This window comes from Actinacidiphila acididurans (assembly GCF_016918855.1).
Lineage (GTDB): Bacteria > Actinomycetota > Actinomycetes > Streptomycetales > Streptomycetaceae > Actinacidiphila > Actinacidiphila acididurans.
This window is the reverse complement of the sequence record NZ_JADKYB010000015.1, coordinates 169,183-225,313: the sequence shown is the minus strand read 5'-3', so window position 1 is coordinate 225,313 and position 56,131 is coordinate 169,183. Positions and strand designations below refer to the sequence as shown.

At 71.3% G+C, this 56,131-nt stretch carries 53 protein-coding genes, 1 other RNA gene, 1 CRISPR repeat array and 1 riboswitch; of the genes, 30 read left to right on the top strand and 24 right to left on the bottom strand.

What is annotated here, in order from left to right:
- The first annotated feature begins 142 nt into the window (after positions 1 to 142).
- Positions 143 to 1,894, top strand: coding sequence for an ABC transporter ATP-binding protein (locus ITX44_RS26755; protein ID WP_205359942.1), 1,752 nt, complete (start codon positions 143 to 145; stop codon positions 1,892 to 1,894).
- Complete coding sequence (locus ITX44_RS26750) at positions 1,891 to 3,615, top strand: ABC transporter ATP-binding protein (protein WP_372440996.1); 1,725 nt, start codon at positions 1,891 to 1,893, stop codon at positions 3,613 to 3,615. The genes ITX44_RS26755 and ITX44_RS26750 overlap by 4 nt, the downstream gene beginning before the upstream one ends.
- A 557-nt stretch (positions 3,616 to 4,172) precedes the next feature.
- Here ITX44_RS26750 and ITX44_RS26745 read toward each other — a convergent pair.
- The gene (locus ITX44_RS26745) at positions 4,173 to 4,862 is read right to left on the bottom strand and encodes a response regulator transcription factor (RefSeq protein ID WP_307795500.1); all 690 of its coding nucleotides are present in this window, start codon (positions 4,860 to 4,862) and stop codon (positions 4,173 to 4,175) included.
- Positions 4,863 to 5,077: 215 nt separating this feature from the next.
- Positions 5,078 to 5,704, bottom strand: a complete 627-nt coding sequence (locus ITX44_RS26740; protein WP_205359940.1) for a TetR family transcriptional regulator — start codon at positions 5,702 to 5,704, stop codon at positions 5,078 to 5,080.
- A 261-nt stretch (positions 5,705 to 5,965) separates the two neighbouring features.
- On the opposite strand from ITX44_RS26740, the gene ITX44_RS26735 reads away from it, so the two are divergent.
- Genes ITX44_RS26735 through ITX44_RS26725 form a run of 3 tightly spaced genes read left to right on the top strand, consistent with a single transcriptional unit; the run spans position 5,966 to position 9,221 of the window.
- Entirely contained in the window at positions 5,966 to 7,375 is a 1,410-nt protein-coding gene (locus tag ITX44_RS26735) for a glycosyltransferase family 4 protein (protein WP_307795499.1), read from the top strand.
- Entirely contained in the window at positions 7,375 to 8,139 is a 765-nt protein-coding gene (locus tag ITX44_RS26730; RefSeq protein ID WP_205359939.1) for a class I SAM-dependent methyltransferase, read from the top strand. Before ITX44_RS26735 ends, ITX44_RS26730 begins: the two co-directional genes overlap by 1 nt.
- Positions 8,136 to 9,221, top strand: a complete 1,086-nt coding sequence (locus ITX44_RS26725) for a prenyltransferase/squalene oxidase repeat-containing protein (protein WP_205359938.1) — start codon at positions 8,136 to 8,138, stop codon at positions 9,219 to 9,221. The genes ITX44_RS26730 and ITX44_RS26725 overlap by 4 nt, the downstream gene beginning before the upstream one ends.
- A 133-nt stretch (positions 9,222 to 9,354) precedes the next feature.
- Here ITX44_RS26725 and ITX44_RS26720 read toward each other — a convergent pair whose 3' ends face one another.
- The 4 genes from ITX44_RS26720 to ITX44_RS26705 form a co-directional block, all read right to left on the bottom strand.
- Complete coding sequence (locus tag ITX44_RS26720) at positions 9,355 to 9,642, bottom strand: hypothetical protein (protein ID WP_205359937.1); 288 nt, start codon at positions 9,640 to 9,642, stop codon at positions 9,355 to 9,357.
- A gap of 234 nt (positions 9,643 to 9,876) precedes the next feature.
- Positions 9,877 to 10,719, bottom strand: a complete 843-nt coding sequence (locus ITX44_RS26715) for a hypothetical protein (RefSeq protein WP_205359936.1) — start codon at positions 10,717 to 10,719, stop codon at positions 9,877 to 9,879.
- Between the two features lie 194 nt (positions 10,720 to 10,913).
- Positions 10,914 to 11,825, bottom strand: coding sequence for an N-acetylmuramoyl-L-alanine amidase (locus ITX44_RS26710; protein WP_307795498.1), 912 nt, complete (start codon positions 11,823 to 11,825; stop codon positions 10,914 to 10,916).
- A gap of 287 nt (positions 11,826 to 12,112) precedes the next feature.
- Positions 12,113 to 12,691, bottom strand: a complete 579-nt coding sequence (locus ITX44_RS26705; RefSeq protein WP_205359964.1) for a class I SAM-dependent methyltransferase — start codon at positions 12,689 to 12,691, stop codon at positions 12,113 to 12,115.
- A 235-nt stretch (positions 12,692 to 12,926) separates the two neighbouring features.
- Here ITX44_RS26705 and ITX44_RS26700 point away from each other — a divergent pair, with 235 nt between their 5' ends.
- Positions 12,927 to 14,378 (top strand): MFS transporter, encoded by a 1,452-nt coding sequence (locus ITX44_RS26700; protein ID WP_205359935.1) that lies wholly within the window; start codon positions 12,927 to 12,929, stop codon positions 14,376 to 14,378.
- 189 nt (positions 14,379 to 14,567) lie between these two features.
- On the top strand, positions 14,568 to 15,506 hold the full coding sequence (gene hemC / locus ITX44_RS26695; RefSeq protein WP_205359934.1) for a hydroxymethylbilane synthase: 939 nt from the start codon (positions 14,568 to 14,570) through the stop codon (positions 15,504 to 15,506).
- Here the strand turns inward: hemC and ITX44_RS26690 are convergent.
- The 4 genes from ITX44_RS26690 to ITX44_RS26675 all read right to left on the bottom strand — a co-directional run bounded on the left by ITX44_RS26690 (position 15,499) and on the right by ITX44_RS26675 (position 18,036).
- Entirely contained in the window at positions 15,499 to 16,467 is a 969-nt protein-coding gene (locus ITX44_RS26690) for a porphobilinogen synthase (protein WP_205359933.1), read from the bottom strand. The two genes, hemC and ITX44_RS26690, sit on opposite strands and share 8 nt — an antisense overlap.
- Before the next feature lie 96 nt (positions 16,468 to 16,563).
- Entirely contained in the window at positions 16,564 to 16,935 is a 372-nt protein-coding gene (locus tag ITX44_RS26685) for a hypothetical protein (RefSeq protein WP_205359932.1), read from the bottom strand.
- 226 nt (positions 16,936 to 17,161) lie between these two features.
- Positions 17,162 to 17,482 (bottom strand): hypothetical protein, encoded by a 321-nt coding sequence (locus ITX44_RS26680; protein ID WP_205359931.1) that lies wholly within the window; start codon positions 17,480 to 17,482, stop codon positions 17,162 to 17,164.
- Positions 17,483 to 17,517: 35 nt separating this feature from the next.
- Positions 17,518 to 18,036, bottom strand: coding sequence for an ATP-binding protein (locus ITX44_RS26675; protein ID WP_205359930.1), 519 nt, complete (start codon positions 18,034 to 18,036; stop codon positions 17,518 to 17,520).
- Between the two features lie 203 nt (positions 18,037 to 18,239).
- Between ITX44_RS26675 and ITX44_RS26670 the strand changes: the two genes are divergently transcribed.
- Positions 18,240 to 19,583 (top strand): NsdA family TPR-like regulatory protein, encoded by a 1,344-nt coding sequence (locus ITX44_RS26670; protein ID WP_205359929.1) that lies wholly within the window; start codon positions 18,240 to 18,242, stop codon positions 19,581 to 19,583.
- 129 nt (positions 19,584 to 19,712) lie between these two features.
- Here the strand turns inward: ITX44_RS26670 and ITX44_RS26665 are convergent, their stop codons facing one another.
- Positions 19,713 to 20,693, bottom strand: a complete 981-nt coding sequence (locus ITX44_RS26665; protein WP_205359928.1) for a quinone oxidoreductase family protein — start codon at positions 20,691 to 20,693, stop codon at positions 19,713 to 19,715.
- Between the two features lie 103 nt (positions 20,694 to 20,796).
- Between ITX44_RS26665 and ITX44_RS26660 the strand changes: the two genes are divergently transcribed.
- Positions 20,797 to 21,459 carry a TetR family transcriptional regulator gene (locus ITX44_RS26660; RefSeq protein WP_205359927.1) on the top strand — a complete coding sequence of 221 codons (663 nt, stop codon included), beginning with the start codon at positions 20,797 to 20,799 and terminating at the stop codon, positions 21,457 to 21,459.
- An 8-nt stretch (positions 21,460 to 21,467) separates the two neighbouring features.
- Here the strand turns inward: ITX44_RS26660 and ITX44_RS26655 are convergent, their stop codons facing one another.
- The 4 genes from ITX44_RS26655 to ITX44_RS26645 form a co-directional block, all read right to left on the bottom strand.
- Positions 21,468 to 22,127: a response regulator transcription factor gene (locus ITX44_RS26655; protein WP_205359926.1), complete on the bottom strand. Its 660-nt coding sequence runs from the start codon at positions 22,125 to 22,127 to the stop codon at positions 21,468 to 21,470.
- A gap of 131 nt (positions 22,128 to 22,258) precedes the next feature.
- Positions 22,259 to 23,590, bottom strand: coding sequence for a sensor histidine kinase (locus ITX44_RS26650; RefSeq protein ID WP_205359925.1), 1,332 nt, complete (start codon positions 23,588 to 23,590; stop codon positions 22,259 to 22,261).
- 147 nt (positions 23,591 to 23,737) lie between these two features.
- A complete protein-coding gene (locus ITX44_RS42310) occupies positions 23,738 to 23,866 on the bottom strand; it encodes a hypothetical protein (protein WP_265934300.1) in 129 nt (42 codons plus the stop codon).
- A gap of 666 nt (positions 23,867 to 24,532) precedes the next feature.
- Complete coding sequence (locus ITX44_RS26645; RefSeq protein ID WP_236061648.1) at positions 24,533 to 25,762, bottom strand: hypothetical protein; 1,230 nt, start codon at positions 25,760 to 25,762, stop codon at positions 24,533 to 24,535.
- 187 nt (positions 25,763 to 25,949) lie between these two features.
- Between ITX44_RS26645 and ITX44_RS26640 the strand changes: the two genes are divergently transcribed.
- Genes ITX44_RS26640 through ITX44_RS26630 form a run of 3 tightly spaced genes read left to right on the top strand, consistent with a single transcriptional unit; the run spans position 25,950 to position 28,233 of the window.
- Positions 25,950 to 26,831 (top strand): Nif3-like dinuclear metal center hexameric protein, encoded by an 882-nt coding sequence (locus tag ITX44_RS26640; protein WP_205359924.1) that lies wholly within the window; start codon positions 25,950 to 25,952, stop codon positions 26,829 to 26,831.
- The gene (locus ITX44_RS26635) at positions 26,828 to 27,571 is read left to right on the top strand and encodes a zinc ribbon domain-containing protein (protein WP_205359962.1); all 744 of its coding nucleotides are present in this window, start codon (positions 26,828 to 26,830) and stop codon (positions 27,569 to 27,571) included. Before ITX44_RS26640 ends, ITX44_RS26635 begins: the two co-directional genes overlap by 4 nt.
- Positions 27,568 to 28,233, top strand: coding sequence for a histidine phosphatase family protein (locus tag ITX44_RS26630; RefSeq protein WP_205359968.1), 666 nt, complete (start codon positions 27,568 to 27,570; stop codon positions 28,231 to 28,233). Before ITX44_RS26635 ends, ITX44_RS26630 begins: the two co-directional genes overlap by 4 nt.
- Positions 28,234 to 28,391: 158 nt before the next feature.
- On the opposite strand, the gene eda is transcribed toward ITX44_RS26630, so the two are convergent.
- Positions 28,392 to 29,072: a bifunctional 4-hydroxy-2-oxoglutarate aldolase/2-dehydro-3-deoxy-phosphogluconate aldolase gene (gene eda, locus ITX44_RS26625; RefSeq protein ID WP_205359923.1), complete on the bottom strand. Its 681-nt coding sequence runs from the start codon at positions 29,070 to 29,072 to the stop codon at positions 28,392 to 28,394.
- A gap of 143 nt (positions 29,073 to 29,215) precedes the next feature.
- A riboswitch (SAM riboswitch) is annotated at positions 29,216 to 29,326 on the top strand.
- A 35-nt stretch (positions 29,327 to 29,361) separates the two neighbouring features.
- Between eda and ITX44_RS42305 the strand changes: the two genes are divergently transcribed.
- From ITX44_RS42305 to ITX44_RS41510, 4 genes are all read left to right on the top strand, one after another.
- Positions 29,362 to 29,496 (top strand): putative leader peptide, encoded by a 135-nt coding sequence (locus tag ITX44_RS42305; RefSeq protein ID WP_265934299.1) that lies wholly within the window; start codon positions 29,362 to 29,364, stop codon positions 29,494 to 29,496.
- A gap of 247 nt (positions 29,497 to 29,743) precedes the next feature.
- The gene (locus ITX44_RS26620) at positions 29,744 to 30,958 is read left to right on the top strand and encodes an ABC transporter permease subunit (RefSeq protein WP_205359922.1); all 1,215 of its coding nucleotides are present in this window, start codon (positions 29,744 to 29,746) and stop codon (positions 30,956 to 30,958) included.
- Positions 30,955 to 31,758, top strand: a complete 804-nt coding sequence (locus ITX44_RS26615; RefSeq protein WP_307795496.1) for an amino acid ABC transporter ATP-binding protein — start codon at positions 30,955 to 30,957, stop codon at positions 31,756 to 31,758. Before ITX44_RS26620 ends, ITX44_RS26615 begins: the two co-directional genes overlap by 4 nt.
- An 89-nt stretch (positions 31,759 to 31,847) precedes the next feature.
- On the top strand, positions 31,848 to 32,858 hold the full coding sequence (locus ITX44_RS41510) for a transporter substrate-binding domain-containing protein (protein WP_205359921.1): 1,011 nt from the start codon (positions 31,848 to 31,850) through the stop codon (positions 32,856 to 32,858).
- A gap of 24 nt (positions 32,859 to 32,882) precedes the next feature.
- On the opposite strand, the gene yaaA is transcribed toward ITX44_RS41510, so the two are convergent.
- Positions 32,883 to 33,662: a peroxide stress protein YaaA gene (yaaA, locus tag ITX44_RS26605; RefSeq protein WP_205359920.1), complete on the bottom strand. Its 780-nt coding sequence runs from the start codon at positions 33,660 to 33,662 to the stop codon at positions 32,883 to 32,885.
- A 92-nt stretch (positions 33,663 to 33,754) separates the two neighbouring features.
- On the opposite strand from yaaA, the gene rnpB reads away from it, so the two are divergent.
- Both rnpB and ITX44_RS26595 read left to right on the top strand, forming a co-directional pair.
- An RNA gene (gene rnpB, locus ITX44_RS26600) (RNase P RNA component class A) lies at positions 33,755 to 34,158 on the top strand.
- A gap of 544 nt (positions 34,159 to 34,702) precedes the next feature.
- Positions 34,703 to 36,647: direct repeats of the CRISPR family, unit length 37 nt; unit sequence GTGGCCGTCGCCCTTCGGGACGACGGAGGATCGCAAC.
- A 658-nt stretch (positions 36,648 to 37,305) separates the two neighbouring features.
- A complete protein-coding gene (locus tag ITX44_RS26595; RefSeq protein WP_307795495.1) occupies positions 37,306 to 37,968 on the top strand; it encodes an HAD family hydrolase in 663 nt (220 codons plus the stop codon).
- On the opposite strand, the gene ITX44_RS26590 is transcribed toward ITX44_RS26595, so the two are convergent.
- The 3 genes from ITX44_RS26590 to ITX44_RS26580 all read right to left on the bottom strand — a co-directional run bounded on the left by ITX44_RS26590 (position 37,949) and on the right by ITX44_RS26580 (position 41,088).
- On the bottom strand, positions 37,949 to 39,220 hold the full coding sequence (locus ITX44_RS26590) for an NsdA family TPR-like regulatory protein (RefSeq protein WP_205359919.1): 1,272 nt from the start codon (positions 39,218 to 39,220) through the stop codon (positions 37,949 to 37,951). The genes ITX44_RS26595 and ITX44_RS26590 overlap by 20 nt on opposite strands.
- A gap of 293 nt (positions 39,221 to 39,513) precedes the next feature.
- On the bottom strand, positions 39,514 to 40,671 hold the full coding sequence (locus ITX44_RS26585; RefSeq protein WP_205359918.1) for a helix-turn-helix domain-containing protein: 1,158 nt from the start codon (positions 40,669 to 40,671) through the stop codon (positions 39,514 to 39,516).
- Between the two features lie 6 nt (positions 40,672 to 40,677).
- Entirely contained in the window at positions 40,678 to 41,088 is a 411-nt protein-coding gene (locus tag ITX44_RS26580) for an NUDIX domain-containing protein (protein ID WP_307795494.1), read from the bottom strand.
- A gap of 192 nt (positions 41,089 to 41,280) precedes the next feature.
- Between ITX44_RS26580 and ITX44_RS26575 the strand changes: the two genes are divergently transcribed.
- The 9 genes from ITX44_RS26575 to ITX44_RS26535 all read left to right on the top strand — a co-directional run bounded on the left by ITX44_RS26575 (position 41,281) and on the right by ITX44_RS26535 (position 48,271).
- Positions 41,281 to 42,075 (top strand): TauD/TfdA family dioxygenase, encoded by a 795-nt coding sequence (locus ITX44_RS26575; RefSeq protein WP_205359916.1) that lies wholly within the window; start codon positions 41,281 to 41,283, stop codon positions 42,073 to 42,075.
- 468 nt (positions 42,076 to 42,543) lie between these two features.
- Complete coding sequence (locus ITX44_RS26570; RefSeq protein ID WP_205359915.1) at positions 42,544 to 42,987, top strand: ATP-binding protein; 444 nt, start codon at positions 42,544 to 42,546, stop codon at positions 42,985 to 42,987.
- Entirely contained in the window at positions 42,984 to 43,445 is a 462-nt protein-coding gene (locus ITX44_RS26565; RefSeq protein WP_205359914.1) for a DUF6907 domain-containing protein, read from the top strand. Before ITX44_RS26570 ends, ITX44_RS26565 begins: the two co-directional genes overlap by 4 nt.
- A 408-nt stretch (positions 43,446 to 43,853) precedes the next feature.
- Positions 43,854 to 44,108, top strand: coding sequence for a helix-turn-helix domain-containing protein (locus tag ITX44_RS26560; RefSeq protein WP_205359913.1), 255 nt, complete (start codon positions 43,854 to 43,856; stop codon positions 44,106 to 44,108).
- Between the two features lie 70 nt (positions 44,109 to 44,178).
- The gene (locus ITX44_RS26555) at positions 44,179 to 45,198 is read left to right on the top strand and encodes a thymidylate synthase (RefSeq protein ID WP_205359912.1); all 1,020 of its coding nucleotides are present in this window, start codon (positions 44,179 to 44,181) and stop codon (positions 45,196 to 45,198) included.
- The gene (locus ITX44_RS26550; protein ID WP_307795493.1) at positions 45,195 to 45,746 is read left to right on the top strand and encodes a nucleoside-diphosphate kinase; all 552 of its coding nucleotides are present in this window, start codon (positions 45,195 to 45,197) and stop codon (positions 45,744 to 45,746) included. The genes ITX44_RS26555 and ITX44_RS26550 overlap by 4 nt, the downstream gene beginning before the upstream one ends.
- A gap of 22 nt (positions 45,747 to 45,768) precedes the next feature.
- The gene (locus ITX44_RS26545; protein WP_205359910.1) at positions 45,769 to 46,959 is read left to right on the top strand and encodes a radical SAM protein; all 1,191 of its coding nucleotides are present in this window, start codon (positions 45,769 to 45,771) and stop codon (positions 46,957 to 46,959) included.
- Positions 46,956 to 47,558, top strand: a complete 603-nt coding sequence (locus ITX44_RS26540; protein ID WP_205359909.1) for a 3'-5' exonuclease — start codon at positions 46,956 to 46,958, stop codon at positions 47,556 to 47,558. Before ITX44_RS26545 ends, ITX44_RS26540 begins: the two co-directional genes overlap by 4 nt.
- Positions 47,555 to 48,271 carry an HAD-IA family hydrolase gene (locus tag ITX44_RS26535; RefSeq protein ID WP_307795492.1) on the top strand — a complete coding sequence of 239 codons (717 nt, stop codon included), beginning with the start codon at positions 47,555 to 47,557 and terminating at the stop codon, positions 48,269 to 48,271. Before ITX44_RS26540 ends, ITX44_RS26535 begins: the two co-directional genes overlap by 4 nt.
- Before the next feature lie 41 nt (positions 48,272 to 48,312).
- Here the strand turns inward: ITX44_RS26535 and ITX44_RS26530 are convergent, their stop codons facing one another.
- Complete coding sequence (locus ITX44_RS26530) at positions 48,313 to 48,531, bottom strand: hypothetical protein (protein WP_205359908.1); 219 nt, start codon at positions 48,529 to 48,531, stop codon at positions 48,313 to 48,315.
- Between the two features lie 254 nt (positions 48,532 to 48,785).
- Between ITX44_RS26530 and ITX44_RS26525 the strand changes: the two genes are divergently transcribed.
- The 3 genes from ITX44_RS26525 (at position 48,786) to ITX44_RS26515 (ending at position 50,023) form a co-directional block, all read left to right on the top strand.
- The gene (locus ITX44_RS26525; RefSeq protein WP_205359907.1) at positions 48,786 to 48,983 is read left to right on the top strand and encodes a hypothetical protein; all 198 of its coding nucleotides are present in this window, start codon (positions 48,786 to 48,788) and stop codon (positions 48,981 to 48,983) included.
- Positions 48,984 to 49,166, top strand: coding sequence for a hypothetical protein (locus ITX44_RS26520; protein ID WP_205359906.1), 183 nt, complete (start codon positions 48,984 to 48,986; stop codon positions 49,164 to 49,166).
- A 245-nt stretch (positions 49,167 to 49,411) separates the two neighbouring features.
- On the top strand, positions 49,412 to 50,023 hold the full coding sequence (locus ITX44_RS26515; RefSeq protein ID WP_205359905.1) for a DUF6461 domain-containing protein: 612 nt from the start codon (positions 49,412 to 49,414) through the stop codon (positions 50,021 to 50,023).
- A 116-nt stretch (positions 50,024 to 50,139) separates the two neighbouring features.
- Here ITX44_RS26515 and ITX44_RS26510 read toward each other — a convergent pair whose 3' ends face one another.
- From ITX44_RS26510 to ITX44_RS26500, 3 genes are all read right to left on the bottom strand, one after another.
- The gene (locus ITX44_RS26510) at positions 50,140 to 54,441 is read right to left on the bottom strand and encodes a Tat pathway signal protein (protein WP_307795491.1); all 4,302 of its coding nucleotides are present in this window, start codon (positions 54,439 to 54,441) and stop codon (positions 50,140 to 50,142) included.
- 297 nt (positions 54,442 to 54,738) lie between these two features.
- Positions 54,739 to 55,008, bottom strand: a complete 270-nt coding sequence (locus tag ITX44_RS26505) for a hypothetical protein (RefSeq protein WP_205359903.1) — start codon at positions 55,006 to 55,008, stop codon at positions 54,739 to 54,741.
- Between the two features lie 265 nt (positions 55,009 to 55,273).
- Positions 55,274 to 55,828, bottom strand: a complete 555-nt coding sequence (locus ITX44_RS26500; protein ID WP_236061644.1) for a hypothetical protein — start codon at positions 55,826 to 55,828, stop codon at positions 55,274 to 55,276.
- Positions 55,829 to 56,131 lie beyond the last annotated feature (303 nt).

Here is a 56,131-nt window from a genome sequence, read left to right as displayed (position 1 = left end):
CGCCGCGACAAGCCCTCCCCCAGAGCCTTCGGCTGGGAGGTACCCCCACCGGGCCGCGGGTCGCCACCGACCCCAGGGGGCAGGTGCCGCCACTCCTGGGGCGCCCACCGCGTACTCCCGGCGAACCCGAAGGAGGGCACGTATGACCGCAGGGGGCGGACGAGGAGCCGTCCGGGAGGACTGGTTGCTGGGGGAGGTGGCCCGGCGGGCGTATGGGCGGGTGGGAGGGCTCGCCCTGCTCGCGTTGGGGCAGACGGCACTCGTGCTGCTGCTTCCGTATGCGCTGGGCCACGCCCTGGACCTGTTGCTGCGGGGCCGCGCCGCAGGCGCGTGGGTGGGGGCGTGTGCGGCCGTGGTGGCCGCACAGTTCGTGGTGGGGGCGACAGCAGACGTGCTGTCGGCGACGACAACGGCCAAGTCCGCGGCGGACCTGCGACGCAGAGCGGTACAGCATGTGCTGGCCGCGGGGGAGCCGGCCGCAGCGACCGGGACGGGGGACCTGGTCAGCCGGATGGTCGGGAACGCGGCCGACACCGCTTCGGGGCCGGCCGCCGCGGCGGCGCTGCCCGCCACGGTCGCGGCGACCGTGGGGGCGATCGTGGCGCTGGGCCTGACCGACCTCTGGCTGGCGGTGGCCTTCGTCGCGGGAGCGCCCCTGCTCGCGCTGCTGGTACGGCGGTTCGCCCGGGTCTCCTCGGACAGCGTGGCCCGGTACCAGGACGCGCAGGGCAGGATCGCGGCCCGTCTGGTCGAGGCGCTGGGGGGCGCCCGGACGATCGCCGCCGCCCGTACCGAGGCCCGCGAGCGCGCCCGGGTGCTCACGCCGCTGCCCGAACTGGCTGCGCAGGGGCGGCGGATGTGGCACATCCAGGGCCGGGCCACGGCGCAGGCCGCCGTACTGGTGCCGCTGCTGCAGATCCTCGTGCTCGCGGTCGGCGGACTGCGGCTGACGCAGGGGGCGTTGAGCGTGGGCGGTCTGCTGGCCGCGACGCGTTACGCCTCGCTGGCCACCGGCATCGGCGTGGTGGTCGGGCAGGTCGGCGCGCTCGTACGGGCCCGCGCCGCGGCGAGGCGGGTGGCCGCGGTCCTGGACGTGCCCGAACTGCCGTACGGGACCGGGCGGCTGCCGCTCGCGGGGCCCGGGGCCGGTGCGGGGACGCTGGAGTTCCAGCAGGTCACCGCGGTGCGCGGCGGCGAGACCGTACTCCACGGGCTGAACCTGACGGTGCCCGGCGGGGCGTGCGTGGCCGTGGTCGGGCGGTCCGGCGCCGGGAAGTCCGTGCTGGCCGCGCTCGCCGGGCGGCTGGCCGATCCGGACGACGGGATCGTCGCGCTGGACGGAAGGCCGCTGTCCGAACTGAGCAGGGACGAACTGCGGGACGCGGTCGCCTACGCCTTCGAACGGCCCGTGCTGCTCGGCGACACCCTCACCGACGCCCTCGCCTTCGGCCGCGGTCCCGTCCTGCCCGGCAAGGTCGTCGCCGCGGCTCGCGCGGCCCGCGCCGACGAGTTCGTGCGGCTGCTCCCGGACGGTTACGACACCGCGCCCGCGGGCGCCCCGCTGTCCGGCGGCGAATACCAACGCCTGGGCCTGGCACGGGCGTTCGCGCACCCCGGGCGGCTGCTGATCCTGGACGACGCCACCTCCAGCCTGGACACCGTCACCGAACTGCACGTCGCCCGCGCCCTCCTGGAGGGCCAGCGCGGCCGTACCCGGCTGCTGACCACCCACCGCGCCGGCACCGCCGCCCGCGCCGACCTGGTCGCCTGGCTCGACTCCGGCCGCCTGCGGGCCCTCGCGCCCCACGGGGACCTGTGGCCGGACCCGGACTACCGCGCCCTGTTCGCCGCCGCGCCGGAACCGGCGGGCCCGGCCGGGGGAGCGCGCTCATGACGGCGACGACGGCGACGACGGGCGTCGAGGGCGTCGAGGGCGGGATGCGCGGCTGGCTGCGCGGGCACCTCGGCGTGCTGGGGGTGCTCGCCGCGTGGTCGGTGCTGGAGGCCGGACAGACCTTCCTCACCGGGTTCGCGCTGGCCAAGGCGCTGGACCACGGGTTCCTGCGCGGCCGGCCGGGGACAGGGGCCCTGTGGCTGGCGCTGGCCGCGGTGTGCGTGCCGCTGGGGGCGTACGGGACCGCCCGCGTCTTCCGCGCGCTGGCCGCGTTGGTGGAGCCGCTGCGGGACGTGCTGGTCGAGACGGTGGTACGGCGCGGCATACGGTCCGCGATCCGCGGCGGCGGGGCGCCGCACGCCTCGGTGGTCTCCCGGCTGACGCATCAAGTGGAGATCGCCCGGGACGCGTTCGGCGGGCTCGTCCTGGTCCTGCGGTCCTTCGTGTTCACCAGCATCGGCGCCCTGGCCGGCATGTGCGCGCTCGCCCCGGTCACCCTGCTGATCGTGGTGCCGCCGCTGGCTGTCGGCGTCGCCGTCTTCGCCCTCGCCCTGCGGCCGCTGGCCGCCCGCCAGCACCGCTACCTCGCCGCCGACGAAGCGCTCGCCGCCGAACTCGGCTCGCTCGCCGCCGGGTTGCGCGACATCCGCGCGTGCGGCGGCGAACCCGAGATGACCCGGCGGGCCGCCGACCTCATCGACGCCGAGTTGCGCGCCGAACGCTCCCTCGCCCGCTGGGGCGTCGCCCGCGCCGCCGCCCCGGCCCTCGGCGGCCGGCTCCCGGTCGTGCTGCTGCTGGCCTGCGCGCCCTGGCTGCTGTCCACCCATCGCATCACCGCGGGGGCCCTCCTCGGCGCGCTCACCTACCTCACCGAGTCCCTCCAGCCGGCCCTCCAGAACCTCGTCCACACCCTCAGCGCCGCCGGCACCCGCCTCGGCGTCGTCCTGGACCGCGTCGCGGGCCCGGACCTTCCGGAATCGGCGGAGGGCGGCCCGGAGGGCGTCGCGCCCGTACGGACCGGCGCCGTGCTGGAGTTCCGGGGGGTGACGTTCGGCTACGGCGGCGGGGCGCGGCCGGTGGTGCGCGGGCTCGACCTGGCGGTCGCGGCCGGGGAGCACCTGGCCGTGGTGGGGCCGAGCGGCATCGGCAAGTCCACGGTGGCCGGGCTCGCCGCGGGGCTGCTGCGGTCCGGGCGGGGGCAGGTGCTCAGCGCCGGCCTGCCCGCCCTGGTGCCGCAGGAGGCGTACGTGTTCCGCGGCACCGTCGGCGACAACCTGCGCTATCTCCGGCCGGACGCCGACCCCGACGATGTGCTTTCCGCTGCCGAACTTCTCGGCGCCGGCCCGCTCGTGGCCGCCCTCGGGGGCCTCACCGGCGAGGTGGACCCCGGCGCCCTCTCTGCGGGCGAACGCCAACTCCTCGCCCTCACCCGTACCTACCTCTCCCCGGCCTCCCTCGTCCTCCTGGACGAGGCGACGTGCCACCTCGACCCCGCGGCCGAAGCCGTCGCCGAACACGCCTTCGCCCACCGCCCCGGCGGCACGCTCCTCGTCGTCGCCCACCGCATCTCTTCCGCCACCCGCGCCGACCGCGTCCTGCTCCTCGACGGCACCCATGCGCTCTGCGGTACCCACACGGAATTGCTCCGCCTCTCGCCCCTCTACCGTGACCTCGTCGGCACGTGGTCGCCTGCGGCGCCCGCGGGTCGGGCCGGCCTCTGAGGCGTACGGCGCCCCCGGAGAAGGTTGGCCTTCCGCGGCTTCCAGCTCGGTGGGTTCCCATGCGTTGCCGGGTTCCGGTGCGTTGTGGTTGCGCGCGCAGTTCCCCGCGCCCCTGGGGTGGAGCCTGGGCGGCTCCGCAGCCCCCGAGCTGGTTGCCGTTGCGGCTTCCGACTCGGCGGGTTCCGATGCGTCGCCGGCTGCTGGTGCGTTGTGGTTCCTCGCGCCCACGCGGCGCCAGCCGCATATCGGCTACAGCCCCGCGCCCCTTCGGGGCGCTCCCGGCGAACCCGCACCTGCAGCGGCCCGGTTCGCCGGAGCTACCCGGGGCCCGCTTGGCGGCGGGCGGTTCGCCGGGAAAACCGAGGGGCGCGGGGAACTGCGCGACCAGCCTCCCCCAGAGCCTTCGGCCTGGGCGGTACCCCCACCGTGGCGCGGGTCGTCACCGGCCCGAGGGGGCAGGTGCTGCCGCTCCCGGGTCACCGGCAGAACGCGGCGCAAGCCGCACATCAGGGACGGCCCGCACATTTATCGGGGTGCGGGACACCCATTCGCTGGGGTCAGACCCAGCCGGCCACCCGGGAAATACGGATCGCGTCGACGCGGTTGCGGGCGCCGGTTTTGCGGGTGATCGCCGCGAGGTAGTTGCGGACGGTGCCGTTGCCGAGGTGGAGGCTGCGGGCGATTTCGTTGACGGAGGCACCCTCGGCGCTCAGGGAGAGGACACTGAGTTCGCGGCGGGTCAGCGGCATCTCCGCGGCCTGCATGAACTCGACGGCGAGGGATTCGTCGACGAATCGTTTCCCTTCGGCGGCGCGGCGGACCGCGGCCGGGAGGCGGTCGGGCGAGCGGTCCTTGTTGACGAAGCCGAGCGCCCGCGCGTCGTAGGCGCGGCGCAGGTTCCCGGGCTTGCCGGCGTCGGTCAGGACGACCAGCCCGGCCGTGCAGCGCATCATGTCCGCCGCACTCGCGGCCTCAGGGGCCCGTAAGGACACCTCCGCGGACCCGGAGCCGGATGCGGCCCGGCTGAGCGTCCGGCCGGCCGGAGCGTGGCCCTCCGCGGGTCTCGTCCAGCCGCCGACGTGCCGGCGCCAGCCGGGACAGTCCGCGTCGGCCACCCACACGTGCGGGCGTAACAGGCGGCCGGATTCGTTCACGCGGTGCCAATCCGCGCCGGCCACTTCGAAGTCGGGCTCCTGGTCCAGCAGCGCCGCCAGCGCGGATCGCAGCAGGCTCTGTTCATGAGCCACCAGTACACGTATCACCGTTCGGTCCCCTCGCGTCGTCGTTGCGAGCTCCGCAGAGCTCTCCCCAAGCTCCCCCAGACGAGCGCCTTCCTTCCTACCGGGGGCGTACGCCTGTGAGCAGCCGGGCAAACCGTACGTATGGGGTGATTCAGGCGGCGTGCTGGGGCTTATGGGGCGCATTGATACGTGACGTGCGCCCTCCGATCGGGTGATACCGCTTACCGGTCGAATGCGTTAAAGGGGGCTGGTTCCAGCAGTCGGCACGCCGTACGGATGTCGGTCGTCACCAGGTCCACGGGTGCCCGCCCGGCCAGCCAGCCGACCAGGGCCGCGTGCCAGGTGTGCTCGATCACGCGTACCGCCGCCAGCCGGCTGTCGGACGGCGGGACGGCGGCCGGCCCGATCGCCTCCAGGATGATCGTGGTGGTCAGCCGGGAGCAGGTGTCCACCTCGGCCCGCACCGAGCGGTCGGCGAAGAGCATCGCCCGTACCATCGCGTCGGCCAGCAGCGGTTCGCGCTGCAGGGCGCGGAAGGCGCGCAGCAGGGTTTCCGCGACCCGCTCGCCGGGCGCGCCGGCGGCGGGCGGCCGGGTCCGCAACGCCTCGTGCAGCAGGCCGAGCTGGTCCTGCATGACGGCCACCAGCAGGTGGATCTTCGACGGGAAGTAGCGGTAGAGGGTGCCGAGCGCCACCCCGGACAGCTCCGCGACCTCCCGCATCTGCACCGCCTCGAAGCCGCCCTGGCAGGCCAGTGCGGTGCCGGCGTCCAGGATGCGGCGGCGCCGGGCCTCCTGTCGCTCGGTCAGGGGCGGCGCCGGCCGGGGTTCCGCGCTGATGTCTGCCATGGCCTTGCCGTCCTGTCTCGTGCCCGTGCGTGGTGCCTTGGTGCTTGCGGTGCCTTGGTACTTGTGGTGCCCGGTTCCCGTGCTCGTGTCGCCCGGTCCGCCGGCCCTCAGCGCCGCGTGGCGCGAATCACCCGGCACGGGCGGCTGGCCCGCGGTGGCGGAGGGTACATTCGCGTTCTGTACGATCGATTCTGAAACCTGTTCTACATTAAGCGCGACCGGTGACGCTCCGGCTCAATCGCGGTGAGAAGGGGGCCGGGTGTGACCCAGGAGACCAGGCCGCTGCGCATAGCGCTGCTCAGCTACAAGGGCAACCCCTTCTGCGGCGGTCAGGGGGTCTACGTACGCCACCTGTCCCGGGAACTGGCCGCGCTCGGCCACCGGGTCGAGGTGATCGGCGCCCAGCCGTACCCGGTACTGGACGAGGTGGGCGGCAACAGCGTCACCCTCACCGAGCTGCCGAGCCTGGACCTCTACCGCGAGCCCGACCCGTTCCGTACCCCCCGCCGTGAGGAGTATCGGGACTGGATCGACGCTCTGGAGGTCGCCACCATGCGCACCGGCGGCTTCCCGGAGCCGCTCACCTTCAGCCTGCGCGCCCGGCGCCTGCTGGCCGCCCGCCGCGCCGACTTCGACGTCGTCCACGACAACCAGACCCTCGGCTACGGCCTGCTGGGCGTGGGCCTGCCGCTGGTCACCACCGTCCACCACCCCATCACCGTCGACCGCCGGCTGGAGCTCGAAGCCGCGCCGAACCTGAGCCGCCGCATGTCGCTGCGCCGCTGGTACGGCTTCACCCGCATGCAGAAGCGCGTCGCGCGCCGGCTGCCGTCGGTGGTGACCGTCTCCGGCACCTCCCGCGAGGAGATCATCGAGGACCTCGGGGTGCGGCCGGAGCGGATCCGGGCGGTGCCGATCGGCGCCGACGCCCGCCTGTTCACCCCCGACCCGTCGGTCCCGGTGGTGCCCGGCCGGATCGTGACCACCTCCAGCGCGGACGTGCCGCTCAAGGGCCTGGTCTTCCTGATCGAGGCGCTGGCGAAGGTGCGCGTCACCCGTCCCGCCGCCCACCTGGTGGTGGTCGGCACCCGCCCCGCCTCCGGACCGGTCGCCGACGCGATCGAGGGCCACGGGCTCGGCGGCGCGGTCGAGTTCGTCAAGGGCATCAGCGACGACGAGCTCGTCCGGCTGATCCGCAGCGCCGAGGCGGCCTGCGTGCCGTCGCTGTACGAGGGCTTCTCGCTGCCGGCCGCCGAGGCCATGGCGACCGGCACCGCGCTGGTGGCGACCACCGGCGGCGCCATCCCGGAGGTGGCCGGACCGGACGGGGAGACGTGCCTGGCGGTCCCGCCGGGCGACGCCGGTGCGCTGGCCGCCGCCCTGGACCGGGTGCTGGGCGACCCGGAACTGCGCGCCCGGCTCGGCGCCGCGGGCCGGGCCCGGGTGCTGGAACGGTTCACCTGGGCGCGCGCCGCCGAGTCGACCGTCGAGGTCTACCGGGAGGCGATCGCGAACCAGCCGTCCCGCCGGCCGGCCCGGCCCCCCGTGCCGGCGACCCCGGCCGCGGGCCGTCCCGCCCGTATCCCCGGGACGACCGAGGTTCCGGCCGCACCGGGTACGGCTCCGGACGCCGCCCCTGACCAGGAGACCCGCGTGGGGAGCAACCTCTGATGCTGACCGTCGACTTCACCCGTTTCCCGCTCGCCGCGGGCGACCGCGTGCTGGACCTGGGATGCGGCGGCGGCCGGCACGCCTTCGAGTGCTACCGGCGCGGCGCCCGGGTGGTCGCCCTGGACCGCAACCCCGACGAGGTCCGCGAGGTCGCGGGCTGGTTCGTCGCCATGCGGGACGCCGGCGAGGTCCCGGCCGGCGCGTCCGCCGTGGCCATGGAGGGCGACGCGCTCCACCTGCCGTTCCCCGACGCCAGCTTCGACGCGGTGATCGTCTCCGAGGTGATGGAGCACATACCCGACGACAAGGGCGTGCTCGCCGAGGTGGTCCGGATCCTGCGCCCCGGCGGCCGGGTCGCGGTCACCGTCCCGCGCTACGGCCCCGAGCGGGTGTGCTGGGCGCTGTCCGACGCCTACCACGAGGTCGAGGGCGGCCACATCCGCATCTACCGGGCCGACGAACTGCTGGAGCGGATCCGCGAGTCGGGCCTGGCACCGTACGGCACCCACCACGCGCACGCGCTGCACGTGCCGTACTGGTGGCTCAAGTGCGCGGTCGGCGTGGACAACGAGCAGGCGCTGCCGGTACGGCTCTACCACAAGCTGCTGGTCTGGGACATCGTCAAGAAGCCGCTGGCCACCAAGCTCGCCGAGCAGGCACTCAACCCGGTGATCGGCAAGAGCTTCGTCGCCTACGCCACCAAACCGCGGCTGCCGGACGGGCCTTCGCCGGAACCGGCCGGCACCGCGGACGCCGCCAGGTGACCCGGACCGACGGAGGAGGCCGCGGCGGCAGGACCGAACGGCTCGTGCTGCCCGGCGTGTTGACCGCCGAGCAGGCGTGGGCCACCGTCACCGGCATCGCCGGCGCGCAGCGCCCGGACGGCGCCATACCGTGGTTCTCCGGCCACCACCTCGACCCGTGGGACCACACCGAGGCCGCGATGGCCCTCGACGCGGCCGGCGAGCACGAGCGGGCCCGGGCCGCGTACACCTGGCTGGCCCGCCACCAGAACCCGGACGGCTCCTGGTACGCCGCCTACCACGACGGCGACCCGGAGCGGCCCACCGACCACGGCAGCGAGACCAACTTCTGCGCCTACCTGGCGGTCGGCGTCTGGCACCACTTCCTGGCCACCGGCGACGAGGTGTTCCTGGACCGGATGTGGCCGCACGTGGCCGCGGCGATGGAATTCGTCCTCGGCCACCAGCAGCCCGGCGGCCAGATCGGCTGGCGGCGCGAGCCCGGCGGGCAGGCCACCGCCGACGCGCTGCTCACCGGCAGCGCCTCCATCCACCAGGCGCTGCGCTGCGCCCTGGCCATCGCCGAGCACCGCGGATCGCCCCAGCCGGACTGGGAGTTGGCCACCGGGGCACTGGGCCACGCGGTGCTGCGCCACCCGGAACGGTTCCTGGACAAGCGCCACTACTCCATGGACTGGTACTACCCGGTGCTCACCGGCACCCTGCGCGGACCCGCCGCCCTGGACCGCATCGAGGAGGGCTGGGCCCGCTTCGTGGTGCCGGGCCTGGGCGTGCGCTGCGTGGTGCCCAACCCGTGGGTGACCGGCGGCGAGAGCGCCGAACTCGCCCTGGCGCTGTGGGCGGTGGGTGAGTCCGACCGCGCGGTGCGCATCCTCGCCGACATCCAGCACCTGCGGGCCGAGGACGGCATGTACTGGACCGGCTACGTCTTCGAGGACCGGGCCTTCTGGCCGGCCGAACGCACCACGTGGACCGCGGCCGCGCTGCTGCTCGCCGTCGCCGCGCTCGGCGGGGACGAGGCGACGACCGAGGTGTTCGGCGCGGAAAGACTGCCGGACGGGCTGGACCCCGACTGCTGCTGACCGCCCGTTCGGTCGCGTCGCCGGGGGCCTGCCCGTCCGGCAGCCCGCCTTGTGCTTTCCGCTCTTTCCCGCTCGTTCCCGTTCCGCTCGTTCCCGTTCCGCTCGTTCCTTCTCGGCCCTGATCCCGTACGGGTCAGGCCCGGTTCACCCGGCCGGCCACGGCATGCGCCACCACCAGGTACACCACTGCGGGCAGACCGTAGTTGAGCACCGTGCGCCATTTGGCATTGCTCGGCGTGAACAGGTCCCTCGACCAGCCCGCCAGCCAGTCCGCCGAGTGGTGGACCCAGTTGACCAGGTCGTTCGCCCGGTTGGCGTCGAAGACGAAGAACAGGATCCACAACAACAGGATCAGTGCTGCGATGTCTGCGGCGACCAGGATGATCACCGCGGCGGGGTTGCCGCCATACCGTCTGGCCATGCCGTTCGCCTTGCCCCGAAAGCCCGGGCAAAACCCGCACGCGCGCGTGTACACCGGTTTCGGCCGGCGCGCCACCCGGCGGGGCAGGACGCACACCCGGCGTACCGGTCTCCGGACGCCGGAACGGCCGGTGCGCCCCCCCGCAACCGCGTGGGGGGCGCACCGGCCGTTCTTCGTTCCGTGTCTCCGGCTCGCCGGCCGCCGCGCGCGAGGCGACCGTATGACCGGTACGGCTCAGCCGCGCTGGATGCCGCTGCTGTCCTGGAGGACGCCGCGCCGCCCGTCCTGGGTCTGCGCGACCAGGGCCGCACCGCGCTGGTCCACCGCGAGGTACCAGGTGCCCGGGGTGAGCTCGGCGATCTGGCCGCCGGTGCCGTCCTCCGAGTACAACGGGCGCGGCACCGGAACCGCGAACCAGAAGGCGGAGAAGTCACCGGCCGGCTTCGCGGCGGCGGCGGTCGGCTGCGGGGCCGGGGCGCCGTACGGCGACTGCTGCTGCGCGGCGGGCTGGCCGTAGCCGCCCTCGACGGACTGGGCGCCGCCTGGGTAGCCGTAACCGGCCTGCGGCGGACCGGCCGCGTACGGCTGCGGGCCGCCGGCTACGTACGGCTGCGGCGCCGGGGTCGCCCCCATCAGCGGCGCCTTGAGCGCGGGCAGGCGGTTGTTGAGGACCGCCACCACGGCCAGCCCGATACCGAAGATGAACGTCAGCCAAGCCCCCGCGCCTTTGCTCACGCCATGATTGCTGCCCATCGCCGACGGGATGACCGTGGAGAAGATCGACCAGAAGGCCGCCCATCCGACGAACACGCCCAGCGCGGTGCCCCACTGGTCCAGGGTCAGCCCGATGACCTGGCGGCCCGGCTGCTGCCGCGCGAACACGAACAAGGCCGCGGTGGCGAGGGCGCCCAGGGTCACGGTCGGCAGCAGCGGGAACAGGGCCGGGCTCCACGAGCTGGCCGACTTGGAACCGTCGCCGAGGTCGAGGGAGAAGAACGGCAGGAACGAGGCGATCAGCAGCAGCACCGCTGCGCCGATCACCGCGCCGTCTCCTCGGGTCAGGGAGCGGATGTTCACGTCAGGTCCTGTCCTTACGTCATGAGTCGGTCGGTCGTACGGTCTTGCCGCTCAGCTCTTGCGCGCTGCGATGCGGTGGGGTCGGTCGGCACGGCGAGGCACAACGGGGTGCACCATCGTACGGGTGTGATCTTGGTGCGGCGGGCCGGGTCTGACCATTGGTGCGCGATCCATACCGGACTGCTACAGCCCTGTCACCTCTTCCCTTCCAGGAAGGCGGTGAGCCCGTCGGCGATCCCCTGGGCAGCGTGCTGCCGCCATGCCGCGTCCGTCAATGCCCTGGCATCGACGGAGTTGCGCATATTGCCGCATTCGATGAACACCTTCGGCACCTTCGACAGGTTGAGCCCGCCGAGGTCGTCGCGCACCGTCAGCCCCTTGCCGCCGGCCAGATACGTGGCGAACGGCTCCTTCGTCGCCGCCGCGAAGTGCGCCCGCAGCGTGGTGGCCAGCCGCAGCGACGGCGCGGCGATCGCGCGGGTGTCGGCGATGCCCGCGCGCAGCGACTTGGGAGCGATCACATGGAAGCCGCGGCCCGAGGCCGGCCCGCCGTCGGCGTGGATGGACAGCGCCGCGTCGGCGTGCGCCGCGTTGCCGATCCTGGCCCGCTCGTCCACGCACGGCCCGTACGGGAGGTTGCCGTCCTGCGTGAGCTTCACCGTGGCACCCCGCGCCTGGAGGATCGCCCGCACCCGGCGCGAGACGTCCAGGGTGTACGACGCCTCCGGGTAACCGGCGTTGGTCGCCGTGCCCGTGGTGTCGCACTCCTTGCGCCCGTTGCCCACGTCCACCAGGCGTGCGATCTGCGCGGTATGATGCGAGTTGCCCGGATTGTGGCCCGGGTCGATCACGATCACCCGGCCCGCCAGCGGCAGTTTGCCCGTCGTGTGCGGGGTGCCGTACGGCGTCGGTGCCGCCGGGTGCACGGCCGGCCCGGTGGCGTGCGCGGACCCGCCCAGGCTCATCGGCGTATTCGTTCCGGAGCCGGGAGTGCTCCCGTTCGCCCTCAGGGCCAGCCAGCCCGCCAGGCACGCAGCGACGGCCACGGCCGCCGCGATGATGAGGGGGCCGCGACGCCCGCCCCCGCCGGCCTCGTTGCTGAACACGTGAGCGACTCTATCGGGTCCCCGGAAGTGGGCCCGCCCGGCGGCGGGCCGGTTCGCCCGGAACAGCCCCCCGGGCGCGGGGCACCGCCTAAAGGTGACGGTTCGCCCGGAGTGGTCAGGGGCGCGGGGAACTGCGCGCTCAGCCCCATCCGTGGCGCGGGGTCGCCACCGGCCCGAAGGGGCAGTTGCTGCCGTCTCCGGACCACCGGCAGTGGGTGGTTGCTCGCGCTGGGGGCACCCCCGGACGAAGTCTGGGGGACCCCGCGCCCCTTTGGGGCGAACCGTACTCAGACTCGGCGAAGGACCCGCAAGGAGCCGGTCGCCGACTCCTCGGCGAAGACACCGGAGTCGAGGGCACGCCGATAGATGTGGAAGGGGGCCTGCCCACCGTCCGCGGGGTCGGGGAAAACGTCGTGGATGATGAGCAACCCACCCGCGGCGACCCGAGGGGCCCACCCCTCGTAATCCGCGTTGGCGTGCTCCTCGGTGTGGCCGCCGTCGATGAAGACCAGCCCGAGGGGCTGCCGCCACAGCCGGGCGACCTGGGGCGAGCGGCCGACGATCGCGATCACGTGCTCCTCGAGCCCGGCCGCGTACAGGGTGCGCCGGAACTCCGGCAGGGTGTCAATCCGCTCCGTGACCGGGTCGACGAGCGAGGCGTCGTGGTACTCCCATCCCGGTTGCTGTTCCTCGCTGCCGCGGTGGTGGTCGACGGTCACTGCCACCGTGCCGGCGTCGCGGGCCGCGTCCGCGAGCAGGATCGTGGACCGCCCGCAGTAGGTGCCCACCTCCAGCAGCGGCAGTCCCAGTTCCGCCGCGGCCTTCCCTGCCGCGGCGTACAGCGCGAGCCCCTCGTCCAGTGGCATGAACCCTTTGGCGGCCTCGAAGGCCGCGAGCACATCGGTCACGCGATCACATTATTGGGCGGCGGCAGGCGACGCGCCCCACTTGGGCAACCCCTTGCGATGCGCCCGGGGCTTCCCGCGCCGTGTGCTCCGGGCCGCCGCGGCGCGCGTACGGCGGCCCAGTGATCCCGGACCTCCGGGCGTAGGACGAAATCCCGATGACGCGGGGCCGGGGGTGTCCGCGAGGATGGGGACCATGACCGAACTCCTGGGACAACGGCAGCGGACCGGACGAGGCGGCGGGGGGACCGCCGCGCCGGCGTGGGCAGTACTGATGGCGGTGTGCGCCGGGCAGTTCCTGGTGGTGCTCGACGTGTCCGTGGTGAACGTGGCCCTGCCGTCGATGCGGACCAGCCTGGGCATGGGCGAGACCGGCCAGCAGTGGGTGGTCAACGCCTACGCCCTGACCTTCGCCGGATTCCTGCTGCTGGGCGGCCGGGCGGCCGACCTCTTCGGGCGCAAGCGCGTCTTCCTCACCGGGCTGAGCCTGTTCACCCTGGCGAGCCTGGCCGGCGGCCTGGCCCAGGACCCCTGGATGCTGATCACCGCCCGGGCGGTGCAGGGCCTCGGCTCCGCCGTGCTCGCGCCCACCACCCTGTCCATCCTGACCACGTCCTTCCCCGAGGGGCCCGAGCGGACCCGGGCGATCGGCACCTGGACCGCGGTCGGGGCCGGCGGCGGTGCGGCCGGCGCCCTGGTCGGCGGTGTGCTCACCGATTACCTGTCCTGGCGCTGGGTGCTGCTGGTCAACGTGCCGGTCGGCATGGTGGTGCTGGCCGGCGCCCTCTACAGCCTCACCGAGAGCCGCGGCGCGGCCGGACGGCGGCTCGACATACCCGGCGCGGTGCTGGTGACCGCTGGTGTGGCCGCCCTCGCGTACGGCATCTCGCAGTCCGAGTCGCACGGCTGGACCTCGGTGGACTCCCTGCTGCCGATCGTCGCCGGCCTGGTGCTGCTGGCCGTGCTCGCCGTCGTCGAGCAGCGCACCGCCCAGCCGCTCATACCCTTGCGGCTGTTCGGCGTGCGCTCGGTGTCCGCCGCGAACACCGTGCTGCTCGCCAGCGGTGCCGCCACCTTCGCCACCTGGTACTTCCTGTCCCTCTACATGCAAGGAGTGCTGCACTGGAGCCCGGTGAAGACCGGCGTGTCCTTCCTGCCGCACACCGTCGCCATCATCGCCGGCTCCAAGCTGGCGCCCCGTCTGATGGCCCGGATCGACCCCCGGTGGATCGGCGCGACCGGCGGCGCCCTCGCCGCGGGCGGCCTGGCCTGGCAGAGCACCCTGTCCGCGCACGGCAGCTTCGCCGGGACCATCCTCGGCCCGGGTCTCGTCACCATGTTCGGCGCCGGCCTGCTGATGACTCCCATCGCCGCGGCGGCCGTCTCGGGCGTCGGCCCCGGTGAACAGGGCCTGGTCTCCGGCCTGCTCAACACCTCCCGCCAGCTCGGCGGCGCCCTCGGCCTGACGATCCTGGCCACCACGGCCGCCGACCGCATCTCGGCCCGCACCGCCGCCGGTGCCTCCTACGACACCGCCCTCGCCTCGGGTTACGCCCGCGCGTTCCTCATCGGCGCCGCCATCATCGCCGCGGGCACCTGCCTGACCGCCTTCCTGCCCAAGCCGGGCGCACGCAAGGACGCTGCCTAGTCCTCGCGCAAAGGACCGTCCGGCCGCCGCGCCGGGCAGTCCGCCGCCTCCGCCGTATTCAGCAGATCGCGGCAGGGGCATTCGGGACATTGATTGTTCGCTCTTGTCCCGACATGCTGTCCGTAAAAGCACTGCTGCACCAGGCGTAATCTGGTCCGAGTCCTTGCCGCGCTCGGAGAGTTGGTCACCGTGGTTCAGTACCTCGTCGGCTCACGCGCGAGCATGCTTGCCAAAGCGCAGGTACGGGAGTACCTGCGCCCCCTGCGCGAGCAGTTTCCGGCGGTCACCTTCACGCACCGGGTCATTCTGGAAGGCGGCGACAAAGACCGTAGGTCGCTTGTCTCCGATGTGTCGGCGGTCAGTGGCGGATCGGCATTCAGCAGCGAACAGGAAGCGGCCTTGGCGCGCGGGGACGTCGATGTGGTCGTCCATTCCCTCAAAGACCTGCCTACGTCGAACCCGCCCGGCTTGATGCTGCTGCCTCCGCCGGGGCGGGAGGAGGTGTCCGATGCGTTGTGCGGTTCGACTCTCGCCGGATTGCGGAAAGGGGCGAGGGTCGGCACGGGTGCCCCTCGCCGCGCGGCGCAACTCCTCGCTGTTCGTCCTGACCTCCAGGTAGTTCCCATTCGCGGCAATGTTCCGCCCCGCCTGAAGAAGATCGAGACGGAGGGGCTGGACGCGGTGGTCGTGGCGGTGGCAGGGCTTCGCCGGCTCGGCCTTGAGCATGCCATCGGTGAGGTGCTGCCACTTGAACTTTTTCCGCCGAGCCCGGGGCAGGGCGCTTTGGGGATTCAGGTCCGCGAGGACAAGGCGGCCGTCCGTGAAATACTTTCCACCGTGGGCGACGCGGCCGTTGACGCTCAGGTCAGGGCCGAGCGCGCGTTCCTCGCCGAACTGCACGGAGGGTGCAGCGTGCCGGTCGGCGCTTACGCCCAGCTACGGGCGGATGGCAAGTTGCGTCTGTTCGGGCAAGTAACTTCACTGGACGGCGCCGAGCGGGTTTCGGGTTCCCGGACAGGTCCTGCGGATGAATCCGAAAAGCTCGGCGCCGAATTGGCTGCCGATCTCATTGACCAAGGTGCCAACTCGATCCTCGACGAGGCGCGAGCGGCTACGGCGATCAGCTGAGTTGTCGAGCGATGTCCAGCGCGGCATACGTGACGCTCGCTGCCGCCCCTGCCCGCTTGAGCATGGTGAACAATTCCACCAGTCGCCGCACATCGCGTCGCCCGGTCTCGGCGTCCAGGCGGCTGAGAGTCGTGTACTCGCCGGACACGGAGAACGGGAAGAGCGGGGCGCGCGTCAACCCCCTTAATTTCGTGAGTACGTCCCCGGTGAACAAGGCCGGCTCCAAAAGCAGCATGTCGGCGCCGTTTGCTTCCATGCGCAGTGCGGCGTCTACGAACTGGTCGGCCTGGACCGGGTTGATCTGGAATTCTCGGTCGGCTCCCGGTTTGAGGGTGGCTCCCATCGTGAGCCGGAACCCGTCATAAAGCGAACTCCGGAAAATCACATGAGGCATGACGGACACCCCTTCGTGCCCGGATTCGTCCAGCGCACGACGAACGGCCCCGGTGACCTCAAGCACCATCGATGCGGGACCTACGATGTCCGCTCCTGCTTCGGCGTGGATGACGGCCTGCCGTGCGGTGACGTCCGCCGTCGCCGGGATGTCCGGTCTTCCGTGCCGGTCGGTGAGGTAGCAGACGCCATCCGACGTATAGCTGCACAGACACGCCTCGGTCATGACCGCGGCCTCGGGAACTGCTTCCTTGGCAGCCCGAACCGCTCGGACCATCAGCGAATCGGTGGCGAGAGCCTTTTCCCCGGTGCTGTCCCGCTCAGTCGATTCGGCGAAGAGTTTCACCGACCTGATCCCGAACTCGGCACATTTGCGCATGATGGCCGGGATTTTCGACACGGTCGTGGTGGGCATTTCCCGCTCCGCGGACTCTGCGGTGACGAGCAGCACCATCGACAGGTCGGCAGGCGTGAGCGCTCGTGACTCCAGCAGGTTTCGGACGGCCGGTCGATTGCGTAGCGGGCTCGCCCCCTTGGCGGTCGCCGCGCTGTCTGCCGCGACAGTCATGTCTCCCCCTTGAGCATTGGAAAGTGTGCGACATCATGGGCCCCAAGCGGTCGAGAACACCGCCGCCCGCCCGAGGCCGCTTGTGTGGGTGTTCTTCTAGCGGCTTGTGGTGGGGTTCCAGGGGTCGTGGAGCTGCCAGGTGTGGCCGCCGGGGTGGCCCTCGTATTCGCAGCAGTGGCCGTGTTCGGGGTGGGTGGCGGGGCAGTCGGGGAGGACCAGGAGGCTGTCGGGGGTGCCGTCGTGGGGCCATCGGGTCCATACGGCGCTGTTGTCGGCGACGGCGTTGACCATGGCGTAGTGGTGGCCGGTGGTGTGGTGTTGCAGGGTGCAGCGCAGGTCCCGGATGTCGGCGGGCACGCCGTGCGGGTCTCCCGCCCACGCGAGGGCGGTACGGGCGAGGGGGTCGGGCAGCACGGTCAGGGTCGAGCAGATCGGTGCACGGCTGGGGGCGATGGCGGTGGTGGGCATAGCGCTGTCCTGTCGGTGAAGTGGCTGGGTTTCGAGGGTTGGCCGACTGCCGGTAGGGCGTGCACGGCCGAAGGTTCTGAGTGGTGCGGGGTGGGTGGTGCCGGTCCCGTCACGCGGGACGGGGAAGCCGGCCCCGGGCACGGGGGTGGGGAATCCGGGGCGCTGTCGCCCGCCAAGGTCACTCGCGTTGCGCCTGGCGGCTGGCAGCCGTGGGCCGGAGCGGCGGTCAGGGGAGGCGGCGGTGCCGCCCGGTGGGTGGCCGGTGGCTGTGGTGGCTGGGTGTTCCGGCCAGGTCCGGGCCTCGCATGTCACCGGCTCCGGTGTCCTTGACTATGTGGGTGTCGATGATCCGGTCGGCGAGTATCCGGACGCAGGCGGTGCAGGCGAACACGTCCGCGGTGACGTTCAGGGTGGTGGCCGAGCCGATCCGCAGGACCCGGGCCGGCTCCCGCCCGCACCACAGCCAGCACTGGCCGGTGGTCCACGAATTCGCGTCGTCCGCCCGGGCCGTGGGCGGTGGGCGGTCGGGCGAGAGGGGCGGCCGCATCGGGCCCGTCCTCGGTGGTCCGAGCCGGCCGACGCTCATGGGCTCATCACCACCCCGGGGCTCGTCGGGGCGTGACGAGTGGCGGGCTCTAAGCTGCGCTGCCCTGCGGGTGCCTCCTGCGTGCGGCGAGGCGCCAGGCGTGCCCAGACGAGCTTGCCCGGTGCGGGCGAGGGATGGGTGTAGCCCCATGCCTCGCTGAGGGCCTGCACCACCGTCAGCCCGCGGCCGTGCTCGGCGTCGGGTGAATCGGGCCGGGGAAGGGGCACGCGCACGTCCCAGTCGTGGACCGCAACCGTCAGCCCGTTCCCGGTCAGCCAGAGAAGCAGGCTGCACCGGGCGTCCTCGTAGGCGCCGACGACCTCGCGCTCCGGAACGGCGTGCTCAACGGCGTTCGACAACAGCTCGGACACGACCACGACCGCATCGTCCGCGGCGGCCTCTGCCACGCCCCACCGGCCCAGTACGTCCCTGGCATGAGCCCGACCCCACCGGATCGCGCTCGGCGACGACGCCAGGTCCAAGCGGCTGTGCAATGGCTGTTGGATGCCGGTCACGGTCACACCTCCTGAAGGCACTCACTGACTACGCGACATTCCCTGGCACTGCTTTGCGCCGGGGAGTGACGCGGTAGTTAAGAGGTTCTCGGTATGGCGCGTGATGGAAAAGGTTTCTAGGGGGTTTCTCTTCCCGGCCAAAGGCCGTTGTGCCTGGTGACTGGGTAGGCTCATAACAACGGTCAGGAAGGCAGGACCACAGCATGGCTGAGTCGCCATTAACGCATCCGCTGGCCTACCTACGGCACACCCACGGCTGGGGCGTTGCCGAGTTCGCGCGTCTTATGCAGGACCACGGGGCCAGGCTCGGGGTGCCGCTCGCGACCAATCGCACGACAGTTTGGAAGTGGGAACACGGTCAAACCCCTGATCGCGATGCGCAGTACGTGCTGGCTGACCTGCTGGGAGTCCCTGCCACTGATGCGGCCCCGGATCTGTGGCCGGCCTGGTTGCCGGTCTGGGAAGTGGCCGCGCTCAACGCTCCCTGGACGCTGCCGGGTACCGTGGCAGCAGTCGAAGATTTGGTCAGGAGCGCGCGAATGGACCGCAGAGGATTCCTCACGATCACCGGCGTCTCACTCACTGCCCTGGCTATGAGCTGGGCAGCAGCACCGTCCGCCTTCGCCGCAGCCGCAGGCGGAGACCGTGTCACCGACAACATGCTCGCCGACCTCGAACTGCGGGTCGGGACTCTGCGCAGCCTTGACGACCAGATGGGCGGGGCACGTCTGCTCGAGCAGGCCCATGGTGATCTGGCACTCATCACCTCGTTGATCAGGCATGCCCGGTACACCGACGCGGTAGGAGCGCGGCTGCACTCACTTGCCGCGCAGGTCGCGTACCTGACGGGCTGGATGGCCTACGACTCCGGGCTGCACAGCGCCGGCCAGCAGTATTACGTGGCCGCGCTGCGGGCCTCCCGGACCGCGGGGGACGGCGACTTGGGCGCGTTCCTGCTCGCCGAAATGGGCGTCCACGCCTCCGACGGCGGATACAACCGGGAGCGGGCAAGCCTGCTGCGTACGGCGCTGGACCAAACACCCGGAACCGTGCCTTTGGTGACCCGCGCATACCTTTACCTGCACCTTGCCGCCGCCCTCGCCCAGCAGCAGGAGCACCGGGAAGCCGCGAGCGCGCTCCACCGCTCGGTGACCCTTTGGGACCGGACGAACGACGAGCGGGGCCAGTGGCTGAAGTGGTTCGGCGAATCGCAGATCAACTCCACCAAGGGCAAGGTCCTGCTGTGGGCCGGGCGGTCCGAGGAGGCGACTGACTTCCTGGCCGCCTCCGTGAGCACCGCCGTCCCCCGCGACCAGGCGGTGAGGGCCGGACGACTTGCCGAAGCGCATCTGGCGGGCGGTGACCTGGACGGTGCCCTCGTTGCCGCCAACCACGGCATCGCCCTTCTCGAACAGCGCGTCGCATCCAACCGGGCAGTCCAGCGGCTGCACGCGTTCTCGGGCAAGCTCGACCGCTACGGCAAGGAGCCCGCGGTCCGCGAGTTCCGGGACCGGCTCAAGGCACTCCCCGAACTCGCCGCGGCCTGACGAACAACCAGTGGCCGACGAGCCAGGGCTCAGCCTGGAACTCCGGGAAGCAAGGACCGTCCGGCCGCCGCGCCGGGCGGTCCGCCGCCCCGACGCCCGCGGCCCCCGGGTCGCCGCCCGGGTGGTCGTTCAGATCGCGAGGACGAGGCGGCCCTGCGCCGTGTGGTTCTCCAGCCGTTCGTGGGCGGTCGCCGCCTGCGCCAGGGGCAGGATCTCGATCTCGGTGTCGGCGAGCCCGGCGGCGACCGCCTTCAGCGCGGCCTCGGCCGCGGGCCCGAAGGCCTCGGGGTGGGCCGGGAAATAGGCGCCGGAGTTGAAGCCGGTGACGGTGATGTTGCCCTGCCAGATCCGGTTGCCGTCGAGGCGGTGCTCCCAGTCGCCGCTGGCGTTGCCGACCAGCAGCAGCCGGCCGGACGGCGCGAGCAGGTCCAGGCTCTGCGTGCGCACCTCGCCGCCCACGGGGTCGACGATGACGTCGAACGTCTCGCCGGCCAGGGCCTCGGGCAGCCGGGTGGAGTCCACGACCGCGTCGTACGGCAGCCTGGTGGCGGCGGCCGCGGCGGTCCGCGCGGAGCGGACGGTGCCCACCACCCGTGACGCGCCGAGCTGCCGTGCGATGCCGGGGAAGGCGGCCGCGAGTGCGCCCAGCGCGCCGTGGACCAGGACCTTCTCGCCCGCGGCCAGGCTGACGGCGCGGGTGAGCGCGACATGGGCCATGAGCGCGTTGGGGACGACGGCGACGGCGAGGGCGGGATCGATGTCGTAGCCCTCCATCGACACGACCCGTTCCTGGCCGGCGATGTAGACCGACGCGTACGCGCCCGTCCCGTTGACGGAGAGTGCCACCACCCTCTCCCCGACGGCGAAGCCGGTGACGCCCTCGCCGAGCGCGCGCACGGTGCCCGTGACTTCGAGACCGGGGACGTACGGCGGCTGTGGCAGCCCCGCGCGGTCCTTGTACAGACCCTGCCGGATGTAGACGTCGATGAGCCCGACGGCCGCGTGGGTGACGTCGATCGCGATCCGGCCGGGGCCCGGCACCGGGTCCGGCAGCTCGACGGGGGTGAGGACCTGCGGTTCGCCGAACCGGCTGACCTGTACGGCCTTCATGGTGGTTCCCTTCGGATGTGGATAACGCACGTCGTGATGCGTTAATTCTGACCGTAGCACGCGAGAAGGGATAGCGCATCCCGGGGTGCGTTATCTTGGAGCCATGCATCAAAGAGCCCGGTCGGTCGAGGACAAGGCACGTCGCGCGGAAGCCCTGCTGGAAGCGGCGGAGGCGCTGGCGCTCGAGCTCGGCGGCGTCCGGTACGTCACGCTGGCGCCGGTCACCGAGCGGGCCGGCCTGCACCGCACGGGCGTGCGGCGGTACTACGCCAGCAAGGAGGAACTGCTGCTGGAACTCGCCGAGCGGGGATGGGGCCAATGGCGTGACGCGATCAAGGCCGGGACCGAGGGCCGCACCGGGCTCGGGGCGACGCGGACCGCGGCGGTGATCAGCACGAGCCTGGCGGCGCTACCGGTGTTCTGCGATCTGCTGACCCACGTCCCGCTGAGCCTCGAGGGCGACGTCGACATCGAACGGGCCCGCCGCTACAAGGCCAACGCCTTCGCCGCCCACGACGAGATCGTGACCGCACTCGACCGCGCCAGCGACATGACCGCCGAGCAGATCGAGAGCCTGCTGGCGGTGGCGGTCGTCCTGGCCGCCGGCCTGTGGCAGGTGTCCCACCCCACCCCCACCCTCGCGAGCCTGTACGAGCAGGTGCCGCGCTGGGGCCACGTCGCGCTCGACTTCGCCCCGCGGCTGGAGCGGCTGCTCGCGGCCACCGCGATCGGACTCACCGCCACGGCCTCGGGGGACGCGGACTAGGGCGGGGCCTACAGCCAGCCGTTGCGGCGGGCGGCGCGGACCGCTTCCATCCGGTTGCGGGTGCCCGTCTTGCCGATCGCGGCCGACAGGTAGTTGCGGACCGTGGACTCGGACAGGAGGACGCGGGACGCGATGTCGGCCACGGTGGCGCCGTCGGCCGCCGCGTTGAGCACGTCCTGCTCGCGCCGGGTGAGCGGGCTCGGGCCCGCGCTCAAGGCCGCCGCGGCCAGCGCCGGATCGATCACCCGCTCGCCGCGCAGCACCCGCCGTATCGCGCCGGCCAGTTCCTCCACCGGCCCGTCCTTGACCAGGAAGCCCGCCGCGCCCGCCTCCATCGCCCGGCGCAGATAGCCGGGCCGGCCGAAGGTGGTGAGGATGAGCACCTGGCACGAGGGCAGCTCCTCGCGCAGTTCCGCCGCCGCGTCCAGCCCGCTGCGGCCGGGCAGTTCGATGTCCAGCAGCGCCACGTCGGGCCGCACCGCCAGCGCCTCCGCCACGATCCGGTCGCCCGCCGCCACCTGCGCGACGACCTCGATGTCGTCCTCCAGGTCAAGCAGCAGCGCCAGCGCCCCGCGCATCATCCCCTGGTCCTCGGCGAGCAGCACCTTTGTCTTTGCTGCGGACGGCATCCGTTCTGCGGGCGGCTCGTGGCCCGGGCGCTCACCCATGGGGCAAGGGTAGGGCGGGAGCAACGGGGGGCGCGGGTTCGCGTCGGGTACGCGGCCGGCACCGCTCCTCCCCCGGGAGTCTTCGGCCTCGGCATGCCCCAGCCGCGGGGGTACTGACGGGCGAGCCCCGGCTACCGCTCCTCCACCGGAAGGACCGCGGTGAGGCGGAACCCGCCGCCCGGGGCCGGGGCGGCGTCGAGGGAGCCGCCGGCCGCGGCGAGGCGTTCGGTGAGGCCGCGCAGGCCCGTGCCCGTACCGGTACGGGGGCGGACGGCGGTGGCGAGCCCGGTTCCGACGCCGGTTCCGGCTGGGGCGGCGGGCCCGCGGCCGTTGTCGGTGACGGTCAGCCGGGCCCGGCCGGCCTCGGTGCGCAACTCGATCCGGGCACGCGTCGCGCCGCTGTGCCGTACGACGTTGGTGACGCCCTCCCGGACCACCCAGCCGAGCAGCGCCTCGGTCTGCGGCGGCAGCGGCGGGCCGGACTCCTGCACGGTCAGCTCGATGTCGGAGGCCGCCAGCGCGGAACGGGCCCGGTCCAGTTCGGTGGCCAGGCTCCCCTCGCGGTAGCCGGTCACCGCCTCGCGGATCTCGGTGAGCGCCTGCCGGCCCACCGCCTCGATGTCGGCGACCTGGCACAGCGCCGCGTCCAGGTCGCGCGGGGCGAGCCGGCGGGCGGCCTCCGACTTGACCACCACCACGGACAGGGTGTGGCCGAGCAGATCGTGCAGGTCGCGGGAGAACCTCAGCCGCTCCTGCGCCACCGCCGCCCGCGCCAGCTCCTGCCGGGTGGCCTTGAGCTGGGCCACCGCGTGGAAAAGGGTGATGATCACCGAGACCACCAGCCCGGACAAGAACGTGCCGTAGGCCAGGCTCGCGGTGGACCAGAAGCCCTCGTGGTGCAGGCTCGCGACCGTACCCGCGGTGGCGCTCAGCGGCGCCAGCATCAGGCCCAGCCGGCGGCGGCTGTCCGCGACGCTGCCCACGCCGAGCGAGACCAGCACGAACAGCAGCAGGAAGTTGCCGCCGTACGCGATCGCCAGGGTCAGCGCGGTGACCGCCAGTCCGGCCAGCAGCCGCACCGGCACCCGGGTGTCCCGCCACCGCTCGGCGAACGCCGCACGGCACATCGCCACGTACAGCACGCACACCGCCAGCAGCCCGGCCGCGGCCGGCCACGGATGGGCGACCTCGCCCTGCGCGATGTCGGTGGCCGGGCCGATCACCATCAGCAGCCACGGGATCAGCGCGCCGCTGTCCGGCCCCTTCAGGTGCTCGATCTCCCGGTCGAAGTCCGCCGCGCCCCGCCGCCACCGCGACGTGCGGCACCGCTCGTCCTCCGGTTCCCTCGCGGGCCCGTTTCCTCCGTCGCCTTCGGCAGCCCGCAGCAGACTCGCGAACCCGACCCGTACCGCCCTGCCGTCCGCCCTTGTACGTGTCCCCTGGCGTGCCCTCGCCTCGCTCATCACGGCCCCCGTCACCGTTCGTGCCTATGGGCCGCACGTTACGGGTCTGCCGCCGTCCGCAGCCAGAGACGACTGTCCCCGGGCGGCCAGGACATTTGTCACGGGCCGCCCGGGGACGGAAGGGTCGTGCGGGGTGCGGGCGACCGGTCAGTCGTCCGCGGGGCGCCGGTGGCGGCCGTGCGGCTGACCCGCCTCGGGCTCCTCCGGCGAGGCCGGGCCGCGGTGACGGCCGGCCGCGTCGTCGGTCATGTGCTCGTTCTCATGTGCGTCGGACATACGTTCTGCTATCCCCCTGGAATCACGTACGGCCCCGCGCCGGAGCCGGGGCAAGATCGTGGGTGAGTCTATCGACGTACGTATGACGCCTCCCTCCGGGTACGGCGGCTCCGGGGCCACCTCGGCACTTGCGTTCGCCTGCTCCGGTTCGCCCGGAGTACTCCAGTTCCACCTGTCCGGGAGGGGCTCGCCGGGAGTGCCCGGGCCCCGCTTGGCGGTGGTCGGGTTCGCCGGGAGTGCCCCGGGTTGCGGCTGCGCCGCGGGGCTCGCCGGGAACGCCCAGGGGCGCGAGGCTGTGGTCGATATGCGGCTGGCGCCGCGTGGGCGCGACCCGCCCCATTCCGGGGCGCGGGTCGCCACCGGCCCAATGGGGTTGTTGCTGTCGTGTCCGGACCACCGGCCGTCCGTGGTTGCTCGCGCAGTTCCCCGCGCCCCTTTGGGGCGCTCCCGGCGAACCCGCACTCCGCAGGGGCCCGGTTCGCCCGGGGGTTCTCCAGGGCCCGCCTGGCGGCGGGCGGTTCGCCTGTAGTGCCCCGCAGGGGCGCGGGGCTGTAGTTGATATGCGGCTGGCGCCGCGTGGGCGTGACAAGCCGACCACTGGGCCGCGGGTCGCCACCGCCCCAAGGGGCAACCGCTGCCGTATCCGGACCACCGGCCGCGTAGCGACTACGCCCTCGCGTCCCCGCGAGGCAAAGGCGCGTCCTGGAGGGGGAGGACCTCCGCCGTGCGGGTCACGGGAGTGACGGGAGCGCGCACCGCAGTGGATTGCGGCGCCCCCGCGGGGGCTGGCGGGCACACAGAAGGCGCATCGTAGGAGGCGAGGGCGAGGGAACCGTCGGGCAGGGAAAAGGGGAGCCGAAGCGGGGTGTCGGGGAGCCAGAGGGCGGTGGGGCCGAGCCAGCCGGCGGGGGCGGGGCGCCAGTTCGGGCGGCCGGCGCCCGGGCGCCAGAGGGCGAGGGATTCCGCGCCGCCAGGGGCCCCCGCGCGCAGGGCGACGAGGGCGAGGCCGTGTCCGGGGGACGCGGCGACCGGGGTGAGCAGGAGGCCGTCCGGGCGGAGGCTGTCGGGGAAGCGGACGGGTGCGCCGCTGCCGAGCACTCCCCAGCCGAGCCGGGAGGTCCCGGTCGCGTCGCTGCGCAGCACCAGGAGTCCGCTGTCCGGCTCGGCCAGCAGCAGGCGGTCGTCGCTGTCCTCGGTGATCCGCAGCAGGTCGGTCACCTCGCCGGTGTGCAGGTCCACGGCAACCGTCTTCGTACGGCCGTCGCGCTCGCGGTCCACCGCCAGGAACCGGCCGGTACGGTCCAGCCATACCCCGCCGGTACAGCGGCCGGCCACGGCGGCGACCCGGACCGGCCCGCCGGGGCCGTGCACCTGCCGGATCTCGGTGCCGCCGGCCGGCCCGGGCACCAGCGCGAAGGCGGAACCGGCGGCGGGGGACGGCGGCAGCAGCCGTACATCCGTACCGGGCAGCGAGCACACCGGCACCTCGGCGGTGCCCGGGCCGGCCGGATGGAGCAGCACCACGTCGTGCCGGTCGGCCAAGCGTCGCATCAGCAGCACCCGGCCGTCGGACAGCGGCAGCACCTTCGCGCTCACCTCTTCCGGTTGCGCCCCCGGCAGCGGCACGGCGTACGGCTCCGGCCCGCTCAGCGTCCACCGCTCGGCGAACCACCGCCCGCCGGACCCGGACGCCTCGGCCAGGCAGGCCGCGTAGGAGCCGTCGGCGGCGACGGCGAAGCCCGTACGGCACACCGCCCGCCCGTGAAGCTCCCCCTGCGCCGGCCCGGCGAACAGCACCCGGGCGCTGTGCGTGTCCCGCAGCGGCCCGGGCCAGTCGCCGGCCCCGCCGCTTCCCGTGGTGTGCCGGGCCGGGGCCCGTTCGGCGGTCACGGTCATCGATGGGTCACCTCCGCCGCAGACGCTAGGTTTCGCACGTCCGGACGATCAACGCGAGTGGGGACGGTTCACGCATAAGGGTGAGAGGTGCGGCGATTCGCCCGCGCCGCCCCCACGGGTGTGCTCCGCTGCCCCGGCGCCCCGCGGGCTCCGCACACCGCACCGCGAGCCGGGTAATCTTCCTTCCGTGCCTACCGTGTCCGACGTCATCGCCGCCCTCGACGCCCTCTGGCCCCCGGAGCTGGCCGAGCCGTGGGACGCCGTGGGCCTGGTGTGCGGCGACCCGGACGCCGAGGTCACGCGCGTGCTGTTCGCCGTCGACCCGGTGCCGGAGGTCGCCGACGAGGCGATCCGGCTCGGCGCCGACCTGCTGGTCACCCACCACCCCCTCTACCTGCGCGGTACGACCACGGTGGCGCCGCTCGGCGCGGCCGGCTTCAAGGGCCGCGTCGTGCACACCCTGATCCGCGGCGGCGTCGCCCTGCTGGTGGCGCACACCAACGCCGACCGCGCCGACCCCGGCGTCTCCGACGCCCTCGCCGCCGCCGTGGACCTGCGGGTCACCGGCCCGCTGGTGCCCGACCCGACCGACCCCGAGGGCCGCCGGGGCCTGGGCCGGCTGTGCGAGCTGGAGGCGCCGCTGCCGCTGCGGGAGTTCGCCGCCCGCGCCGCGCACGGCCTGCCCCGTACCGCGGGCGGTCTGCGGGTGGCCGGCGACCCCGACACCCCGGTCCGTACGGTCGCGGTCTGCGGCGGGTCCGGCGACAGCCTGTTCGCCGAGGTGCGAGCGGCCGGCGTCGACGTCTTCCTCACCGCCGACCTGCGGCACCACCCGGCCTCCGAGGCCCGCCAGGCCGGAGCGCCCGCGCTGGTGGACGCCGCGCACTGGGCCACCGAATGGCCTTGGTGCGAGCAGGCCGCGGGCCAGCTCGACGAGATCTCCGACCGGCACGGCTGGGCGCTGCGCACCCACGTCTCGCACACCGTCACCGATCCGTGGACCGCCCACGCGCCCTCCACGACGCCCACGTCTCCCGTCCCTTCAGCCAGCTCAGGAGCCCCCCGCTGAACGCCGCGCCCGCCGACCAGATCCGACTCCTCGACGTCCAGGCCCTCGACTTGCGCATCGCGCAGCTCGACCACCGGCGCGCCCACCTGCCCGAGCACGCCGAGCTGGAACGCCTCGGCGCCGACCTCGCCCAGCTCCGCGACCTGCTGGTCGCCGCCCGGACCGAGGACGGCGACACCGCCCGCGACCAGACCAAGGCCGAGCAGGACGTGGAGCAGGTGCGCAAGCGCGCCGCCCGCGACCAGCAGCGGCTGGACTCCGGCCAGGTCACCTCCCCGCGCGACCTGGAGAACCTCCAGCACGAGATCGCCTCGCTGGCCCGCCGCCAGTCCGACCTGGAGGACGTGGTCCTGGAGGTCATGGAGCGGCGCGAGGCCGCCCAGCAGCGCGCCGCCGAACTCGCCGAGCGCGTCGCCTCGCTGGAGGCCAAGGTCACCGAGGCCGAGCAGCGCAAGGCCACCGCCCTCCAGGAGATCGACGCGGAGGGCTTCGCCGTCGCCAAGGAGCGCGAGACGCTGGCCGAGGGCCTGCCCGGCGACCTGCTCAAGCTCTACGAGCGGCTGCGCGCCCAGCAGGGCGGCGTCGGCGCGGCCCGGCTCTTCCAGAAGCGCTGCGAGGGGTGCCGGCTGGAGCTGAACATCACCGGGCTCAACGAGGTACGGGCGGCGCCGGCCGACGCGGTCGTACGCTGCGAGAACTGCGGCCGGATCCTGGTGCGCACCGCCGAGTCCGGGCTGTGACCTCCCCGGCGACGCCCCCGCCGGCCGCCCCGGCGGCCTCGGGGACGACCCGGCTGGTGCTGCTCCGGCACGGCGAGACCGAACTGACCGCGCAGAAGCGGTTCTCGGGCAGCGGCGGGCCCGACCCCGCGCTGTCCGAGAAGGGCCGGTGGCAGGCCGAACGCGCCGCCGACGCACTGGCGGCGCGCGCGGTGCCCGTGCACGCCGTCGTCACCTCGCCGCTCGCCCGCTGCCGGCAGACCGCCCAGGTGGCGGCCGACCGGTTCGGACTGGTCCCCGAGGTCGAGGAGGACCTGCGCGAGACGGACTTCGGCGCCTGGGAGGGGCTGACCTTCGCCGAGGCCCGCGACCGCGACCCGGCCGCGCTCGACGCCTGGCTGGACTCCTCCGACGTGCCCCCGCCGGGCGGCGAGAGCTTCGCCGACGTCACCCGCCGGGTCAGCGGCGCCCAGGACCGGCTCCGTACCCGCTTCGCCGGGCACACCGTCCTGGTCGTCTCCCACGTCACCCCCATCAAGACCCTGCTCCGGCTCGCCCTCGCCGCCCCGCCCGACGCCCTCTTCCGGATGGACCTCGCCCCGGCCTCTCTTTCGGCGGTCAGCCTGTACGACGACGAGAACGCGGGGGTCGCCTACCTCAACGACACGGGGCACCTGCGGTGAGCTCGGCCGGGTGAGGCTGTGCTTTTTCTGTGCGGCGCATGGGGGCGGGTTGGGCTCGAGGAGGTTCCGCTCCTCCCCCTGCGGCCGGTGGCGTCCTTCCGGGCGGGCCGGCGGTCGGCCGTAAAGGATTCAGGTCGGGCGGGGTGCCCTTCGTCCGTTCAGAGACCGTGCTTCCAGGACAGTTGGCGGTCGGCGGTAAAGGATTCAGGTGGGGGCTTTCCCGGCTGGACCAGGGCGGCCGCCTCCGCGGCCAGCGCGGTGATACGGGGCCAGTCATGGGTGCGGAGGGCGGCGGGCGGGATCATCCAGGTGCCGCCGACACAGGGGACGTTGGGCAGGGCGAGGTAGTCCTTGGCGAGGGCGGCGGTGACGCCGCCGGTGGGGCAGAAGCGGACCCGGGGCAGGGGAGAGGCGAGCGCGGCGAGGTAGCGGGCGCCGCCGGCCGCCTCGGCCGGGAAGAACTTCATGTCGGTGACGCCGTGTTCGAGCAGTGCGAGCACTTCGGAGGCGGTGGCGACGCCCGGCAGGAACGGCAGCCCCGAGCCGCGCATCGCGTCCAGCAGCGACCCGGTCGAGCCGGGGGAGACCAGGAACCGGGCCCCGGCCGCGCCCGCGGCGGCGACCTGGTCGGGCGTCAGCACCGTACCCGCCCCGACGACCGCCTCGGGCACCTCGTGGGCCACCGCCTGGATCGCGGCCAGCGCGGCCGGTGTGCGCAGCGTGATCTCGACCGCCCGCAGCCCGCCCGCCACCAGCGCCCGCGCCAGCGGCACCGCGTCGTCCGCGTCCTCCAGGACGACCACGGGCAGGACAGGGGCGAGGCCGAGGACCGACGTCATGCGGCTCATCCTGACGGCTGACCGCACGGCCTGCAACGGACGTTGCGCATGGTGCAATACGCCCGGGTGGGTCCGGCCGTTCCGGCGGGCGTCACACCTTCCGGGGATTGTCGTCCCGCCACGCCGCGGATAGCGTAGGCGGCGGTGATGAGCGTCAGCGCCGCGTCACGGCTGGCTGACCGGCAACCCTCCGCCGCGGTGGGGTGCTCCAGGTGACGACCCGACGGGACACGGACGTCCCGTGAGCGCGGAGCCCCGACGGGGCATGGACAGGCGGGGGGACGGGGACATGCACGCACGACGCGCGAGCGCCGCCTCGTACCCGCGCGGCTCCTTCTCCTTTCTGCTGCGGGTGCTCCGCCGCCACGTCGATCTCCAGCGCGTGAACAGCGCGCTGTGTCCGGGAATAGCCCCGGCCCGCTGACCGCCCGACGGTCCCGCGCGGCGCCCCGCTTCCCGGCTTTCCGCACATCCCCGGTCACCGCCAGGCCGTCGCCGTACCCGACGCCAGGGCCGCCGCCGGACGCTGCTGTTGCCGCCGGCCGCGGGCCCCGCCGTGCCCACCCGTCCACCGGTCCGGTCCTCCCAGCCCTCGCCAGTGCCGCGCCAATGACTCGACGGCCCTCGCTCCGCGCTCCGCCGCGGACCCGACGAGACGGGAAGCACCCGCCATGAAGCAGCAGGAGACGTCCCCCGCCGACCCCCCGACGACCGGCTCGCCCCCCGCACCGCCCGGCACTTCGCCGGGCGATGCCCCATCCGGCCCCGCCACCGACCTCACGGCGATACCCGTACGAGGCGACGTACCGACCGAGGACCCGCCGCCCAACGCCTCTGATTCTGCGGTCACTTCGCCCGCGCGGCCCCTCTTCGAGCGCCCCTCCGACGCCGGGCTGCTCGCCGCCCGCCCGGTGCCGCGCCGCCGCCCCGGCCGGTGGATCTCCGCCGCGGCCCTGCTGGTGCTGGGCGCGATGCTGGTCAACACCCTGGTGACCAACAAGCGGTTCGAGTGGGGCACGGTCGGCGACTACCTGCTGCGCGGCCCGATCCTGCACGGCCTCGAACTCACCCTGTGGCTGACGGCCGCCGTCATGGCCACCGGTTACGTGCTCGGCATCGGCCTCGCCGCCATGCGCCTGTCCGGCAACCCCGTCCTGCGCGCCCTGAGCTTCGGCTACGTGTGGCTGGTCCGCTCGATACCGCCGCTGGTCCAGCTCCTGTTCTGGTACGAACTCGCGTCGCTCTACCCGCGGTTGTCGTTCGGTATCCCCTTCGGGCCCGAGTTCGTCACCTGGCGGACCGCCCACCTGTTCAGCGGGGTGCTGGCCGCCTACGTCGCGCTCAGCATCGACGTGGCCGCCTTCTCCGCCGAGATCGTGCGCGGCGGCATCCTGTCCGTCGACCCCGGCCAGACCCAGGCCGCCCAGGCCCTCGGCCTGTCCGGGGGCAGGATCTTCCGCCGGATCGTGCTGCCGCAGGCCATGCCCGCGATCGTCCCCGCCTCCGGCAACCTGCTGATCGGCATGCTCAAGGCGACCTCGATCGTCAGCGTCATCGCGGTCCAGGACCTGCTGTACTCCGCCCAGCTGATCTACAACCAGAACTTCCGGATCATGCCGCTGCTGCTGGTCGCCACCCTCTGGTACATCGCGCTGACCACACTGTTGTCGATCGGGCAGTACTACGTCGAGCGGTACTTCGCCCGCGGCACCGGGCGGCGCGGCCGGGGCGAGGGGCCGCGCCGCCGCGAGCCGCGGGGCTTCCGGGCGGTGGTCCGGGCGAACCTGCCGCTGTTCGGACCCGCGGGCGCGCGAGGAGCCGGGTCTTCCGTGGGCGCCCGCAGTGCCGGTCCGGCCGTTACGGAGCTCCCGGTGGGACTGTCATGACCGGGGCCGACGTGCCGGGAACCTCCGCCGCCGCGGACCGGGGGCCGCTGGTCCGGGTGCGCGGGCTGCGCAAGAGCTACGGCCAGCACACCGTCCTGGACGGCATCGACCTCGACGTGCCCGAGGGCGGGGTGACCGTACTCCTCGGCCCCTCCGGCTCGGGCAAGTCCACCCTGCTGCGCTGCGTCAACCATCTGGAGCGGCCCGACGCCGGCTTCGTGGAGGTCGGCGGCGAGATCGTCGGCCACCGCCACGAGGGCGGCCGGCTGCACGAACTGCGCCCCCGGGCCGTCACCCGGCAGCGGGCCCGGATCGGCATGGTCTTCCAGCAGTTCAACCTCTTCCCGCACCTGACCGTGCTGGACAACATCACCGAGGCACCGGTCGCCGTGCGCGGCATCCCGCGCAAGCAGGCCGCCGCCACCGCCCTCGACCTGCTGCGCCGGGTCGGACTGGAGGGCCGCGCGGCCGCCTATCCGCGGCAGTTGTCCGGCGGCCAGCAGCAGCGGGTCGCCATCGCCCGCGCCCTGGCGATGGAGCCGCAGCTGATGCTGTTCGACGAGCCCACCAGCGCCCTGGACCCCGAACTCGTCGGCGAGGTGCTGGCGGTCGTCAGGGACCTCGCCGTCAGCGGGATGACGATGATCGTGGTCACCCACGAGATCGGCTTCGCCCGCGAGGTCGCCGACACCGTGGTCTTCCTCGACGGCGGCCGGATCGTCGAGTCCGGCCCGCCCGGCACCGTCCTCACCGCTCCTCGTCACGAACGCGCCCGGGCCTTCCTGTCCGCGGTCCTGTGACCCGCCCTTTTCCCAGCCCTTTTCCCGGCCTTTTTCCCTGGCCTTTCGCGTCCCTTCCACTGCCCGGCACCCACCTGGAAAGGCATGCCGTGACCCCGCAACCGCGCCCCGCCCGCCGTATCGCCCGCCGTGTCGTACGCCTGGCCGCGACCGCCGCCGTACTCGCCGGTCTGACCCTCACCGCCGCCTGCGGCTCGTCCTCCTCCTCCGACTCCTCCTCGGACTCGGCCGCCACCCCGGGCGCCGGCTCCCCGAAGGCGCAGGCCGGCGCGTCGGCCGTCCCCGACCAGGACGTGGTCTCCGCGGTCGCCGCCGACCCGGCCCTGAAGGCCGAACTGCCGGCCGCCGTCCGCAGCAGCGGCGTCCTCACCCTCGGCACCACCCGCACCCCCGGCACCACCGGCCTGCCGCACGCCGGCACCACCGCCGACGGAAAGCTCGTCGGCCTCGACATAGACCTGCGTGAGGCCGTCGCCAAGGTGCTCGGCGTCACCTGGAAACCGGACTACGGCACCTTCGCCTCGATCATCCCCGGCGTCCAGAACGGCAAGGACGACGTCGGCATGGCCAACTTCGGCGCCACCAAGGCCCGGGAGCAGGTGGTCGACTTCGCCTCGTACCTCACCGACGGCCAGTCCTTCCTGGGCGCGGCGGACCTGGGCCTGAGCAAGGTCACCGGGCTCACCGACCTGTGCGGGCACACCGTGGCCACCACGCCCGGCTCCACGTTCCAGCAGATCCTCCAGGACGGGGCCGGCAAGTGCGCCGCGGCGGGCAAGAAGCCGTACACCGTGCAGTACTTCGCCGACACCGCGCCCATCTTCCTGGGCCTGGCCAACGGCAAGGTCGACATCTTCTTCGGCCCGACCCTGGGCGTGAAGTACGACGCGCAGCACGTCCCGGGCACCACCTACCTGGGCCAGATCAGCAGCACCACGGTCGGTTTCGTGACCGCCAAGGGGTCCCCGGTCGCCAAGGCGCTCAGTGACGCCGTCAACAAGCTGATCGCCACCGGGGACTACGCAAGGATCTTCGCCAAGTGGGGCGTGCCCGACACGGGTATCGCCGCGTCGAAGGTGAACCCGCCCGCCACGTTCTGACCCGTACGACCGGGCGCCGGGCCGCTACAGCTCCCGTACCAGGACGTCCAGCCGCCCGCCGGGGCCCTCCTCCACCGTGAAGCCCAGCTCGCGGAGGACCCCGGCGAGGCCGGCCACGCTCGCCGGGCGGGCGCCGGACTCCAGCAGGGCGCGCAGCAGCCGGCCCTTGGTGGCCTTGTTGAAGTGGCTGACCACGGACCGCTTCTCCACGCCGTCGACGACGGTGACCTGGAGCACCCGGACCGAGGCGGTGCGCCGGGCCAGGTCGCCGGCCGGCTTCCAGGCGGCGGCGTACGCGGAGGAGCGCAGGTCGAGCACCAGGCCGCGGCCGGCGGCCTCGGGCAGCGCCTGCTCCAGGTGCGGGTTCCAGTACGCGGCGAGGCCGCCGAGCGCGGGCAGCCGTACCGCCATGGAGCAGCGGTAGGCGGGGATGCGGTCGGTGAGCCGGACCGCGCCCCACAGCCCGGAGCAGATCAGCACGGACTGGTTCGCGCGGCGCCGGGCGGCGGGGGACAGGCCCGCGAGGTCGAGGGCGTCGTAGAGGACACCGGTGTAGAGCCGGCCGGCGGGCAGGGCGGGGGCGGTGCGCAGGTGCACGTTCTTGGCCACCTCGCCACGCAGCCCGGGGCTGAGCCCCAGGACCTCGGCGGCCTTGTCCTCGTCGGCGGCGCACAAGGCGATCAGCTCCTCCAGCACCGCCTCGCGGGCCGCGGTCAGCGCGGGCAGCGACAGCGCGTCGAGCGCGACGGGCCGGCCCCGCCGGGCGGCGGCCTTCCCCTCCGACGGCGGCAGCAGGACGAGCACGTGTTCTCCTCTCGGAACGGGACCCAGCCCGGAACGGTCCCCACAGAGTACGTGCCGGTGCCCCGGACCCATTACGATGGCGGAACGGCAGACGAGCCGGGCGGACGGCCGCGTGGTGATCCCTTCGGGGACCGCCCCGAGGAACGTCCGGACTCCACAGGGCAGGGTGGTGGGTAACGCCCACCCGGGGCGACCCGCGGGACAGTGCCACAGAAAGCAGACCGCCGGGGGCCCTGGCCCCCGGTAAGGGTGAAACGGTGGTGTAAGAGACCACCAGCGCCTGGGGTGACCCAGGCGGCTCGGTAAACCCCACCCGGAGCAAGGTCAAAAGGGGCCGCCTCGGCGGCCCTGCGCGGACGTTCGAGGGCTGCCCGCCCGAGTCCGCGGGTAGACCGCACGAGGCCGGCGGCAACGCCGGCCCTAGATGGATGGCCGTCTCCCGGCCGGCCGCGAGGCCGCCCGGCGACAGAATCCGGCGTACAGCCCGACTCGTCTGCCGCTACCTTTTGTTTTCCCCTGGAAGGGGCTCCGACCTGCGCCGGAGCCCCTTCCCGGGCTTTCACCGGCTTACCGTTTTGAGCAGCGAAAACTCCCTCGGAAGTCCCTCGGACAGCGCTGAAAGTCCCTGAAAAGTCCCTGACGCGGTGGCGGTGGCGGCTCCTCTGAGCTGGACTTTCAGGGCCTGGGGCGCGAGGCTGCTGAGCCTCGGGTCTGCCGAAGCCCGGCCGAAGCGTGAGGAGAGCGCAGGCGGAGGGCGGATCCGTAGCTGCGGCTTCGGGTGATGATTCCGTTACGTCCCTGAAGGTGCGCCGACGGCCTGTGGCGAGGGCCTGTCCCTCGTAAGGTAGCCGCGTCACCCCTATGGCCCCCCGGTGTGAGGGAGAGGTAGTCCGCACCGGCCCGGACGCTGCTTCGGAACCCCAAGCATGCACGGGACACGCGGGTCCTACCGAAGCAGAACGTCCGAATGATGCCGTCTTGATCACCGAAGACTCGCCAGTCACCGCGGCTCGGGTCCATGATTGTGCTGCTCAAATGCCGTGGCCGTCGCCCTTCGGGACGACGAAGGATCGCAACCAGATCCTCGCGTCCAACCTGGCCGAGTGGTCCCAGGAGTGGCCGTCGCCCTTCGGGACGACGGAGGATCGCAACGACGTAGTTCAGCGACTCCTGGCGGGCCGGTCCGTGTGGCCGTCGCCCTTCGGGACGACGGAGGATCGCAACAATCCCGTCCCCGGCACCCCGCACCCACCCCACCCGTGGCCGTCGCCCTTCGGGACGACGGAGGATCGCAACATCGAGCCGACCGGCTACGGCGAGAAGATCATCCGCGTGGCCGTCGCCCTTCGGGACGACGGAGGATCGCAACCAGCCGCAGGACGCCACCGAATCCGTTGCCGAGGCGTGGCCGTCGCCCTTCGGGACGACGGAGGATCGCAACAACGCCTCCTGCAACGGCCGCGCGGACGGCGACGAGCGTGGCCGTCGCCCTTCGGGACGACGGAGGATCGCAACGCTGCGTCGCAATACGCGTTGTGTGACACGCATCGCGTGGCCGTCGCCCTTCGGGACGACGGAGGATCGCAACATCGTGCCGCACGCCCGGTGGGCGAACGGCCAGGCGCGTGGCCGTCGCCCTTCGGGACGACGGAGGATCGCAACACAGGGGCATCCAGGTCATCGGCGGCCAGAGCCGCCGGGGTGGCCGTCGCCCTTCGGGACGACGGAGGATCGCAACCCCGGAGCAGCCCACGGGCATGTCGGTGATCTCCTAGTGGCCGTCGCCCTTCGGGACGACGGAGGATCGCAACTCCACAACGCTGACTGCGGTGCCGCCGATGACCCTGGTGGCCGTCGCCCTTCGGGACGACGGAGGATCGCAACGCCGACATGCCCCGGCCCACCGTGCACGCCCCGCGGGTGGCCGTCGCCCTTCGGGACGACGGAGGATCGCAACACGTACAGCAGGTTGTCGCGGTGCGTGGAGGTCAGCGTGGCCGTCGCCCTTCGGGACGACGGAGGATCGCAACACAGAGCAGGACGTCCCGGAGGTCCCGCAGGACCCAGGTGGCCGTCGCCCTTCGGGACGACGGAGGATCGCAACGCGTACGACCACCTGCCCCCGCACCTCCAGGCCGTCGTGGCCGTCGCCCTTCGGGACGACGGAGGATCGCAACAATGCAGCGAGCGACCCGCAGGGCCAGGTCCCGCCGGTGGCCGTCGCCCTTCGGGACGACGGAGGATCGCAACAGGCCCACGGAGTGGCCGTACTGGATGGCATGCCTGGTGGCCGTCGCCCTTCGGGACGACGGAGGATCGCAACTCTGCGCTCATGGCGCCGAGCGGCGGCGTACGTACCGGTGGCCGTCGCCCTTCGGGACGACGGAGGATCGCAACCGCCTCGACCGCATCCAGGCCTACAGCGTCCACCGCAGTGGCCGTCGCCCTTCGGGACGACGGAGGATCGCAACAGCAACGCCGCCACGAAGTGCGACCACGGCAACCGGGGTGGCCGTCGCCCTTCGGGACGACGGAGGATCGCAACCTTGCCTACGGGTACGAGGTACGGCGGACAGCCGCAGGTGGCCGTCGCCCTTCGGGACGACGGAGGATCGCAACACCAGCTGGGACCACGCCGTCGACGAGACCCTGCCGGTGGCCGCCGCCCTCCGGGACGGCGGAGGATCGCAACCCGCAGACGTGGGACATGCAGGGCACCTACGGGCTCGTGGCCGCCGCCCTCCGGGACGGCGGAGGATCGCAACCCGAACGGTGCGCACGACGACCAGGTCGACGCCACGTGGCCGCCGCCCTCCGGGACGGCGGAGGATCGCAACTACATCTTGTCGTTACCCGAGACTATGCGTGTCCATGTGGCCGCCGCCCTCCGGGACGACGGAGGCTCGCAACCCGTTGCCGGTAGGCGCGAGCAGCGTCACGTGCTCCCGGTGGCCGCCGTCCTTCGGGGATGCGGAGGATCGCAACGTCGACTTCGGCTACTACCTGATTGGTGACCGGCAGGATGGGCGCCGTTCCCTTGGGGCGGCGGAGGATCGCAACTGGCACTTCGCCGACGCACCCACCGATCGCTCGATGTGGCCGTCGCCCTTCGGGACGGCGGAGGATCGCAACGCCACGTCGTGGTGCGTGTCGGTGGGGTAGGGGGCGGTGGCCGCCGCCCTTCGGGACGACGGAGGATCGCAACGTCCGTTCTGTCGGGCTCGCGTTCCGGCGGGCGGTTGTGGCCGCCGCCCTTCGGGACGACGGAGGATCGCAACGTCGTCAGCACCATCGGCTCCACGCCCGACGAACCGTGGCCGTCGCCCTTCGGGACGGCGGAGGATCGCAACCTGCACGACGCGGCCACCTCCGCGGACCACCAACTCGTGGCCGCCCTTCGGGACGGCGGAGGATCGTAACCGTGACGTCGCGCTGCGGGCCGCCGCGGACGGCACGTGGCCGTCGCCCTTCGGAACGACGGAGGATCGCAACGACTAGGCTGACGGTCACTCCGGGCTCGGCCACGCGTGGCCGCTGCTCTCTGGGAGATCTCAACCCCATGCTGGAACCCCACGAGATCGGCTGCGCAATGGTGGCCGCTGTTCGTGGTGATCAGCTCTCCTGACGGGCATATGATCGCTGCGTGATTCGCGCTGTGGTCTTCGACGTTGGTGAGTGTCTGGTGGACGAGACCCGCGAGTACGGGACGTGGGCCGACTGGCTGGGGGTTCCCCGGCACACCTTCGCCGCGGTTTTCGGTGCCGTGATCGCGCGTGGCCAGGATTACCGGGAGACGTTCCAGGTTCTCCGGCCCGGGTTCGACCTGTCGGTGGAACGCGAGGCGCGAGCGGCGGCCGGGCAGCCGGAGTATTTCGGCGAGGAGGACCTCTATCCCGACGTCCGGCCTGCCCTGGCCGCGTTGCGTGCTGCCGGGCTGTGGCTGGGCATCGCGGGGAATCAAACGGTGCGGGCCGGCCACCTGCTGCGGGAGCTGTTCACCAAGGACGTGGACATGATCGGCACGTCCGACGACTGGGGTGCCTCCAAGCCGGACCCGGCCTTCTTCGAGCGGGTGGCGGCCGTGGTGCCGTTCCCGGTCGAGGAGATCCTGTACGTAGGCGACCGGCTCGACAACGACATCCGGCCGGCCGTCGCCGCCGGCTACGCGACGGCGCTGATCCGCCGCGGCCCCTGGGGCACGATCCAGGCCCAGGACCCCGCGGCGGACGAGCTGCCCACGATGCGGATCGGCTCGCTCGGCGAACTCCCGGAGCGGATCGCCGCGTTCAACGCTGCAGCGCGCTGACGGTCGTGGCCCAGCCGTAAAGGCGATCGTCCAGGTCACGAACGCACTGCTCCTGCTGCCAGGGTTCCAGTGCCCGCCGTACGTCGTGGACCCGGTCCATGCCGGTGGCGTACCACGTGGCTTCGAGCTGGTCGAGGGCCTGAAGGGCGTACGCGCAGGCTTCCTCGGGGTGCTCGGACGCGGCCTCGACCGCGGCCAGGTCGCCCAGGATGACGGAGCGCTGCTTGGCCTCGTCGGACGGCAGATCCTCCAGCGCCCGGAGCAGGCTCTGCCGGGCCTGGGGCAAATGACCGGCCTTGAGCTGCGTGTTGCCCTTGAACGCCAACAGGCGCACCGCGGAGAACCAGTCCAGCCAAGCCGGCGTCGGGTGGGGTGAGTCGGCGGCAAGGACGTCCTCGCCGTTGCCGAGGAGGTGGAGAGCGGTGCGGATGTTGCCGCAGCGCGTTTCCACTTCGGCCTCGACCGCGTCCAGCCAGGCCAGCAAGGTGGCCGGGGCCGGGCCGCGCCGGGCATAGGAACGGGCGGCACGCATGCGCTCCAGGGCGGCGTCACGGTGACCGACCCAGGCCGGCACGAAGGCGGCATGGGCAAGGATCGCGGACCCCAGCAGTTTGTCGTCTGCCTCGCCCGCGGCCTGGAGAGCCTGCACGAAGGTGTCGGCGGCAAGGTCGGCCTCCTGGAGGTCGAAGAACTCGATCCTCCCGGCGAGAAGGTAGGTCTCTGCCAGCGAAGTAGCCACAGCCTGGCGTGTCGCTCCCAAGGTCTGGAGCAGCAGCGTGCTGCCCAGCCTTGCGTGCTCGGCGACGGAGCCGTGGAGCTGAGCAGGCGGAACCGACCAGTACATGCGGCGGTGGGCTTCGGTCACTGTGGTGAAGTCCGCGGCGATGGTGGCCGGCTGAGGGGTGGCACTGGCCATCGGTACGCTGGCGAGCCCGACTGCGGCAACCGTTCCCGTCAGTACGGTCCGGCGGGTCACGTCGGACGTCTCCCCTTTCTGATCCCAAGGGGCCCGGAAGCCGAGTTGTGCCATGTCCTGTCCGAGAAGGTGGGTGAGGACCCTCTGCGCATCGGGGTGCGGCCAGCCGGGAGCCTCGGACTCCCAGCGGCGGACCTGCCGCTCGCCGACGGCGAAGCCGCGCATCCCAAGTTGCCCAGCAGCTTTCGCCATTGCCTCGACCAGTGCTCTTTGCGACGCGTAACCCGCTGCCTGCCGGGCCGTCTTGAGCCTGATGTTGCCGGACGAGCGTCCCATCTTCGCCTCCTGGGTGGGTGTCTGACGAGTCCACAGTAAGACCTGTCCCCAGGGGCTTGTCTCCATGGATCGGCACAAATGGCCCCTAGAAGTCCCTTCAGCGTCCTGTGAAAGTCCTCGTCTCCGGCGTGGCGGCGGTCCACGATGGCCTCTCCCGTAGTCAAGGCCGTACAGCCAGTGAGGAGGGCGCCAGCATGTCCCTGGACCAGTCTTCGGTGTCGACCGTGTCCCTGGCCGGACGCTCCTTGGTGATGGACGCCGCCCCCTTATCCGCGGGCCGGCAGCATCAATCGTCAGGCCGCCATCTCTTCGCGAAGGCCGGCGAGGGCATGTGTGGCACTCTCCGTCACCTCGGGCAGGTGCACGTCGGCGACGCGGACAACCCGCTGCAATTGGTGCGGGAGCCGTTGGCGGGTCGCCTCGCGGATCGCATCGGTGAGCACCTCCACCGCTGTGCGCGGGCTGCCGGCCGCGATGTGGACGCGTGCGATGGTGATCTTTTCGATGACCCGCCACTGAGGCGCCATGGCCGGGTCCGCCGGCGCGCCCTGGTCGGCCAGGTGGATGGCGGCGTGGGTACGGCCGGTGGCCAGCAGGCCGCGCAGGCGAACCTCGTGCAGCGAGGAGGAGTTGACGAGGCTGGTGTGCTCGACTTGGTCGAGCGTCGTCTCGGCCTCCCGCATCGCGCGGTCGAACAGTTCGGCGTTGCCCAGCGTTCCGGCGGCACGGGCCAGAAGCGGCAGAACGGCGGCTCGCGTCTCCAAGTCGGGAGCGAGGGCGGCCGCGCGGCCGAGGCGGTTGACCGCGGCGCCGCGCAAGCCGGCTTTTCGGAGTTCGTTGCCGTGCATGCGCAGCACGTGGGAGGTGAAGCCGGCGTCGCCGAAAAAGGCGGCGATCTCCAGTGCCTTGCCCGTCCAGTGAGCCGCGGTTGCCAGCCGTTCTTCGGGCAGTACGTGGCCGAGCGCCACACCAAGTCCTACACGTGCCTGAGCCAGCAGGCGCAGGGACTCGCGCTCGGCGTGGCCGTCCGCGACTCGGGCCTCCAGCCGGGCGACCAGCGGCCACAGTTCCGCTACGGCATCGGCGGCGCGGCCGGACTGCCGTGCGATCTCGGCGAGGCGGACGGTGGACTGCCCGAGCTGGAGTACGAGCTGGTGGTCGGAATCGGCGGCGGTGGTGATGCCCAGGACGTGAGGTGGCAGGCCGAGAAGCCGGCTCACCTGCTCCAGGGAGCCGACGTCGTTGAGGGTGCGCTTCTGCCCCTCCAACAGGCTGATGTACGTCTTGTCGTAGCCGAGGACCGCACCCAGTTCGGTCTGGCTGAGTCGGTTCGTCCGACGGTAGAAGCGCAGGATCGTGCCAAGGTTCCGGGTCGCAAGAACAGCTTGTGCTTCCGGGGTGGCCCAGTGCCACTGGCGTGCCGAGGCGAGCGCTCCTGGGTCACGCCTCATGGCGGATCAGGCCCGTCCGTTCCATATGAGGATCGACTTCTTGTAGCCGTCGGGCATGACCAGTCCCGGCACGTCGGCGATGGGGTGAAGGCCCACCCGCTTGTGCTCTGTGCTGGCCACCGGTTCACGGTAGGGGTTGAGCGCGGTGCAGCCGTAGGTGACGATGAGGACACGGCGGCCCGGGATGGGCTCGTAGATCCACACGCCGTCCTCGATGAGGGCATCGGCCTTCACCTGCCAGCCGGTCTCCTCCAGGACTTCCCGTTCGACCGCGGTCTCGGGAGCTGCATCCGCTGCTTCTCCGGTGTCCTGGTCGGCGATCTCCAGGCGCCCGCCGGGGAGTTCCCACTCACCGCGCTCGTTCTCCAGCAAGAGCACTCGGCCGTCGCTGTCGAAGACGACGGCTTTGACAGACACGGGCCACAAAGGCGGCTTGTACGACGGCATGGCAGTCCTCGCTGTGTGCATCGTCCTCGGACCGTAGCACGCGATCAGCGGCCGCCGGCCTGCGCGGAGCGTAGGAGCTGGTTGACAATCTGTCGCTTTACCCCCCTGGCCGGGCTTGTCGACAGTGAACCCACCCCTTCCTGCTGCCAGAGGAGTTCGGCAATGTCCCGTGCAGCGGTACCCAGCCGTGACCTGTTCGCCGAGCACTACGTCGACCATCGTGCCGACGGCGCGAAAGAGATCATCACCTCGCGGCTTCGCCGACACGGCCTGGTCACGCTGGACGGCCTCGACAGCCGGGCTGCCGTGCTGAAACTGACGGCCAAATACCTGGACATCGTGTCCCATCGCGACAGCGATTCCGACGGGCTGACCGTCATCCACAACACCCGCCGTCATCACGACCGCCCCGGCTTCGCCGGTCTGGGAGCCGGCGCGCTGGCTCCGCACACGGAGCGGTCCGGTACCCCGTCTCCTCCTCGTCTGATGCTGTTCGTCTGCGCCCGGCCCGCTGAAGAAGGCGGCGACACGTTCCTGACCGACGGTCTCGACGTCTACACCGACCTCGCGGCTGAGCGTCCCGAGGCAGTCGAGGCGCTCTCGGAGGATCTCGCCGGCTTCTTCGGCGGCCAGGACGGCGTCTTCGCACCCGTCTTCAGGTCCACAGGCGACGGGCGCGTCAGCGTACGTCTCCGGCTCGACGACCTCGTGCGATGGAACCCCCTGGTCAACCCGCACATACCTGCCCTGACGGTAGCGATTCACCGTCGCCGGCAGCGACTGCTGTTGGAAGCCGGCGACGCCTACCTGATCGACAACTCCCGGTGGCTGCACGCACGCACCGCCTTCGCCGGTCCCCGCCGCATGTACCGGGCCCTCGGCAACCCCCGTTTCTCCCTCCCCGCGGGATTCGCCCTCCCCGACCGGCAGACCCGCCCTGCCCTGGAGACAGCCTGATGACCAGTCGAAGCCCCCGTGGCATCCCCGCGTCGGCCGGGATTCGCGCCGACCTCCCCGGCGCTATCGCCCCTACCCCCTGACCAACCCGACGCCTCGGCGCAGACACCACTGCCAGGGATCAGCAGGGACCGCCGCCGACGTGGATGCAGCGCGTTTCCCTCGCCTCGCTCAAGAACCTTGCACACCGAGAACCCCACCGCCCATCCCGACCGAGGAACCACCCATGTGCACCACTGCACTGACCACCAGCAGTACGGGCGTCTTGGACAAGGTCTCTACCGAGACCGGCCCGGCCCCCACGCACAGCCAGCCGCGCGCCACGCTTCCCAGCAGGGGCACTCGCTACGGCCGCCGCCGGTACGGACTCGCTCTGCACTTGGGCGCCTGCTCCGTTGGCGTCGACCGCTTTGGCGCGGAGACCAGCACTTTTGGCGCCGGGCTGAGTGCCGCGGGGGTGGCGCGGTGATGCTGCCTGTGTCCGGCGCTCCCGGGGAAGAGCGCATCGTGGCCCACCGCTGGGCGAACTACGACCGCAACGTCGCCCGGGTACGGCACGAATTGCGGCTCCAAATGGTCAAGTGGCACGTGCCCGAGGGCGTGTGGGAGCCGGCCGTGCTGGTGCTCTCGGAGCTGTTCACCAACAGCCTGCGCCACGCGCGAAACCCGGAGGGGCACCAGATCGAGACGCGGTTCGAGCTCCAGCCCCGCGGGGTCCGCATTGAGGTGCACGATGCGAACGCGGCGAAGCCCGAACTGCGCGAGGCATCCGAGGACGAGGAGTCCGGCCGCGGCCTCACGCTGGTCGATTGCGTCACCAGTGGACGGTGGGGCGTCAGTGACCGGGACGGCATTGGGAAGCTCGTATGGGCGGAGTGCGTCGAAGGGAACGACGCAGAGGTGTCGCCGTGAGTGAACCGCAGCGGGCCCGGGCCTGGGTGGTCGCGACTGACACCGGCGAGGCGGTACGAGGGTACCTGCCGGCCTGGGCCAGTCAGGACCCGAGCCTGGCCGGCGTGCCGATCGGCGAACTGCATCTCGTTCTGGCCGATCTCGTGCTGGAATCCGACGCGACCGGCTTGGTTCTGCCCGTCGTGCAGGGCCAGGAGCCAGCCCTGTACCGGCCCGTGTTCGCCGTCACGATCGCGTGCAAGCCCTTCGGCGAGGACGACGAACCCTGCATCCCCACCGCCGCTGTCCAGATTGTCGACGACTTCTGGCTCACCGGCCTCGACCCCGGGGCCATCGAAGCTCTCGGCCACCAACTCCGCGGCCTGGCCGACAAGCTCATCACACACACCGCCCCCATGCTCGCCGCCGCCCGCACCGACTGGGCCAAGCACCACCCAGTCCCCGCCCCGCAGAACTGACCCGCTCCCAAAGCCCGCCGGCTTCAAGCAGCGGGCCGGCCCGATACGCCCGTACCGGCCCCCATCCCGGTCACGATGCCGCCGGTACGGGACAACCCTCACCACTGCCCTGCCGCCCACCGGGAAAGCACCGCCGTTCCCGACCGCAAGGAAGACACCAACGATGAAGCCGCCCCCGCGTCCGTTCACCCCGGAGGCACAGTGCAAGGAGAACGTCGAGCGGATCATGCATCCCTGCAGACCGGGCATGCGGGAGCGCTTGGCGTGGGCCGTGCAGGATCTGTGGTCCGGCCACGTCGCCCACCGAGCCCTGCGTCGGCAACTGGACGACGCGAGGCTGGTACCGCCAGACGGTCCCGGCGCCTCTCAGCCCTCGCGCACTTCGCACCGGTACCCCAGGGCGCGGCGATGAATACCGGCCGCAAGCGCTCCCGGCCGCGCCGGCTGGACCACGAGCCGGCGATGGTCACGTGGGCCCGCAAAAAGGCGGGCCTCACGAAGCGGGCACTGGCCGCACGTATCGGCATCTCGGAACAGCTCATGTCCGAGATCGAGTCCGGCTGGCGCAACGCCACACCGGCGAACCTCGCCAAGATCGCCGAGGCGCTCAACTGCCCTGTCGTCGGACTGGAACGCAAACACACCACCGACGCCCCGCGTTAAAAGCCTCCTGCCTGCTCGTACCGGATCCGCCCGAACGCCACCTGTCGTTCCCCGTCGATCGGAGATTCCCTTGCTGACACCACCGGCCTACCCCGGACTCGAAGCGGCCTATCTCGACCTCTTGGCCCACGTCACTGCTGGCTTCGAGCACCGCATCGCTCCGCGCGGAAATGCGGCGCGCGAGGTCATCGGCGTCGCCTTCCGTCTGCCCGACCCGCGCCAGCGCCTTCCGTATCTCGCCGCCCGCAAGGCCAACCCGGTTTTCCACTTCGCCGAGGCCCTTTGGTATCTGGCCGGCCGCTGTGACCTGGAGATGATCGGCTACTACGCGCCGTCGATGGCTGCGAGTTCGCGTGACGGCGTGACCATCGAGGGCTCCGCGTACGGCCACACCCTGTTCACCCCGGCCCCGGGTGACGACCGTTCACCTTTCGATCGCGTCCTGGAACTGCTGCGGCGCGAGAGGGACAGCAAGCGCGGCTTCCTGCCGGTCTTCGCCGCGCGGGAGCTGGCGATCGACGACAACCCGGACGTGGCCTGCCTGGCCGGGCTTCATCTGTTGCCTCGCGACGGGTACCTGCACATGGTCTGCTCCATGCGGGCCAACGACCTGGACGGCGGGCTGCTGTCCGACGTGTTCTCCTTCACCATGATCCAGGAGTACGCGGCCGTGCAGCTCGGCCTGCGCCTGGGCTCGTACACCCACTACATCGGCTCCGCGCATGTGAATGACCGCGACACCGAGCGGGTGAACCGGGTCCTGGCCGAGGCGGCGACCCGGGCGGCTCCGCAGGACTTCCCGTTCCCGTCGATGCCCGCGAGCACCGGTCCGAAGACCATCGCCCGCCTGCTGGAACATGAGCAAGCCCTGCGCACCGACGCCGTGCAGTACACGGCGGCCGACATCGCCGACCTCGGCGTGGACCCGTACTGGCAGCAGGTGCTCCTGCTGTTCGAGGTCTACCGGCAGATCCAGCACGAGCACACCGACCGCGTCGGCCCGGACGTGCTGGGCGCCTTGTGGCCGGGCCTGCGCTGGCTGGCCGGCCGCAAGTGGCCCGCTTGCGCGCACGAGCAGGGCGACCGGTGAACACCAAGCCGCACCGCAGCGGCGCGGTGGTCGACGGCGTCGACTGGGATCGGCGGTCGGTGATCCTGTGCAAGCCCGACGCCGTCGACCGCGGGCTGACCGACACCGTCCTGGCCAGGCTGGCCCTTCCGGGCGTGGAGATCACCGGCCGTACCCGGGTGATCGTCCAGCCCTGGCAGATCCACGTCCACTACTGGGACCTGCTGGTGGACAAGGACTGGTTCCCCGGCCGGGACATCCCGGCCTGCCTGGACGCCGAGTACGCCGGCCGGACCGTCACCGTCGCCCTCGCCTGCGGCGGGCCGGACCTGCACGCCAGGCTCCGGGCCGAACTCGGGCACTTCGACCCGGCCCGGGCCGCCGAAGGCACGATCCGCGGCGACTACGGCGAGGACAGCCTGGAGCTGGCCCTGGCCGAGCGGCGGCTCGTGCGCAACCTCGTCCATACCTCCGACAACGCCGAGGCCGCCCGCCGCGACTTCGGCACCTGGTACGGAGCCGCCCGCCGCGAGCTGCTCCTGCCCCGCCCGCGCAGTGCCACCCGCTGATCCCCCACCCCATGGAGGCATCATGAACGCACCCGCCGCTCCGCGAAGGCCACTGCCGATCCTGTCCGCCGACCGGATCGGACAGCTCAAGCCCGCCCTGGCCGATGTCATCGAGTACCGCAAGTCCGGGCTGTCCCTGAACTGGATCATCGGCTGCCCCCTGGACTGCGGCTACTGCGTGCGGCACCTGTTCGACAACTTCGGCATGAAGATCCCGCGCCGCCTGATGAGCGACGAGGACGCAGTCCAGGCCCTGGTCGGCCACCCCTACTTCCGCCCGCACACCACCCCTGTCCAGCTCCTGAACCGGGCCACCGACCCCATGCTCCCGGCCGTCAAACCCCACCTGTTCGCCGTACTGCGGGCCCTGGACGACCGCGGACTGACCAACCACGTCCTGATCATCACCCGCTGGCGCGTCACCCCGCAGGACTGCCAGGTCCTCAACTCCCTCACCCACCTTCGGGTGACCGTGCTGGTCACCCACTCCGGCATCGACCACGAAGCCATCGAACCGGTCGACTCCGCCATCGCCGCCGCCAGCCTGCGCACCCTGTACGAGCACGTCGACCGCTACCGCACGGTGCTGTACTGGCGTCCGATCGTTCCCGGCCTCAACGACTCCGACGCCCACCTGGAGCGCGCCCGCGAGCTGTCCGCCTTCGCCGACGCCACGGTCTTCACCGGCCTGTTCTTCCGCGAGCAGATCGCCGACTACTACCAGGCCCACGGCCTGCCCATGCCCTACGAAGACACCGCCCGCCGCAAGATCCTTCCCGAGCAGGCCGAACAGCGGATCCTGGACTTCTTCCACACCCTCGACAACACCGACGCACCGTGGGGCGCGCTCTTCCGCAAAACCTCCTGCGCCGTCGCCTACGCCCACGGCGAGGCCGACTACAACGGCCACTACGGCATCCGCGAACTGTGCGACATCTGCCCGCCCGAACAGATCGCCCGCTGCGCCGGCGCATGGACCAGGCCCGACCTCGGCCAGGTCACCGCCGAAGCCAGGGCCCTGGGAGCCACCGGCACGGTGGAGATCGACGAACGGGCCATCATCGTGGAAGGACTGGACGAACCCCCGCGCTACTTCCTCCAGCACGGCCACCGCTTCCAGGTCCACGACCGCGCCAAGCCCCACCACCACCGCCGGCACGGCCGGGCCCCCATCGGCTGGCCCACGGCGGAGAACGGAACCACCACACCGTGATCTTCACCGACTGGCCGCCCCTGTTCGTCGTGGACGTCGAAGGCAACGGCGCCAACCCACCCGACCTGGTGGAAGTCGCCGCCCTGCCCGTACGGGACGGCCGGCCGGACACCAGCACCGCCGGGGCGTGGCTGATCCGCCCGCCCCGGCCGGTCACCCCCTACGCCGCCAGGATCCACGGCCTGACCAACGACGCCCTGACGCACTGCCCGCCCTGGCCCCAGGTCGCGCCCCAGGTCCACGACCTGCTCGGCACCGCCTGGATCTGCGCGCACAACGCCCACACCGACCACCGCGTCCTGTCCGCGCATCTGCCGGCCTGGCACCCCACCGGAGTCCTCGACACCCTCCGCCTGGCCAAGGCCACCCACCCCGATCTGCCCGCCTACAGCCTCGACACCCTCATCACCCACCTGCGACCCGACCTGTCCGCAGCCCCCGCCCAACGCCATCGCGCCACCTACGACGCCTACGCCACCGCCCAACTCCTCATCGCCATGGCCACCAACTACCCCACCTTCGCCGACCTGGCCGCCGCAGCCGTCCCGCCCGGCCTGCCGGGCGCCCCCCAACCCGACCAGGACCCCACGCTGTGGTGACCAGCACCATGCCCGGCCCCATAGAGAGTGGCGGCGCGCCGGGGCCAAGTGGCCTGGCCGGATCTGTCCACGTCCAGCAAGGAGTCGTCTTCTCCGATCTCGCCTATCGCGGGTTTATCCTCGACTTCGGCGGAGTCCTGACCACCCGGATGAGGCGCAACGGGGAGGCTTTCGAGCGGTCCGAAGGGCTGGCCTGCTGTGCCTACTTCGCGGCCCTCGGGCACCCGGACGGCGTACGGGTGTACGCGGACCTGGAGGTGGGCCGGGCCACGCAGGAGGACTGGAACCGGGTGATCGGCGGGATCCTCGGCATCGACCCCACGGACTTGATGCGCCGCGCCCTGGCCAACCTGCGTCCCGAAGCCGCGATCGTCGCCGCGGCCCAGCGCGCCCGCGAGGCCGGCATCAAGGTCGCGATGCTGTCCAACAGCTTCGGCCTGACCCCGTACAACCCCTACAAGGAGCTGGGCCTGTACGACGGGTTCGACGCGGTGATCCTTTCGGAGCGCGAAGGGGTCAGGAAGCCGTCGCCGCTCATCTATGAGCGGACGCTCGAAGCCTTGGGGCTGGCCGGCCCCGAGTGCGTGTTCGTCGACGACCACGCCGAGAACCTGCCGCCAGCGGCGGCGCTGGGGATCAAGACGATTCACCACACGGATGCCGACGTCACCGCGGAGCAGCTCGACGCGCTGCTGGGGGAGTACGCCGCCTAGTGACTTCAGCCCGTCATCGGTGGGCGCCGCTCAATCGGCCGTCACCGGCTGGCCAGCGGCGGAGCAAGGGTTGGTGCGGTGGTGCCAGTGTGGAAGGTTGCGATGGTCAGGTTGGTGCCGGAGCCGTCGTCCGGGATGGCTGTGCACAGGGTGACCCAGCCGATGCCCTTCTGGGGGTGGCGGTAGGGGAGGGGGACCGTGCCGTACGCGTCAAAACACCGTGGCGAGAAAGCCTCCCAACTGATCTCCGCTGCTGCCATATTGGACGACCCTATGCGTGGGAGGGTCGGGTGGTCCGGCCTGAGTGGTCGGGTGCTTCGAATCCCATCGATCTGCGGACGCCACGGTGACAGGAATAGGGGATCTCCCAGCCCTCTGGCAGCGCCTCGAAGACTGGCTGGCCACGCACGCTCCTGGGGACTATGCATCGCTACGGGACGGCGCATCGACCGAGGACATCGACCGGCTCGAAGCGGAGTTGGGGTTCCCACTCCACCCAGGGCTGAGGACGCTCGTGACCCTGTACGACGGGGTGAGACCGCGGCGCGGCAGCACCGAGCCGGGAGCCTTCCTGTTGAGCTACTCGCTCTTGGGCACCGCTGGCGTCCTGGAAGGCCAACGCCGGCACGCGTCGATGGCGCAGGACATCCTTGAGGACGTCGAGGAGGGGGATGAGGACGCGGTGATCGGCACGATCGTTCACGATCTGTGAGTGCCGTTCGTGGAATCCTTCTCGGGCGACACCCTGTTCGTGGACCACCGACCGGGAGCCCACTACGGGAAGAACGGCGGCACAAACTTCGGAGCCCCTCCCTACAGGCTGATGTGGCCCAGTCAGGAGGCCATGCTGGACGATGTGTGCGTCAACGAGGGGCGGATGCTCCAGTGGGTGTGATGTCCGATCCGGGCTCCCGTTCGAAGCCCGGGAACCGGTTCATAGAGCTGCGGTTCTGACACAGAATCATGGACTATCATTCGTACACGTCGCCCGCAGCATCGGTGACCAAGATGGCGAACTGCCTGGTTGCAGTCAGCGTTTGCGGCTCTTGGCCTAGCATTGGTTGGCTCCGCTGGCCGAAACGAGACCTGTACTGTGGGTGGCCTTGGCTGACGGCCGGCTACGGCGCGTGAGGTGGGGTCATGGACAGTGGTGTGCGGTGGCTTGCGCACGCATCCTGGCATTTCAGTGTGACCTTCGTTCGGGGTCTTGACTCCGAGGAGCTTGGAAGGCGGCTAGGCGCTGATCCGGCTGCGGCTCCGGTGCTGGCGACAGCGCGTGAGATCGAGGGACTGCTCGTGGATCCGAATGTCGGGATCGCCCGGCTGGGTGAGGCGGGCGGCTGGGCATTCGCGGCCGAGTACGGTGAGGCGCATGGCACGCGGCACGGCGTCCTTGCTGAGCTTTCTCGGGGCGGCGAAGCGGTGAATCTTGATCCGCAGACGGACCATCCGCCATCCATGTTTTCCTGCGCGGCCGGTGGGGAATTGCTGTGTTCCTTCGGGTTGGCCGAGGAGGGTCGGCGGTGGGGCAGTAACCCTGATCTGCTCAATACGGCCTTGGAGAGCGCGGGCGTCTTCCTGCCGGACGGCTCAGTCCTGGAGGCGGGTGCGAGCCGGCATGCCCAGCGGATAGCGATGTCGCTGGGCGTGATCGAGCGGCACTTCGGGCTGTCGCTGCCCAGGGAACTGGTAGAGCAGGGAGAACTGCGCACGGTGTCTGTGAATGGCCACCCGAATCTGGACAGCCTCTGAGTGTGGGCGATGGGTCTGGCGCAGGGAGTCAGGCTCCCCTACGTTCAAGGGCACATCGGTGAGGAACGATGGGGAGGCTACCGGGCGGTAGCCTCCCCATCGTGCTCCGTTGATGGTCAGCTCACGTTTTCCTGCATTACGCATGTGGTATCGGCTGCCGTGCAGTGGTCGAAGCCCGGGGTGGCCACCCAGAAGGCATCACCTGCCAGCATGCGGTTGTACCAGACGAATCCACCGGTACGGCCGAATGGCGCGAGCGCGCCGGTGTTCTGGTCCAGCGGGATACTGGCTCGCCCGCACTTCTCCGACCAATTGGGGATGTCGTAGTTGTCATCGTCCCGCAGTGTCCACGTATTGCTGTCGATTGGCAGAGCGTAGAACTGCGCACATTCGTTGCCCGATTCCACCCCGCTGCCCGGAGCTCCACCGCTCTCCTGAGTAGTGGCGAAGGCGTACTCGTCGCAACTCGCGTCGGGCGTCTCTGTGCGGCCGGTCCAGCTATCGGGGCATACCACCTTGCGGTTGTCGCTCTGGCCGTCGGGGACGTAATGTAGCGGTGAATTGTTGGCCTTGCTGCCGAAGTGGTTGCTGTTGTGCGTCTTCATCAGCCAGTAGTACGCGCCGGCGGCGGGATAGCGGTCGGTGCTGACCGTGTACGTCGGCGTGTAGTTCTTGAAGACGCAGCCAGGGCTGCTATTGCCCTTGGTGATGTCGTCACATCGAATCGTCAGGTCGTCGTAGGTATTGCCCAGACTCAGCGGGGTCACCACGTCGGCATTTGCGACCGTGCCGGTCAGCGCCCAGCCGAAGTTGACGTCCTCCTGGCCCGTGCCGTTCCAGAACGTCTGGAAGGTCTGGGCTGCGACGTGGAGATCATCGGGTCCCGCCCAGACCATCTCACCCACAGTCACCTTGGGAGACTGCGTGCAGTCGTCACAGTCGGCGGCCGTCGCCCAGTTCAACGACACCGCTCCGAGGTCCGCGTCGATCTGAAACGGAACAAATATAAGCGTCTGGTCCATTTCGGCGGCGTTGTTGTAGAGCTGGATGTTCTGCATCATCGCGAAAGTGGCCCTGCCCACTTCCTTGTCATTCACCAGGAAGACGATGTTCACAGGAGAGAAGCCGTTGAGGCAGGCCTCCGTACGCGTCTCCGTGTCCGTCAGTTGCGATCCAGGGCACCAGGACGGGATGGGAATCCCGTCGAGTTGTCGCTGTTCCACAGCCTTGGCCATGGACCGTGCCTCGGCCGAGTCCGGCCGCCCTGTGGTGATGCAGGTGGAACGGCCACTGGCGTCGGGGGCGGAGCAGTGCGGCCCGGCTCCCGGCTTGGGAAACTGCCTGGCCGAGAGGCGCGCGGGGGCACTGACTGCCTCCTGCCTCGTCAACTCGTCACGTAAGGCTGGTGTCAGTGTCAACAGACCTCCGCGCTGCACTGACCTTGGCGGGCCTGCGAAGTCGGGAAGCGGAGCCGAGCCGTTGGGGTTCGGAAAAGTGATGCTCGGCACGCCACTGAAGTTACCGGGCAGGAAAGCGACGGCGTCCCAGGCGATGTCGCTGTCCCCGGTCCCGCTGCTGTTGCTGTTGGACAGTTTGATCTCTGGGGGTTGGTTCTTGAAGCGGTAGGCGCCGAGGGAGACCCATTTGTTGGACTCATTGGTGTCTTGGGAGATCGTCTTTGACTTGATACCGAAGGGCGTGACGATCTGGTAGGTGGCTTCCTTGCTCTGTGCTCCGGTGTCGGGGATGTGGACGTAGACCTGGGCCTGGTCCTGGGGCAGGGGGGAGTTGAGTTTCCAGTCGCCGAGGATCGTCATGCGTCCACTGTCGCCGCCGAGGTGGGCGGTGTCGCGGTCGTGGGCGTACCAGAAGTGGCCCTGGTAGCCGCCGCCGATCTGGTGGAGGTCGCCCTTGGCTTCGTACTGGCCTGCGGTGTCGGGGTAGAAGGTGAACTGGAAGGTGCCTTGTGTGGAGACGGTGCCGCAGTCGCTCCAGGTCTGGGTGCCGGCTGGGTCGGAGTCGACGACGAAGGAGCCGGCGGGTGCTCCGGTGCAGTCGGGTGTGCCGTACTGGAGGCGGGAGCCGCGGCCGGGCTCGGTGCGGAGCGTCTGGTATTTGATGCTTTCGTGGCCGCAGGTGTCGGCGCAGTCGGGTTTCCAGACGGTGTTCTCGGCGTTCCACCAGTGCAGTTGGTCGCAGCCGTCGATGTGGTCGGTTTCGCACGGGGGCGGGTTGCTGATGTCGCAGGCGTTCGCGGTGGTGCAGAACGTGTCGAGCGGGGGCTTGATCTCGCTGCGGTCCAGGACAGTGAGCCACCAGGTGGGCTGGAAGCCGGCGGAGGAGAAGCCGCTCTCGCCGGGCCAGTCCTGGCGGCCGGAGGTGGCGTAGGAGTGGCCGGTGTCGATGGACCAGGCGGCCCAGCCCATCACCTTCTCCTCGTATGGCCAGTCCTGCGGGTGGGCCGCGTCGTGGTTGGCGCCCGAGTCGAGGGTGGTGTCCATGAAGGCGAGCCGGGAGGGCGGGTAGAGGGGGTTGGCGGGGTTGTTGTACCAGCCCAGTCCCCAGGGGACGCCTGGTGCGCCCGAGGGTGCGTTGAAGCCGAGGTTGTAGTTCCACACGGCGGTGAACCAGTTCTCGGGCTTGGAGGGGTCGTCGTTGTTGACGGTGATGGTCTGGCCGGGGGTGTGGACCTCGTTCCACTTGCCGGCCAGGATCTGGAGCGAGGCGGCGATGTTGACGGTGTAGTCCAGCGCCACGGCTTTCTGGACGGTGGGCGGCAGGGCGGTCTCGCCGGGCTTTTCGTGGCCCGCCATGCGCATGCCGTCGGTGACCTGCCCGACGCCGTAACCGCAGTCGGACTTCGTCCAGTCGATCTTCCAGTAGTCGGACGGGTCGGTGCCGGTGTGGCCGTAGAAACCGGCCGTCGCCGCCAGCGGGTTGCCCATCTGGCCGGGGATCGCGCCGGATTCGGCCTGCCACAGGTTGGATTCCTGGGCGAGGATGCCCAGTTCGACCTGGGCGGGGATGCGTCCGCCGCCGGTCAGGGACGGCACCGGGAAGAGCCCCTGCGGGTCGACGGTGCCCAGGCCGATCTGGGAGCGCCAGCCGCCCTGCGTGACCCAGCCCGAGGTCAGATCACCGCGCACGGCCATGTCCACGGCCCACTCCACCTGGTTGGGCGTGGGCTGCAGGGCCTGCTCATTGACGTCGTTGCGGGGCACGGAGCACCAGCGGTCGGTGTCCACCGGGTCGTGGTCGTCACCGTCCGCCGCTGCCGCCGGCTTCTGGATGCTGTTGCTGTTCTGGGGGACGGCCTTGGAGGCGCTGGTGACCGCAGGCGACAGGGTTGTGCCGGAGATCTTGTGCGGCGTGCTGACGCGCTGGGTGATCTCCTTGCCGGTGGTGGTTGCCGTCGCGGTCAGCGTCAGGGTGCCGTCACCGGTGGTGTTCGTCTGGGCCGGGGCCTGGGCGGGTGCCGGTTCGGCCTGGACAGCGGCGCGGCCGGCGTCGGCGATGGTGGCCAGGCCGGCCTGCACGCCCGGTGCCAGTACCGGGTCCACGGCCAGTCGGCCGAGGCTGGAGGGTTGGGTGTCGGCGTTCGCGTTCAAGGGCGTGATGCCGGTGTCGGCGGTTTTCGGCGTGCCCTGGGGGTGCCCGGTGAGGAAGACGCCGCCGGCACCGGACTGCTGCAGCGCCAGGTCCGTCAACTTGCCGGTGGCCACGGTCGAGACCTTGCCGGGTCGCCATACTTTGGCGTGCGCGGTGGTGTCGCCTTTGTGGTCCAGGAAGGCGTAGGTGTCCTTGCCGGCTTTGTCCGGGCCTGTCGGGCGTATGTCGTACGGGACGCTGTCGGTAGTGGCGAGCGTCGTTGTCCTGCCGGTGCGGCTGATGTGCACCAGGCGGTGGCCGAGCCCGGCTACGGCGCCATCTGCGACCGGGATCGCGGAGGTCACCTGGCCGTCGGCGGTGGTATCGGCCACGGTGTGGCCTGTGGTGTCGACCGTCACCAGGCGTGTCTTGTCGTCCCGGAACGCGGTGAACGCTGCAGTGTGAGTCGTGGGGTTGCATGCTGGGTCGAAGTAGGCCAGGGATGCGGTGAAGGGCAGTTTGACGACGGTGCCCTTGTCGAGGTTCACGATTGCGGTGAACGCGCCGCCCAGCATCAGGTCCTGCTGGTTGGTGAACGTCCGCGGCGCGTAGGCGACAGCCGCGTGCGTGGCATCGATGACGCAACTGTTGCCGATCCATGTGTCCGCCGGCATGCCCGGCTCGGCCAGGACGGCGGCGGTCCGCCACGCATAGGCGTCCTTGCTGTCCGCGACGAGTATGTGCAGGCCGTCGCTGTCGGCGGCGGAGGTGACGGCACGGTCGGGGGAGGTTCGCCATCCCTTGCCGAGGTTCTTGTCGGGGTCCGTCACCGCGCCGACGGGCTGGTGGCTGTCGGTGACCGCTTTATCGGGGGGCGGGGAACTCGCATGTGCCTGCAAGGCCGGCGCTAAGCCCGACAGGACCACGCCGGCAGTAAGGGCCACGGTGATTCTTCTGCGGACGGATTTCACATGCACTCCGTTCATCCATTGCGGACCCGGATTCTGGTTGCACGTGCCACGGGTAGTTCGATCACGGAAAGCTGGGTGCAGAGCAGTAGATGTCAAATTGCTGGGCTGCACCCTCGGCCAGAATCGTCCGCCTCTGTTTTTCACGGGGCGGAGGCTTCAGACGGCCGTGCGGGAGACTTCCACGATGACCACTGTCGGGTGTTTCGGGATAATGGCTCCATCGGCTTCATCGCGTGCCGTGTACACGGCGGAACTCACGGCACCGGGCCGCAGGTCGTCAATCTCAACACGGAGCAACGCGTTGTAGCCGAGTGGTCCGGTCAGCCGGATATACGCCTGGTAATTTGCAGGCCCAGTTCCAGTGTTGGTCACGTCGACGGCGACCCAGAAGGCGTCACCGGAGCTTTTGAGTACCGGTCTTTTCACCGTGACACCGTCTTTGGCAGCCGCGAAGTTCCCGGTGTCCCTGCTCGGCGTGATCCGAGGTGAAGCAGATGGCGAAGAGACCGCCTGGGGCGTGGCCGGGGGTGCGGAGGCATGCTTTGTCGTTGGAGCGGTCGCCTGTGGGCCACCGTTGCTGCACGCGGTTACAGCGAAGAGAGTTGACAGTGTCAGCGCGGCCAGTGCCGGTACGGTGCCACGCCTGGCGGTGCGGTGAGGGACGTGTGTCCCGTGGATCATGTTCATGCCGCTAGTCGCAGAAGCTGCCGCGCACAGCGTTGATGATGTAGCTGGACGAACCAGAGGTTGTCTTCATCAGCGCCGTGACCGTCGGGCAGTTGTTCATGAACACCGGGCCGGCGTAGTCGCTGTAGTTGCCCTGATCGACGTCGCATCGAGGACTGGTGGCCTTGTTTTCGCAGAGCTGAATCTTCATCCACTTGGCCGAGGCCGTGTTGTTGTCCAGGATGGCACATTCCGAGTTTCCAGGCCCCAGTCCACCGTTGTCGTAGGTGAACAGTGTGCCTTGCCTGGTGTTCAGGTCGGGGAGAGGTTCGGCATTGTAGAGTTCGTATCCTGTGCCGCATACAGTTGCTGCGGCGATGGCGGCGAGCGGTTCTTTTTCGGCGATCGCACGCGTGGCCGCGTTTGCAGCAGACGAGATCTTCACCCCCTGGACTGGGGTGTCGCGGTCAGATGCGGACGCCAGTGGGGCGCTGAGGCACAAGGCTGCGCCGGCAGCCAAGGCAACCGCAGTGCGTAAAGCGTAGGCAGACATTCCGGTCTCCCATTGATAGATGCTCATGACACGGCCACAGGACACGCGGATGCATGCTGTACGCAATCCATTCCCGTGATCGCGAAGACACTATGCGTATGCGGGTTCCTGTGGGAGGGGGAAACCAAGCCGGCTCGCATGTCGCAATTGCATTTGCTGACCTAAAGTCACTACATGGGTCTACTTTGACTGAAATCCATAGGGTTTCTTGGCGTGAACCATATTTGCGCGCCACTCAGGGTTACGTCGTGATCTCCGTCACTCCCCCGTCCGCAGTGCTTCGGCGCAGTCTTGTGGTGCCCGATTCGTGGCGATCTGCGAAATTGGCGG

Bases quoted from the DNA above. Each gene is read 5' to 3' on its own strand.
- ITX44_RS26700 (WP_205359935.1), top strand. From the start codon at position 12,927: ATGACCGAACTCCTGGGACAACGGCAGCGGACCGGACGAGGCGGCGGG.
- ITX44_RS26670 (WP_205359929.1), top strand. From the start codon at position 18,240: ATGGCTGAGTCGCCATTAACGCATCCGCTGGCCTACCTACGGCACACC.
- ITX44_RS26740 (WP_205359940.1), bottom strand. From the start codon at position 5,704: ATGGCAGACATCAGCGCGGAACCCCGGCCGGCGCCGCCCCTGACCGAG.
- ITX44_RS26645 (WP_236061648.1), bottom strand. From the start codon at position 25,762: ATGACCGTGACCGCCGAACGGGCCCCGGCCCGGCACACCACGGGAAGC.
- ITX44_RS26545 (WP_205359910.1), top strand. From the start codon at position 45,769: ATGAACGCACCCGCCGCTCCGCGAAGGCCACTGCCGATCCTGTCCGCC.
- ITX44_RS26705 (WP_205359964.1), bottom strand. From the start codon at position 12,691: ATGCCACTGGACGAGGGGCTCGCGCTGTACGCCGCGGCAGGGAAGGCC.
- ITX44_RS26515 (WP_205359905.1), top strand. From the start codon at position 49,412: ATGGACAGTGGTGTGCGGTGGCTTGCGCACGCATCCTGGCATTTCAGT.
- ITX44_RS26585 (WP_205359918.1), bottom strand. From the start codon at position 40,671: ATGAGGCGTGACCCAGGAGCGCTCGCCTCGGCACGCCAGTGGCACTGG.
- ITX44_RS26665 (WP_205359928.1), bottom strand. From the start codon at position 20,693: ATGAAGGCCGTACAGGTCAGCCGGTTCGGCGAACCGCAGGTCCTCACC.
- ITX44_RS26660 (WP_205359927.1), top strand. From the start codon at position 20,797: ATGCATCAAAGAGCCCGGTCGGTCGAGGACAAGGCACGTCGCGCGGAA.
- eda (WP_205359923.1), bottom strand. From the start codon at position 29,072: ATGACGTCGGTCCTCGGCCTCGCCCCTGTCCTGCCCGTGGTCGTCCTG.
- ITX44_RS26730 (WP_205359939.1), top strand. From the start codon at position 7,375: ATGCTGACCGTCGACTTCACCCGTTTCCCGCTCGCCGCGGGCGACCGC.
- ITX44_RS26570 (WP_205359915.1), top strand. From the start codon at position 42,544: ATGCTGCCTGTGTCCGGCGCTCCCGGGGAAGAGCGCATCGTGGCCCAC.
- ITX44_RS26755 (WP_205359942.1), top strand. From the start codon at position 143: ATGACCGCAGGGGGCGGACGAGGAGCCGTCCGGGAGGACTGGTTGCTG.
- ITX44_RS26575 (WP_205359916.1), top strand. From the start codon at position 41,281: ATGTCCCGTGCAGCGGTACCCAGCCGTGACCTGTTCGCCGAGCACTAC.
- ITX44_RS26615 (WP_307795496.1), top strand. From the start codon at position 30,955: ATGACCGGGGCCGACGTGCCGGGAACCTCCGCCGCCGCGGACCGGGGG.
- ITX44_RS26680 (WP_205359931.1), bottom strand. From the start codon at position 17,482: ATGCGGCCGCCCCTCTCGCCCGACCGCCCACCGCCCACGGCCCGGGCG.
- ITX44_RS42305 (WP_265934299.1), top strand. From the start codon at position 29,362: ATGCACGCACGACGCGCGAGCGCCGCCTCGTACCCGCGCGGCTCCTTC.
- ITX44_RS26655 (WP_205359926.1), bottom strand. From the start codon at position 22,127: ATGGGTGAGCGCCCGGGCCACGAGCCGCCCGCAGAACGGATGCCGTCC.
- ITX44_RS26590 (WP_205359919.1), bottom strand. From the start codon at position 39,220: ATGGGACGCTCGTCCGGCAACATCAGGCTCAAGACGGCCCGGCAGGCA.
- ITX44_RS26560 (WP_205359913.1), top strand. From the start codon at position 43,854: ATGAATACCGGCCGCAAGCGCTCCCGGCCGCGCCGGCTGGACCACGAG.
- ITX44_RS26650 (WP_205359925.1), bottom strand. From the start codon at position 23,590: ATGAGCGAGGCGAGGGCACGCCAGGGGACACGTACAAGGGCGGACGGC.
- ITX44_RS26690 (WP_205359933.1), bottom strand. From the start codon at position 16,467: ATGACTGTCGCGGCAGACAGCGCGGCGACCGCCAAGGGGGCGAGCCCG.
- ITX44_RS26620 (WP_205359922.1), top strand. From the start codon at position 29,744: ATGAAGCAGCAGGAGACGTCCCCCGCCGACCCCCCGACGACCGGCTCG.
- ITX44_RS26530 (WP_205359908.1), bottom strand. From the start codon at position 48,531: ATGGCAGCAGCGGAGATCAGTTGGGAGGCTTTCTCGCCACGGTGTTTT.
- ITX44_RS26750 (WP_372440996.1), top strand. From the start codon at position 1,891: ATGACGGCGACGACGGCGACGACGGGCGTCGAGGGCGTCGAGGGCGGG.
- ITX44_RS26500 (WP_236061644.1), bottom strand. From the start codon at position 55,828: ATGAGCATCTATCAATGGGAGACCGGAATGTCTGCCTACGCTTTACGC.
- ITX44_RS26685 (WP_205359932.1), bottom strand. From the start codon at position 16,935: ATGCCCACCACCGCCATCGCCCCCAGCCGTGCACCGATCTGCTCGACC.
- ITX44_RS26720 (WP_205359937.1), bottom strand. From the start codon at position 9,642: ATGGCCAGACGGTATGGCGGCAACCCCGCCGCGGTGATCATCCTGGTC.
- ITX44_RS42310 (WP_265934300.1), bottom strand. From the start codon at position 23,866: ATGTCCGACGCACATGAGAACGAGCACATGACCGACGACGCGGCCGGC.